Genomic DNA, 56741 nt, shown 5'->3' with positions numbered 1-56741 from the left:
ACCGGTGCCGCGATCCAGTTGCCTTCGTACTTCGAGAAGTCCTGCAGGGCAGCCGGGATGACCTTGTCCCAACCCTGTTCGTTGGCGAGATCGTTCAGGTTGCCCAAGACACCCATCTCGGCCCATTCCTTGATGTCGAACCCGAGCATCTGCACAGCAGTCGGCGGATCACCTGAGGTGACACGGGCGCGAAGCGCCGTCATCGCCTGCACGCCGGAGCCACCGGCAACCGGCATATCCTGCCAGGAGATGCCTTCCTTCTGCAGGTTTTCCTTCAGGACGTTGAGTGCCGCAGCTTCGCCACCGGAGGTCCACCAGTGGAGGACTTCAACGCTTTCCTCAGCCTTGACCGCCCCTGCCGTGAGCGCGATGACGGCAGCGCTGGCAGCCAGCTTCGTAACTGTTCTGATATTCATGAGACTCTCCCTCTAGATCCGGGCTCCTCTCCGGATATGAATTTATAACGATATAAATGCCGGAGCTGTCAACCCCGTCCTATTGGCGCCCCAGGCTTCCGAAAGGAAGCTAACGCATTGGATGAGCTGATAAAAAAATTGCCGGCGAAACCCTCAAGAATTGCCAGTGGAATTTATAACGATATAGTGGCAGCCCTAAACTCGGTACGGGTTGGGACGAGAGGAATCGTGGATGGCAGGCCGAGGGCGGCAAACTGATGTGGGCGCAACTGCTTCACAAAGAGGTTCGCACCTCACCGGAGACTCCAAGCCAACTCTGAGGACGCTTGCCGAACTGACAGGGCTTGCCGTCACGACCGTTTCGCGTGCCTTGGCCGATGCCCCGCAGATTGCTCTCGAAACACGGCTGCGGGTTCGTCAGGCCGCGGAAGAGATCGGTTACCTTCCGGACCGGGCCGCGCAAAGACTGCGCACGGGCCGCACCAACGTCATCAGTCTGGTTCTCGATCCGCACGAAGAAATTCTCGGCTACGCCACGTCGATGATCAACGGACTGACGGAGGCATTGCGGGGCACAGCCTACCATCTCGTCATTACTCCGCATTTTTCCGACACGCCGCAGATCGATCCGGTGAGCCACATCATACGCAATCGCATGGCAGACGGGATCGTGTTCACGCGAACCGAGCCGTCCGACGAGCGTGTGAAGCTGCTTCTGGAGAAGGACTTTCCGTTCATCTGCCATGGACGTACCGAACTGGCCACCGCGCATCCCTATGTGGATTTCGACAATTACGAATTTGCCTACCAGGCTTCACGGAAGCTGATCACCTCTGGGGCGCGAAAACTGTGCATCATCCTGCCCCCGGAGCGCTTCACCTTCGCTCACCACATGCGGCATGGATTCATGGCGGCAGTGCGTGAAGCCGGCATTCCTTATGACATTCCCGCTGAGGTTAGCCTGGACAGCAAATCGGACGAGATCCGTCAGGCCATCCACCGCCGTCTGGCATCGCCGGACCGCCCGGATGGCTTCGTCTGCGGCGGGGAAGTATCGGCCCTTGCCGCGATCGCGGCGACCTACGACCAAAACCTCGAACTGGGTCGCGACGTCAAACTCGTGGCGAAACAGACGTCGGGATTGTTCGATCAGATCCGGCCGCGCGTCGAGACAATCTATGAGGATCTCGCTGAAGCGGGGGCCACCATGGGCAGGCTTCTCCTGCGTCGGATCGCAGAGCGTCCGCCGGTGACAGAATTGCAGGCGCTCCATTCGATTTGAAGCGCCTGCAATCGAAGCTTAGTCTTCTTCCTGGAAGACCTTGTCGCGTTTTGCCCTAACGCTCGGCAGGAACACGACGACCAGCACGACAAAGGCGATGAACAGCAGGGTAGCGCTGATCGGCCGCGTGACGAAGGTCGTCGGGTCGCCGCGCGACAGGATCATCGCGCGCCGGAGGTTTTCTTCCAGCAATGGCCCGAGAACGAAGCCCAGCAACAAGGGTGCAGGCTCGCACCGCAATTTCACCAGGACATAACCAATCAAGCCGAAGAAGGCGACGGCGTAGAGGTCGTAGACGTTCGAGTTTACGCTGTAGACCCCGATCGAGCAGAAGGCCATGATGATCGGGAACAGCACGTAATACGGGATCGTCAGTAACTTTACCCATAGTCCGATCAGCGGCAGGTTGAGGACGACCAGCATAAGGTTGCCGATCCACATCGAAGCGATGATCCCCCAGAACAGGGCAGGCTGCTCGATCGCCACATTAGGCCCCGGCACGATACCCTGAATGATCATGGCGCCAATCATCAAAGCCATGACCGGGTTCGCCGGGATGCCGAGGGTCAGCAGCGGAATGAACGAAGTCTGCGCACCCGCATTGTTGGCCGATTCCGGCCCGGCCACACCGGCAACCGCCCCATGGCCAAACTCTTCCGGTCTGTCCGAAATGCGCTTTTCCACGGTGTAGGAGGCAAACGAAGCCAGGATCGCACCGCCGCCAGGCAGGATGCCGAGCGCCGAACCAATCGCGGTGCCGCGAAGGATCGGCCCGATCATCTGCTTGACGTCGTCCTTGCTCGGCAAAAGGCCGCTCACCTTCGCCATCAGCAGTGATCGCGTCTTTTCCCCCTCGAGATTGCGCAGGATTTCGGCGATACCGAAAACCCCAACGGCAACCGCTACGAAGTTCAAGCCATCCGAATACTCCCGGATGCCAAGGGTGAAGCGTGGCGTTCCCGTGTAGATATCGGTGCCGACAAGGCCGAGCAGAAGGCCGAGAGCCACCATGGCGAGTGCCTTGATGACGGAGCCGTGAGCCAACGCGATGGAGGATACAAGACCGACGATCATCAGCGAGAAGTATTCGGCAGCGCCAAACCGCAACGCGATTTCAGTGAGCGGTGGTGCGAAGATGGCGACAAGGAAGGTGGACACCGTGCCGGCGAAGAACGACCCTATCGCAGCGATTGAGAGGGCTGCACCCGCCCTGCCCTTCCGGGCCATCTGGTAGCCGTCGATCGCAGTGACGGCAGACGACGATTCACCGGGCATGTTGATGAGGATCGCAGTCGTGGAACCGCCATACTGCGCACCATAGTAGATGCCGGCCAGCATGATCAAGGACGATACCGGCTCGAGCTGGAAGGTTATCGGCAGCAACATTGCAATCGTTGCCGTCGCGCCGATACCGGGAAGAACCCCGATGAGGGTGCCGAGAAGCACGCCTATCAGGCAGAAAAAGAGGTTTTCGATCGAGGTGGCGGTCGAAAAGCCCAATGCGAGATTGCTCAGGAATTCCATCTGCCTCTCCTAAAACTCAAGCCAGGGGCCGAAACGGCGGAATGGCAGACCTAGCCCGTAGCTGAAGACGAGCACCGAAAAAATCGTCAGGCCCGTCGCCAGCACAAGAGCGGTGAGCGGACGCATTCGTCCCGACGCAAACGCAGCGATCAGCGCGGTCAGGAACAATGACGGCACGAAACCGAGCCCTCTTACGGTCAGGCCGAAGAAGATGGGGGCCGGCAAAATGAACATGATGCCGCGCCAGGCGATAGGACCGATCCCCTCCCCCGTCACACGGATGGACTGGAAGAAGATGATCGCGCCAAATAGTATCAGCGCGCAGGCAAGCACAAAGGGGAAATATCCCGGCCCCATGCGAAAGGCCGTGCCCAGATCCAGGCTGAATGCCTGGAGAGCAAAGAAGATGCCGAGACCTATGAACAACAAACCGCAGATCAGGTTTGTGCTGTCGAACTTGAGGGATTTCATGATCACTCCGCTAAGCAGGAAACGGCGCGTCAGTGCGCGCCGCAAAGCCGGTCCTCATCGCCACTTGCGACAAGGACCGGTACCAGCAAGATGTATGCCTTAGTCGGCGTACTGACCGGCAGCCTCGATAACGGGCTTCCAGCGAGCAATCTCGCTTTCAAGCTTCGCCTTCAGCGCATCCGACGTGGCATCGTTTTCAGGCGACGGCTCGGTGCCGAGTTCGGCAAAGCGTGCAGCGACATTCTCGTCCTTGAGGGCGACCTGCAGCGACTTGGTCAGACGAGCCATCGCATCCGCAGGCGTGCCCTTCGGCGCATAAACGCCGTGCCAGATACCGACCTGGAAGTCCGCAAGACCACCCTCGGCAGCAGTCGGGACGTCCTTGAGAACATCGAGACGCTCAGGAGAGGTCACCGCATATGCCTTGATCGTGCCACCCTGGATCTGCTTGGTCGTATTGGTGGTCTGGTCGCACATGATGTCGACTTGACCGCCGAGAAGATCCGTCATGGCGGGACCCGTACCCTTGTAGGGCACCGTCACGAGCGGTGTCTCGATCGCGCTCATGAACAGCATTCCACACAGGTGGGAGGCAGCGCCGATACCGGCGTTGGCAACGGTCACGGTGTCCTTGTTTGCCTTGGCGTATTCGATCAGACCCTTGAGATCCGTCGGTTCGAGATCCTTGCGCGTTACGATCGTCATCGGGACGTCGGTAACAAGGCCGACATACTCGAAAGCATTGAGCGTATCGTAGGGCAGCTTGCGGTACAGCGTGGCGCTCGTTGCCATGCCGATATGGTGCAACAGAATGGTGTAACCATCGGCGTCAGCGCTGGCCACGCGTGCAGCACCCAACGTACCACCGGCGCCGCCGACGTTCTCGACGATCACCTGTTGGCCGAGATCGTTGGACATGGATTCAGCGACGAGGCGGGCTACCGTATCGGTCGGACCACCTGCGGCGAACGGCACAATCATCGTGATCGTCCGCTCGGGATAGGTCTGCGCGATGGCCGCGACGGAAACGAGGGAAGCAGCCGCAAGCGCGGTAGCGCCAAGAATGGCGTTCAGTATTTTCATCGGTCTCCTCCAAGATGAAATATGTCGGTCCGCACAAGCTCCTCTAGCGCAAACCTCAACTGGACCTTGTTGCCGCATTCGCGCGAGACGCAATTCCTCCGAAAGCGAAAGACGCACGATTAACGACATCGCACCGTAGCATGGGTGGATTTGGAAACAACGCCCTTAACTATTGTGTGGGAATCCACCCAGTAGTTAAGGGTCCGGTGAAATTCAAATGTCCCGATCTTCATAAAGGACATGATCCGGGCCGAGCATCTTCTTGTCCAGGCCGTATTTCTGCATTTTCTCATACAATGTCTTGCGGGAAATACCGAGTGTCTCATAGACCGGTCTCAACGCTCCGCGATGCGCAGAAATTGCACCGGCAATGATGCCGCGTTCGAAGGCGGCAACTTTGTCCGCAAGCCTGCCGCTGTCCTCCCGGCCAACCGCTGCGCCGGTCTCGCCAGGTCCCCAATCCAGCCCCAGAACCAGCCGATCAGCGGCATTGCGCAGTTCGCGAACATTACCGGGCCAGTCTCTCTGCGCGATATTAGATATGACATCCGCGGAGACTTCATTGTCCTCCTTGCCGTAGCGCGCGGCTGCCTCTCGTACCAGTTGCAGGAAGAGAAGCGGGATGTCCGTTCTGCGCTGCTCCAGCGACGGCACGTGGATCGTCGCTACATTGAGGCGGTAAAGCAAATCGGCGCGGAACCGGCCGGCTGCCACCTCCGCCTGCAGGTCGACCTTGCTGGTCGCGATGAAGCGGACGTCGAGAGGAACGATCTCGTTCGAACCAAGGCGGGTTATGACCCTTTCCTGCAGGACACGCAGGAATTTTGCCTGCAGATCGAACGGCAGCGAGCCGACCTCATCCAGCAAGATCGTTCCACCTCGGCCATGCTCGAACTTGCCATAGCGCGCCCGGATCGCGCCTGGGAACGCGCCAGCTTCATGCCCGAACAATTCGCTTTCGATGAGGTTTTCCGGAAGGGCGGCGCAGTTGATGGCAATGAATGGACGGTTGGCGCGCGGGCTGATGTCATGCAGCGCGCGCGCCACGACCTCCTTGCCGACGCCTGTATCGCCGATGATGAGCGTGTCGGCCTCGGTCGCTCCGATAGCCCTTATCCGGTACCGGAGTTCCACCATCGTCTGCGTCCGCCCGGGCAATCGCGCCTCCAGATCGTCACGCTTGCCGGCGACGGCTCGTAGCCGGCGGTTCTCCAGCACCAGTCCACGCCGGTCCATCGCCCGGCGGATGACGCCCGCAAGATGTTGTGGCGTAAACGGCTTCTCGATGAAGTCGTAGGCACCTTCGCGCATCGCCTTGACGGCGAGCTGCACATCGCCATGCCCCGTTACAAGAATGACCGGGATTTCAGAATCGATTTCACGGATTCGATGCAACAGCGTCATTCCGTCTATCCCCGGCATGCGGATATCCGTGACGACGACGCCATTGAAACTGTAGCCGATCAACTCGAGGACATGGTCCGCGCTGGAGAAGGCCTGGACGGTAACCCCGAACAGCTCCAGAGCCTGCACCGTCGAAAGACGCAGTTCTTCTTCATCGTCTACCAGGAGGACTCTCTGTTCGCTCATTCCGCAGCCTTAAGGGCAACTTCAGAAGCGACGTCAAGCTCGATGCAAAAGACAGCGCCCCCTTCAGGGTGGTCCGAGACCGTCAGGCTGCCTCCGAAATCCTTCACGATGTTATAGGAAATCGATAGACCAAGCCCGAGCCCCTTGCCGACGCCCTTCGTGGTGAAAAAGGGATCGAATATCCTTTCCCGAATGGCGGCGGCAACGCCCGCACCGCGGTCGCGGACGAGGATCGCAACCCTGCCCCCTTCTCGCTTCGCAGACAGCGCGATCGTGCGTTCGTCCAGTCCCTCGATCGCGTCGGCCGCATTCGTGATGATGTTGACCAGGACCTGCTGCAACCGGATGGCACCTGCCCGCACCGGCGGCAGATCCGGCGCAAGATCCACATCGACAATGGCGTCGGCGGCGTTGAGCCGCGCAGCCACGATCTCCAGCGCATCACGCACGACCTCATCGAGCGCGACCGCCCCGAGCTTTTCATTCGGCTTGCGCGCAAAGTTCCGCAAATGCCGGCTGATCGACGCCATGCGGTCGATCAACGCGGAGATCCGCCGGACATTGTCGCTCACCTCGTCCAGACGACCACGCTCGATCAGGACGGCGGCGCTCTCCGCGTAGGTCTTGGCTGCAGCCAGCGGCTGGTTGAATTCATGCGAGAGCGCAGCCGACATCTGGCCGAGCCCCGCAAGCTTTCCCGCCTGAATGAGATCGGCCTGGGTCTGGCGGAGGCGCCGTTCCGTCAGACGCCGCTCGGCGATCTCTTTTTCGATCCGGCTGTTGACGCGGGCAAGGTCTGCTGTTCGCTCGTCAACACGTCGCTCAAGCTCGTTCTTGGCTTCCGCCTGCAACTGGATGCGTTCGTTGAGACGGACGCGACGTTGCAGGATGATGGCGCAGAAAAGCGCCGCAAGGCAGAGGAAGAGAAGGATAGCCGTGATCGTCGTCTTCGTCTGGGCGCGGACGGTTCCCGTGTCCATCAGCACGTTGACAGTCCAGCCAGCATCCGGCATCGGCGCGGAAACGACAAGGTATTCCCGCTCTGCCGTACCATCGACAATCGTCATGCTGCTATGGCCGGCATAGACACCGCGTCTGAACGGCAGTTCGCGAAGCCAGGCGTCGGCATAGCGGCGGGAAACCTCCGTACGCGCCAGACGCTCAGGCGTCAGTGGCTCGATCGCCGCATAGAGCCATTCGGGGGACCCGGTCATGAAGATGATGCCTTCAGGATCCGACACGAATATGCGGCTGTCCCCGCCGCTCCACGAGCGCTCGATCGCATCGATATCGACCTTGAAGACGATGACGCCACGAACCTCACCGTTCATCCGGATCGGAGAGCCAAAATAGTAGCCTCGTTTCAGGGACGTGGTGCCGAGCGCGTAGAACCGTGACTGCTTTCCGTCGGCAGCATCCTGGAAATAGGGGCGATAGCTGAAATTTTCTCCGACGAAGCTTAGCGGATCGTCGTAATTGCTCGCCGCGATCGTCTCGCCGTCGAGCGTCATCACGTAGATGTCCGACGATGTCAGCAGCGCATTGATCTCCTTCAGGTAGGCGTTCGCCTGCGCCCTGAGTTGCTCATCGCGAGGGTTTTGGACCAGCTCCTCGATATTCTCCTGATCGGCAATCAGCGCGGGAAGCGCTTCGTAGCGCTTCAGGTGCCCTTCCAGTGCGGACACGGCAAGCCGGAGCGTTGTCTGCGCCTGGGTTGCGGCCTCGTCCACGTAACTGCGCGCAGCAATCCGCCCCCCGCCGAAAATTACGGCGATGGCCAGGACAAGAAACAAAATCAAAACAATCAAATGACGGCGTCGCACGCGGCGCTGGCTCCTCCAACCACGACGCGATCATAGATAAAGCCGCGGCGGTTGCCTATCCTTTCGCTGCTGCAGCAATCTCCGCTGATATTTTTCATGAAGCAGGCGTGTAACGACAACGCTCACCTTTGTTGCTTGACTCCTGCGATAGGCATGCATTCATCCGAGTTGCATCTCGAAAATCATTTTCTCCGGGGATCTTCATGATTTACTTGCTTGCATTTCTCATCGGAATAATCGCCGGCCTTCGCGCCATGACAGCACCTGCCGCAGTGAGTTGGGGAGCCTATCTTGGCTTTCTCGGACTAACCGGGACATGGCTTTCGTTTCTCGGCTCGATCTGGTCGGTCATGATCCTGACCTTTCTCGCCGTTGGCGAGCTCATTACCGACCAGTTGCCTTCCACGCCCAGCCGCAAGGTTCCGATGCAGTTCGGCGCGCGAATTGCATCGGGGGCACTCGCTGGAGCAGCGATCGGCGCCGGCTTCGGTCAGTGGCAGGGCGCGCTCGCCGCTGGCGTGGTGGGCGCCATCGCCGGCACTCTGGGCGGCGCTGCCTTGCGCTCGACTATGGCCAAAGCCTTTGGTCGCGATACGCCGGCCGCATTCATCGAGGATGCGATCGCAGTGATCGGGGCATGGGTGATCATCAAAACGCTGACCGGGCTGATCGTGTCATGAAGCATTTCGACGCGATCATCATCGGCACCGGACAAGCCGGCCCGTCTCTCGCCGGGCGTCTGACGGCGGCCGGAATGTCCGTTGCCATCATCGAGCGAAAACACGTGGGCGGCACCTGCGTCAACACGGGCTGCATGCCGACCAAGGCCCTTGTGGCAAGTGCTTACGCCGCCCACCTTGCCCGCCGCGCATCGGACTACGGCCTTGCAGTCGATGCGTTGCGGGTCGACATGCCGAAAGTCATGCAGCGCTCGCATCAGGTGACGCTGAATGCGCGCAACAACAACGCGACCTGGCTGAAGACGATGGAGCGCTGCACCTTCATCGAAGGTCACGCGCGCTTCGAGGATCCCAAAACCGTTCGAGTGGGTGACGAGCTTCTCCACGCTCCAAAAATATTCCTGAATGTCGGCGGCAGGGCAACCATTCCCGACTTTCCGGGGATCGACGAGGTTCCGTTCCTGACCAACAGCAGCATCGTCATGCTCGAACAGGTGCCACGCCACCTCGTCATCATCGGGGGCAGCTATATCGGGCTCGAATTTGCGCAGATCTATCACCGGTTCGGGGCAGAGGTCACGGTGGTCGAGAAAGGCGATCGTCTGATCGCCCGTGAGGATCCCGACGTATCGCAGGCGGTGCGTGAAATTCTCGAAAAGGAAGGCATCCGCATCCGGACCGGAGCCGAATGCCTTCGCTTCAGCCATCATCCCGAAGGCGTCGGGGTTGGCCTCGATTGCACTGAAGGAAGTCCCGAAATCATCGGATCCAACGTTCTGCTGGCAACTGGTCGCCGTCCCAACACGGATGATCTCGGTCTTGAAAAAGCAGGCATCGAGATCGATGACCGCGGATACGTCCGGGTCTCGGATGACCTTTCGACGAACGTGGCGGGGATCTGGGCGCTCGGCGACTGCAACGGCAAGGGCGCCTTCACCCACACGGCCTACAACGATTTTGAGATTGTCGCCGCCAATCTTCTGGATGGAGAAAGCCGCAAGGTCTCGGACCGGCTTCCCGGCTACGCCCTCTATATCGATCCACCGCTCGGGCGTGTCGGAATGACCGAGGCCCAGGCGAAGAAATCCGGAAAGAAGATCGTGGTTGGAACGAGGCCCATGAGCCGCGTCGGGCGCGCCATCGAAAAGGGCGAGACGCTCGGTTTCATGAAGGTCATCGCCGATGCGGACAGCCGCCAGATCCTGGGCGCCGCCATCCTTGGCACAGGCGGAGATGAAGCCATTCACGGCGTGCTCGACATGATGAATGCGGGTGCCACGTTCGACGCATTGCGATGGGCCGTTCCCATTCACCCGACCGTCTCGGAACTCTGGCCGACCGTCATTCAGGACATGAAGCCCGTTTAAGCTGCCGTTTACCGCGTTTGCGTTCCCGCGGTGGTCGCTCCGGGTCTTTAACCGCAATTGCATGGCTCCCTCATATGGTCTGCCCCGTGGATGGGGTTGGACAGGTATGTGCGGATTTGCGGGCTTCCTTGGCGAGGCCAATCTTGCAGATGGGCCAGAGCGGCTTCTGAGAGACATGACGGACGCGATAGCCCATCGCGGGCCGGACGGGAGAGGCACGTTCGTCACGCCTGGCGTAGGCTTGGCCCATGTCCGTCTTTCGATCGTCGGCCTGGCCGACGGCCAGCAGCCGATGGCCAATGCTTCAGGCGATATTGTCATCGCCTTCAACGGCGAAATCTTCAACTATGTCGAGTTGCGGGAGGACCTGAAGGCACGTGGATGCCGGTTCCGCACAGGAAGCGATACCGAGGTCCTGCTGCAACTTTACGAAACCTTCGGCGACGACTGCCTGAACCGGTTGAACGGAGACTTTGCCTTCGCGATCTGGGACGGTCGGCGTCGGCGTATGCTGTTGGCACGCGACCGAATGGGAGTGCGCCCTCTCTTTTATACGGAGAAGAACGGCGTCATCTATTTCGCCTCGGAAGCGAAGGCCCTGCTTGAAGTTCCAGGCGTCGAGGCCGAGATGGATCCGATCGCTCTGGACCAGATATTCACTCTGTGGGCGCCGATTGCCCCCCGCACGGCATTCAGGAATATTTTCGAGCTGGAGCCCGGCTGCGCGCTGACGATCGAAAACGGGCGCATGCATTCCCGAGCTTATTGGCACTTCCAGTTTCCCGCGAAGGGCGAACGATCCGGCGGGGACGATGAACGCCAGAAAGTGGAAGAACTCCGAGCTCTACTGACCGATGCAACGAGATTGCGCATGCGTGCGGACGTTCCTGTCGGCGCCTATCTTTCCGGCGGTCTCGATTCATCCCTGATAACTGCACTCGGCGCTCCCATGGCGCCGAATGGGCTCAATACGTTCTCGGTCACATTCGACAGCGCCGAGCACGACGAAAGTAGCTTTCAGCAAATGGCGGCGCGAGGCCTCGGCACGCACCATCGTTCGGTCGCTTGCGGTGCAGAGGACATTTCCTCGAGCTTTCCCGAGGTCATCCGTTTCACCGAACGACCGATCCTGCGCACCGCCCCGGCTCCCCTCTTCCATCTGTCCGGCCTCGTTCGCGAGGCAGGCATGAAAGTCGTTCTGACCGGCGAGGGTGCGGACGAGATCTTTGCGGGATATGACATCTTTCGCGAGGCACGCGTGAGACGTTTCTGCGCGCGTCAGCCGGAATCGCCGTCCCGCCTGCACCTCTTCCGCAAGCTCTATCCCTATCTGCCCGGCCTGCGCCACCAGACGACGGAATACCTCGCGGCGTTCTTCGGCACCGGCAACGATTTCCTCAACGACCCGCTATTTTCTCACCGTCCGCGCTTCCGCAGCACGGCGGCGACCAAGATCTTCTACTCGGACGATCTGCGCTCCACCCTCTCCGGCTACGATGCGATGGAAGACCTTGCATCCCGCCTGCCTGCTGATTTCGGCCGCTGGCATCCTCTCCATCAGAGCCAATACCTGGAAGCACGCTTCCTGCTGCCCGGTTACATACTGTCCAGCCAGGGCGACCGGATGGCGATGTCCCATGGGATAGAGGGGCGGTTCCCCTTCCTCGATCATCGCGTCGTCGAATTCGCGAACAACCTGTCCCCGGACATGAAGCTCAGGGGACTGCGTGAAAAGCACATCCTGCGACGCGTGGCCGAGGGACTTGTGCCGACGGAGATCATCGAGCGGCCGAAACAGCCATACCGCTCCCCGGACAGCAGTTCCTTTGTCGGCCTTGGTGAAAGCGCCTATGTGCGGGAACGTCTCGGCGAGACAGCACTCGCATCGACCGGTCTATTCAATCCAAGAGCGGTGTCCAAGCTGCATCAAAAATGCCGGGCAAACCCGGTTTCCGGCTTCCGAGACAACGCCGCATTCGTGGGAATATTGTCCGCGCAACTCTGGATGAAGAGTTTCACCGAAGGGCGGCCAGTGGCACGCCCGACGGATCTGCCAGTGGCATCCGCGGCAAAGCGAGGGACCGGCCACCAGTCCTGCTTGCAGCGCGACAACGACCAATAACGTCTGCGTGAGATTCCGCACCATTGTGCGGTCTGATTCGTTTTAAGCTTTCACGGCCCTTGCAAGCGGTCGCGGAAGTAGTAGGCTTGGCCATCCATCATGGAAAAGGCACTTTCATCCGTTGGGAACGAGAGGCCTTTACTCCGGATCTAGCGGAGGGCACGACATGCATGAGAATTTCATCACCAGCACTTTTGAGCCGCAGGATTTGGCATTTCTTCAAAAGGTGTTCACGACGGTATGTGCCGAACGCGGCCTCAGCGGCGATAGCGATGCAGCCAGCGATCTTGCCGGCCAGATGTTCCAGCTCTACCAGCAGGGTATTCGCGAAGAAAAAGACCTTCAGGCACGTCTTCGCAACTAAGCGATCATCCGACAGGCGATATGCGGCTTCTGCCAGGCTTACCGGCTGGCCTGAAGCTCCCGCTCGTCTCGCAGCAGAAACAGGCGGGTCGTGTCGTCGAGATTGGACGCCAGCCAGTCGGCCATGGCGACTTCCTCTTCGAGTATCCACTCGAACGTCGCCTTGGCCTCCAGCTCGCCCAACTCGTCGGCCGCCGCAATGAGAACCCGGTAAGCGCCGATCTCGGCATTTTCGAAGGCATATCCAGACAGGGCTCCCTTGATGACCTCGTCACTGTTGAGAGCGCCGCCCAGTCCTTGTGCCGTCGCGGTCAGCTTTCCCGCCAATCCCTTGATGCGTGACGGACCAACCGGGAGCCGGTCCAGCAGTCCCTGCAGGGCTCGCACGTGCCCCTGCGTTTCCACCAGATGCTGGTCGATCCGCGCTTTCAGCTGAGGATAGTTTTCGATCCGCTTCGATTGCGCCACCAGCATGGTCAACCCCTGCTCCTCCATGGCGTGCGCGTCCCGAAGCCATTTGACGAAATGATCCTGCATATGGGCCATGCTTTTCTCCCTGAGAGGCGAATGGATGGTCAAGCCTTCTCCAACTCTCCGATTTCCGAAGTGGTTCCGCAATCGGCGGGGTCGGAACTCCGGAATGCGGTGCAGATCTTTGCTCGAACCGGATGCTGCGGTTCTGCTTATTCCGGCAGCGTGGCGAATTCAGGGAACGATTTTCGCCTGACCGCGGTTCTTGTTGCAACGGAGAACGATATGCCAGATCCAAGAGAACCCGTCGAGAAGCCACCGGTGCCACCTGACGTGCCGGCGGAGCCGCCCATTGATGAACCGGAACCCGACCGGCTGCCCGACGAGGTACCGACACCCAATCCGGATGAGACACGGAATCCGCCGGCCTATGTTTAGCTGAGCAAGCGTACAAACGGGGCAAAGGAACCAGCATTCATCAGATGCGGCCGCTGTGGAACAAGCGGCGCGGTCGGACGTTCACTTGCCGCTGCAAGCAAGGGGGCGCGTAGGTGGACGTGACGATAACCAGAACTTCTGACGAAACCAGGGTTAACCCCATCATCAAGCCGGGCCGCAATGCCTGGCGCAGCGCCATTTCCGAGAAGGTCGCCTTCCTGATCGATGGAGCGGATTATTTCCGCAGGCTCGATCAGGTTATCGGCGAAGCGCAACATTCGATATTCATCGTCGGTTGGGACTTCAATCCGCTGGTTCAGCTTCGTCCGGACGATCCCGAGTGCCCGACACTCGGTGAACGGCTCCGCTCTCTCGTGGACGACAGACCCGATCTGTATGTCCGGGTGCTCGTTTGGGGCATGGGACCTGTCTATTCGGGAAAGAGCCTGAAGTTCTTCGGAAAGATGGAATGGGCGGATCATCCGCGCATCATTCTGAAATTCGACTTCAACCACCCTCTGCGTGCCAGCCATCACCAGAAGATCGTCGCGATCGATGACAAAACTGCGTTCCTGGGCGGGATAGACGTCACCGCGCGCCGGTGGGACGACCGAAAGCACAGCGTGGACAATCCGCTGAGGAAATCCCCCGACGGAACACCATACGGCCCGGTCCATGATGTCCAAAGCATCGTCACCGGCCCCGCTGCAGCGCTGATCGGCGAGGTGGCCAGACGCCGCTGGAAAAAGCTGGAGGGTGAAGAGCTTCCGCCAGTCGATGAGCTGCCGGGCGATAATCCATGGCCCGACGACCTTCAGCCTGCACTCACGAACTGCAGAACGGCGGTTGCGCTGACCGAAGCCTGGAATTGGAAGGGCCGCCGCGGGCATCGGGAGGCCATCCGCCTGACGCATGACGCGTTGCGTGCCGCAGAACAGCACATCTACATCGAGACCCAATATCTGGCATCGTTCGGCGTCGCCAGGACGCTTGCGAGAAAACTCCGAGAACGCAATGGCCCGGAAATCGTGGTGATCGTGACCCGCGAGTCCCACGGCTTCCTTGAACAGGTCATGATGGGGCGCAACCGGACCCGTCTGATAAGGCGACTGAAGCGCGTCGATCGGTACAACCGCTTGCGCGTATTCTATGCCGTGGCACCGGACGGCAAGGGCGGGGAAAGGGAGATCGTCGTCCACTCCAAGGTGATCATTGTGGACGACCGTTTCGTCCGCGTTGGATCATCCAACCTCAACAATCGCTCCGAGGGACTGGACACTGAATGTGACCTTGCCGTCGAAACCATGACCGACGAGGGGCGACGAGCCATTTCAGCCTTTCGTGATGATCTTCTCGCCGAGCATATGGACGCTCCTCCCGAGAAGGTCGCCGAACTGATCGGGCACACCGGATCGATGCTGGCGGCAGTCGATGTGTTGAACACGTCGCTGCGCGGCCTTCGGCCGTTCGACGTCGATCCACGGGCCGGCGATACGGATTCCATTATCGGCACCGGCATTATCGACCCCAACCAGCCGTTCTGGCCGGTCCGGCCGATGCTGGTCTTCGCCAAACGGGCGCTGGGGCGTCTAGCTCGCCGCATGTCGTGAGACGGGGAACGATCGCTGACGGCGGAAGTAGGCCTCGCTGACAAGAAATGTTGGGATGCCGATCAGCAGGGGAATGAAAAAGTAGATCACCCGAAAGGCAACCAGCGCACCGATCGAAGCCGCACCCGGCAAGACACCAAGGATGGTAGCCTCAAGCACACCAAGTCCGCCGGGGACATGGCTGATCAGTGCTGCAAGATTGGCCGTCACGTAGGCCGTAGCGACATCCAGGTAAGTGACATTCGAAAACCCTTGCATCAGCTGGTGGATGCATCCGGCGACACAGGAAAAATTGAGCGTACCGATGACGATCTGCCCGACAGCCAGGCGAAGCGAAGGCGGATCGAACCGCCAGTTGTAGAGGGCTACGTAACGCCTCACACGCCAGCAGAGCGTCAAATAGACCGCGGCCGGCAGCAGGCACGCAAACCCAAGTATCAGTGACATCGGGCCACTCAACCCAAGAAGATCTCCGCGACCTCCCTGTGAGGCGATGAGCGAGATGCCGGCAAGCGTTGCAAGCCCTAGGCCCACGGTAAAGCCGCAAAAGATGATTACCTTTGCCACCTGCTCTGCCGTCAGCCCCCAGCGTGAATAGAACCGGTATCGAACGGCACCGCTGCTCAGAGCGGCCAGACCGACATTGTGCCCGATGGAAAGGCTTGTAAAGGAGGCAAGCGCCACCCGCCTGTAGGAAAGCGGACGCCCCGCATATCGGACCGCGAGCCAGTCGAAGCCCGTAAGGCAGACGTAGGAGGCGATCACGAACCCGAAGGCAGAAACCAATCTCCAGCCGGAGATAGCAAGAAGCGACTCTTCTATCTCATCCCACGTATAGCGCCCAAGACTGCGGTACACGAGCACTGCGGCGAAGGTGACGGCAGCCACGATCAACAGTTGGAAAATGCGCTGCCTTATGTTCATGCCATCCCTCTCAAAGTCTGTAGGATGGGAACGAAAGTGAAGGAAACGGGTTCCCCGCGTCATGGCAGACACGAACCAACCGCAGCCCGCCAAGTCGGGACAGATCCTCAAAATACTCAGTTACAATGTCCACAGTTGCATCGGCACCGACCGCAAGCTGGATTGCGCCCGGATCGCCGAGGTGATCGCGGACATTGCACCGGATATCATTGGACTGCAGGAACTGGATGTAGGGCGCCGACGAACCGGCGGCGCCGATCAGGCACATACGATCGCGTCAGTTCTCAACATGGACTTCCATTTTCATGCCGCATTGCACGTGGCGGAGGAACGCTATGGAGACGCAATCCTGACAACCCTGCCGATGAATTACGTCAAGGGTGACATGTTGCCATCGTCGGGCGAGCAACGGGGCGCTCTCTGGACTGAAATTTCAATAGACGAAAAGGCGGTCCAGGTCTTCAACACCCACCTGGGGCTTAGAAACAAGGATCGCGTGACGCAGATGACGACGCTGCTTGGTCCTTCGTGGATGGGCAGCCCCGCCTGCGCCGACAAGCCCCTTATCCTGATCGGCGACCTGAACTCCATTCGCCGATCCGCCTCCTACAGGCTGGTTGCACAGCACATGAAGGACGTCCAGCTCCAGAGCGGCGGCCCGCCCCGGGCGACGTTTCCCTCCCGCTATCCTCTCATGCGTCTCGACCATATCTTCGTGTCAAAGGAAATTGAGGTGCTCGACGTGGAGGTGTTTTCGACACCGCTTGCACGGCGGGCCTCGGACCACCTCCCGCTGCTCGCGACGGTGCGCATCTAGACCCTGCGGCAGACGTCCCGCCGGTGCTCGCACCGTTTTTGCGTTCTTCGAAAATGAAAAACCTGACCCTCAGTCGGAACATTTTTTTCCCCCAGCGGTTGTCGCTGGGTCGAAAGCCTCCTTTGTGCTGACGACAGCGTCATATATACCCTCCCCACCTGGCGCTTCCTGCGGGAAGCGCCTTCTTTTTGCATTGGGATGTCCCCCTCTGCTGCTGAGATGAGAGGGCAGCGCTGCAACAGCGCGGATAACCGTTGCAACGTGTTGCATCCTTGTTATCCATCCCTATAATTATTGCAGCGACCTACTGGGTCGCGACTTCCTTGAATTCAGGACACGATGATGCCGTCAGGCCCCATCATTTCACCATTGGGGTCGAAGTGAGCACACGTCGCTCCTATCACCGCGCGAGCGAGGCCGAACGACGCGAGGACCTGATCGGCGCGACGCTGGACTGCATCGCCGAGTTTGGTATCCAGGGTGCGACCGTCAGGCAGATCGCAGCGCGAGCCGGCGTGACGGGCGGCTTGATCCGCCACTATTTCGCCAGCAAGGACCTCATGTTGCAGGCGGCCTATCGCCAGTTGATGAACGGGATCACGCAGACAACGAAGAGTGCAGCCGAAGGGGCCGACGCCCGCACCCGGCTGCGTCGGTTCATCGTGGCAAACGTCACTCCGCCGGTGACGGACAGCCGCACGCTATCGCTCTGGGCCGCGTTCATCAGCCATATCCCGCTCGATCCGGCTTTTGCGGCAATCCACCGGGAAAGCTACCTGTCCTTCCTGGCGGAACTGGAGGCGCTGCTGCTGGCATTCTTCGCCGAGCGCGGACGCACCGTGGACACCGGGGAGTGTCGCTCTTACGCGATCGCCCTGAACGGATTGATCGACGGACTGTGGCTCGAAGGAACGCTCGCACCGGACATGTTCAAGGAACACGAAATTGCTGATACGGCAATCGTATCCGTGGAGGCACTGCTGAGGCTGGCCCGCGGCGAGTTGTCGTGAAGACGAGACAAGCAAAGGGAAGACATCATGCGTTATGCCTCCATCACCGACCGCCTGGCTGATCTCGGCTCGGGTCGTTGGGCCGTCCATGCTGAGGCACGCCGCATGAAGGCAGCAGGCGAAGACGTCATCGAACTCACCATCGGCGAACCGGATGTGGCTCCCGACCGGGCTCTGCTCGATGAGGCCGCGCGCGCCATGCATTCCGGCCGCATCCGCTATTCCAACGGACGCGGTGAGCCATCCGTACTGAAGGCCCTGGTGGATAAGTATTCGAAGCGCCGACCCGGCGTGACGGCAGAGAACTTCCTCTGCTTCCCCGGCACCCAGGCCGCACTCTACATCGTTATGGCAGGTCTGGTGGAGGCCGGTGACGGTGTGCTGGTCGGCAATCCGCTCTATGCGACCTACGAAGGCGTCATCTCCTCGAGCGGCGCTCACCCGGTATATGTGCCGTTGCGCCCGGAGAACCGCTTCCACATGCAGGCGGACGATCTGGAACGTGCCATTACCCCGGAATGCCGCGTGGTCATGCTGAATACGCCGCACAACCCGACCGGCGCCGTTCTCAACGCCGCCGAGATCGCTGCAATTGGTGAGGTTTGCCGCAGGCATGACCTCTGGATCGTTTGCGACGAAGTCTACGAGCAGCTGGTGTTTGACGACACCACCTTTGCCTCGCCGTTCTACATGCCTGAACTGGCGGACCGGACGATCGTCGTGTCGTCGATCTCGAAATCACACGCAGCGCCCGGCTTCCGAAGCGGCTGGGCAGCCGGTCCAACCGAGTTCTGCCAAAAGCTTCTGCCGGTATCGGAGACCATGCTCTTCGGGGTGCAGCCGTTCATTGCCGACATGACCGCCATGGCCCTGTCGCAGGATTTTCACATGGCGCCAACCATGCGGACTAACTACCGGCGCCGCGCGGAGCTTGCCGGGCAGACTTTTGCAGGCACCAACCTGGTGAAGCCGATGCTGCCCGAAGGCGGCATGTTCATCTTGCTGGACGTCTCGGCGACTGGCCTGACAGGTCTCGAATTCGCCTGGGAGCTGCTGCGGCAGGAACGGGTGGCGGTGATGCCGGGCGGCTCCTTCGGCCACGAGGCGAATGGCTTCCTTCGGATTTCACTGACCGTCCCGGATGATGTGCTCGTAACGGCGATGAACCGGATCGGCGCGCTTGCAAGCCGTCTCGTCGAGACAAAAAGGCGCGCGAGCGCTTAAGACATTTGCGAGGCGCCGCCCGGCGCCTCGACCCTCTTCAGTCCAGAGTCTGCCATGACGGTCATGCCGGCTGAAAATTCCGCAGCCGTTCCTCGAGCAGCCCCATGGTCGGGACGTCGGCATTGGCGAACGCGAAGCGCAGATAGCGCTCCTGCCCTTCACCGAAATACATTCCCGGGATGCAGATGACACCGGCCTGCTTTGCCAATCGCTCGGCCACTTCAGCGGAATTCAGCGACGGGAACGGGTGTCGGACAAAGGCGAAATAGGCGCCGATGGAATCGATGCGCCACTCCGGAACCTTGGCAAGCACCGTCTTCAGCGCTTGCGCGCGGCGGCCAATCTCCTGACGGTTCTGTTCCCGCCAATCGGCAAGCGCCGGCAGGGCCTGGGCAACGGCCGCCTGTGCGGCGCGCGGCGCACAGATCTGCAGGTTGTCCATGATCTTGGCAATCTGCTCGACCGCCTTTATCCCCGCGGTGATGGCGCCAAGCCGATGCCCGGGAATGCAGAAAGACTTCGAGAAGCTGTAAAGGCCGATCAGCCGGTCCTGCCACCCCTCTTGCGCAAACAGGTCGTGCGGCGCACGCCCCGCGTCGGGCAGGAAGTCGCGATAGGTCTCGTCAAGGATCAGCCAGATGTCCCTGTCGCGGCAAAGCTCGAACACCTGCAGCAAGAGATCGGCGGGATAGATTGCCCCGGTCGGATTGTTAGGCGAAACAAGCGCCAGTGCGCGCACGTCCGGCGTGATGGCTGCGGCGATAGCCTCGATATCCGGCACGAAACCGTTCTCGGCCCGACAGGCGACAGTGCGCATCTTGACGCCCATCATCGCAAGCGTCGTATCGTGGTTGAAGTAGAACGGATTGGTCATCAGCATGGTCTGACCAGGCCCCACGACCGCCATGGCGGCACTAACAAAGGCTTCGTTGCAGCCGGAGGTGATGTGGGTGTTCCCGGCTTCGATCTCCGCGCCGTAGACTGCGCTCAGATGCTCCGCATAAGCCTGCCGCAAGGCGGCGTCGCCCTTGATCGGACCGTAGCCGCAATAGGCCGTGGAGGACGCGGTCTCACCCAGAAGCGAGAGCATAGTGGGATGCGGCGGGTAACCCGGCACCGCCTGGGAGAGGTCGATCAGGGCACCACGCGAGCCGTCATAGGCGCGTCCCCAGGCGAACACGGAGGGGACTGGCGGAGGTGCAAGCGTTTCGACGAGAGGATTGAAGGCAGGCATGGGCATTCCGGGAATTGGGCAGTAGCTGCGTAGGAATTGATTTGCCCACTCATTTACCAGATTATCGCCGCTGGCAAGGGACCAGATTGCTATGGAAGGACTGGACATGGCCGACGAGCCCATGCAGCCGGAAGACACCAAGTTGACCCGAACCAAGCGAAAATGGGCGCAGGAAGGACGCTTCCTCACCGGCCGCATTTCCCGCCCTGACGCCGACAGACTGCCACCCGGCCAGCATCTGGTGACCAACTGGCCGGTTCTGGATTTGGGGACACAGCCACAGGTAACGACTGCGCGATGGCGGCTGGACGTCCGCGGGCTCGTCAACAATCTCCGTACCTTCGACTGGAATGGTCTACTTGCGCTACCGCAAACCGAGATGCGTTCGGATATCCACTGCGTCACCACCTGGTCCCGCTACGACAATGACTGGACAGGCGTTTCCACCCGCGATTTCCTCGATGCCGTCGACCCGAAGCCCGAAGCGAACGCGGTCATGCTGACCAGCTACGACGGCTACACCACCAACCTGCTGCTTTCGGACTTCGCAGCAGAGGATGCGATCATCGTCCACCAGTGGCAGGGCGAGGCGTTGACGGCGGAACATGGCGGCCCGGTGCGGCTCGTGGTGCCGCACCTCTATTTCTGGAAGAGCGCAAAGTGGCTGAACCGCATCGAATTCCTGTCCGCCGACCGCGCCGGCTTCTGGGAACAGAACGGCTACCACATGCGCGGAGACCCCTGGGTCGAGGAGCGGTATTCCGACGACTGAAGTTATCCTCGACCGTTGTCGCGCAGGAAGTTGATCAGTCCGGAGAAGTCGTCGCCGCCGTGGCCCAGTTCGTTGAAGCGGGTATAGAGATCGGCGGCGTGAGCCCCCATTTCAGTGGTTGCGCCCGACGCCTTTGCCGCTTCCTGCGATAGCATCAGGTCCTTCAGCATCAGTGCTGCGGCAAAACCGGGCTTGTAGCCGTTGTTGGCCGGAGAGGTAGGAACGGGGCCTGGCACCGGGCAATAGGTGTTGATCGACCAGCACTGGCCGGAGGACGTGGAAGCAACATCGAACAACGCCTGGTGCGACAGGCCGAGCTTCTCGGCCAGTACGAACGCCTCGCAGACGCCGGCCATGGTGATGCCGAGGATCATGTTGTTGCAGATCTTGGCGGCCTGCCCCGAGCCCGCGTCGCCGCAGTGGACGATCCGCTTGCCCATGGTCTGCAGGATAGGTTCGCCTCTCGCGAAGGCTTCATCCGCACCGCCAACCATGAATGTCAGCGTGCCGGCGGCCGCGCCGACCGTCCCGCCCGACACCGGCGCGTCGAGCGACAGGCAACCCGCCGCCTTTGCCAATGCGTGCGCCTGACGGGCGCTTTCCACGTCGATCGTCGAGCAATCGATCAGTAAGGTTGCGGGCTTCACGGCTCCGGTCAGCTCGGTCCAGACCGAGAGGACGTGCTTTCCGGCAGGAAGCATTGTGACCACAACATCGGCATCCCTCACCGCATCGACGGCACTCGACGTCACGGAGACGCCGGCCGCGATGGCAGCCTCGCGAGACTCTGTCGAAAGGTCGAACCCCTTCACGTCGTAACCGGCCTTGACGAGATTGGCGGCCATCGGACCGCCCATGTTTCCAAGACCGATGAATGCGATGCTGCCTGCCATGTTTTCCTCCCGTATGCGGACAGAAGCATGGCTTGGCTCCGTCCGGAATTTCAAAAATTCTAAAGGTCGCCTATCTCCGCCGCCCGAGCACCGACCGCGCCACGATGACGTTCATGATCTCGTTCGTCCCTTCGAGGATCTGGTGGACACGCAAGTCCCGGACGATCTTTTCGACGCCGTAATCGGCGAGATATCCATAGCCGCCATGCAGTTGCAGCGCGCTGTTGGCGACATCGAAGCAGCGGTCCGTCACCATGCGCTTTGCCATGGCGCAGAGCATGGTCGCATCATCGGTCTTCGCTTCGAGCGCAGCCGCGGCGCGCCACAGGAAGGTCCGGCACACTTCCAGATCGGCCGCCATCTCCGCCAGCTTGAACTGCAGGCCCTGAAAATCCGTCAGAGGATGACCGAAGGCCTTTCGGTCCTTCATATAGACCACGGCCTTGTCGAACGCCGACTGCGCGCCACCAAGGGAGCAGGCGGCAATATTGAGCCGGCCGCCGTCGAGGCCGGCCATGGCGATCCTGAAGCCATCCCCCTCATTGCCAAGGCGATTGGCAACCGGCACCCGCGCCCCATCCAGAATAACCGCACGCGTCGGCTGGGCATTCCATCCCATCTTTCGCTCATTGACGCCGAATGACAGGCCGGGCGTATCTGCCGGTATGACGAGTGTCGAAATTCCCTTGGGACCGTCCTCGCCGGTACGGACCATCACCACGTAAACGTCCGACGCCCCGGCCCCTGAAATGAACTGCTTCTGCCCGGTCACCACGTAATGATCACCGTCGCGCACCGCCTTCGTCTTCAGAGCCGCCGCATCCGAGCCTGACCCTGGCTCCGTCAGGCAGTAGCTCGCCAACCTGTCCATCGTCACAAGTTCGGGCAGCCAATGCCGGTGTTGTTCATCGCTCCCGAAGCGGTCGATCATCCAGGCGCACATGTTGTGAATGGAGACATAAGCCGACACGGCGGGGCAGGCTGTCGCCAGCGCCTCCATGATCAGAGCGGACTCGATGCGGCCCAGGCCCGAGCCGCCGGCGTCCTCGCGGACATAGATTCCGCCCATGCCGAGTGCCCCCACCTTGCGGAGGGTATCTACGGGAAAATGCTTTTTCTCGTCCCATTCCAGCGCGAAGGGGGCGATCTCGTCGTCCGCAAAACTCCGGGCCATTTCACGAATAGCCTGTTGCTCCTCGTTGAGGGCAAAATCCATTCTTTCTCCTCCCTTGGCCTTGCAACCAAGCTCCACCGCGATGTTTGACACAGACGGCAGGCCTCCGCCAGCCTGCGATCAACGCATCGACCATGCCGATATAGGGCTGCCTCCTCAGCGCTCCAGTGCCACCGACTTGATGACGGCGTAGACGGGTTGGCCGACAGTAAGGCCCAGGCGTTCACGGGACAGGCTGGTGATCCTTGCGAAGAGCTGGTTGCCGCCGCTCGAAAGCTCGACGCGGATTGCGCCACCGCCCTCATCCTCCACGGCGGCAATCTCGCCTGGCAGGATGTTGAGTGCGCTGAGACCCTCCGGCCTGACGGTGGCGATCATCACGTCCCGCTCAAGCACATGGAGCCGGACATGCGTTCCCTGTGAAAGATCGGCGTCGGGAATGACAATGGATACGCCGTTCAGCTTCACCGTGGCCAGGCCATGCTGCGGATCGATCATCTCGACAACACCGGAGAGGAGACTGCCGGCTTCCCTCCGGTCCGTAACCGTCAGGGCACGCCCCTTCAGAACGTCCGCAGGAGACCCGACTGCCTTGACCTGACCATCCTGCATCAGCACGACGCGGTCCGCGAGCCGGGTAACCTCGGCAACGGAGTGGCTGACATAAACGATCGGCACGCCGGCTTCGTCCCGCAAGCGCTCCAGATAGGGCAGGATCTCCGCCTTGCGCTCCTCGTCCAGCGCGGACAGCGGCTCATCCATCAACAACAGGCGCGGGCTGCTGAGGAGTGCACGGCCGATGGCTACGCGCTGGCGCTCGCCGCCGGAAAGCGCGCTCGTCTCCCGATCCAGGAGCGGACCGATGCCGAGCATCTGCACGATCCGGTCAAACTCTTCGTGCTTGGTCGACAGCCCGGAAAACCAACGACCGTAAGCAAGATTGCGCTTCACGCTGAGATGAGGAAACAGCCGTGGTTCCTGGAAGACGTAGCCGAACCGGCGGCGATGCGATGGAACGGAAAGCTTCCGCTCCGTGTCGAGCAGAATATCGCCATCGAGCACCACGCGCCCCTGATGCGGACGCGCAAGGCCCGCGATGATCCGTATCATCGACGTCTTTCCCGACCCGGATCGACCGAAGAGCGCCGTCACGCCTCCGTCGGTGGAAAAGGCCGCATCGAGATTGAACGCGCCGAGGACCTGTCTTGCTTCGACGGTGAGCGTCATGGCGCCGTGTTCCCCCGCGTAACAAGCCGCGCCATGGCTTCGGACGCCAGCAGTGCCGCGAACGAAATCACGATGGCAACGATCGTCAGCCGCATTGCACCGACGTCACCCCCCGGCACCTGCGTAAACGTGTAGATCGCGGCGGACAGTGTTTGCGTCTCGCCCGGAATATTCGAAACGAAGGTGATCGTCGCGCCGAACTCGCCCATGGCCTTTGCGAAAGAGAGGATCATGCCCGCGATGATGCCGGGAAGGGCCAGCGGCAGCGTCACGGTGGCGAATACCCAGATTGGACTGGCACCCAGCGTTTCCGCCGCCTCCTCGAGCTTGCGGTCTACCCCTTCGATCGAGAGACGGATGGCACGCACCATAAGCGGAAAGCCCATGATGGCACAGGCAAGCGCCGCCCCGGTCCAGCGGAACGAAAAGCTGATGCCGAACCAGTCGTACAGGAAGGAGCCCACCGCTCCCCGCCGCCCGAAGGTGATCAGAAGCAGGAAGCCGATCACCACCGGTGGCAGGATCAATGGCAGGTGCACGATGCCGTTCAGGACGGACTTGCCCCAGAACCGCCCTCTGGCGAGCATGTAGGCCACGAAAATGCCGAGCGGCAGGCTGGCGATCATCGCGACGACAGCCACCTTGAGGCTCAGCCTTATGGCGACCCATTCCTGTTCGCTCAGTACCCACCAGTCCAATGCCACCCCCCTAAGCTGTCACCGACTTAACGGTCGGTCCCCTTTTCACCGCAAAACCGGATAAACCGGCCATGTCAGAAAAGCCATGGCACATACCGACAAGAGCGGTGACACTCTCAGCCGCCGGAAACTCAACTCACACGCTTGCCGTCCGCATCTAGAATCTGTTCGCCGTCCTCCTTGGTGAAAGGCCCTCGATGGCTGTCCGGGAGGATGTCGAGCACCACTTCCGAGGGTCGGCAGAGACGCGTTCCCAGCGGCGTGATCACAAACGGCCGGTCGATCAGAATGGGGTCTGCAAGCATCGCGTCGAGCAGATGATCCTCGCTGAGTTCAGGATTATCCAGGCCAAGCTCGGCGTATGGCGTGCCCTTTTCGCGGATCGCCTGCCTCACCGTCAGCCCGGCATCCCAGATCATCCGCTTCAGTTGCTCGCGACTTGGCGGGGTCCTCACATATTCGATCACGGTCGGCTCGATCCCCGCATTGCGGATCATGGCCAGCGTATTTCGCGACGTGCCGCATTGGGGGTTGTGGAAGATGGTGACATCCATGGTCAGATCCTTTTACTGGCACAAGCGATCGCCGGTGGACTGTTCATACCAGCCCCTGTTCCGGCTGACGATACCGCGTGGCAAGAGGTTCAGGACTTGCCACTGCGCCCGCGCAGGATTGTCCTGGCCATGCTGTGCGGTTCAGGCAGCGTATCCGCCTCGAGCGACGCGAAGAGCCAGTCGATGAAGACGCGGACGATGGGCGCAGCTCGCATCTCATGCCGGCAGGCCACGTAAAAGGCATTGTTGGCAGGAACGCCAAGATCGAACGGCACCAGCAATTCACCATCGGCGATCAGTTTCGCGGCAGTGATCGTGTCGCCGAGCGCGATGCCCTGGCCGTAGAGCGCTGCCTCCGTGGAAAAACGCGCATCACCCATGAAATGCTGCCGGCGGCGTGGCAGGTCGGCGCCGTCTGCCGCAGCGAGCCAGGTATTCCACTCGCGGCCGTCACTGTCGCCGTGGAGCAGAACGTGGTCTTCGAGGTCACGCATGGAGCGCAGCGGCCTGCTGTTCAGGAGCGTCGGACTGGCCACCGGGAAAAGCTGCAGGTGGCTCCACAAACGCGTCCATGCGTCGGGCCAATTGCCGTCGCCGTACAGGATAGAGACGTCGACATCCCGAGAATGCAGTTGCGTCGGATCATTGGAGGCCGCAAGCGTCAGCGTCACATCCGGGAATTGCTCGGTGAACGAATGCAGACGTGGCACGATCCAGAAGGAAAGAAGCGCTGGCACGCAGGTGATCGAAAGTTTGCCGGTCGTCGCAGGCCGCTTCATCTGTGCGGTGGCAGCCGCAATACCGCCGAAGGCCTGTGTAACAGCAGGTAAAAGCAATGCTCCCGCCGAGGTCAGTTTCAACCGTCTTCCGCTGCGGTCGAAAAGCACCGCATCCAGAGACCCCTCAAGCGTCCTCAACTGATGACTGACAGCGCCATGCGTCACGCGAAGTTCGCGCGCCGCAGCGGAAACAGAACCCAACCGCGCGGCAGCTTCGAACGCCTTCAATGGGTTGAGAGGCGGCAAACGGCCCGACATCAGATGCTCCTATGTGAATTTTTCTCACATAAACTGCTAGAACATCGTCAATTGCTTTTCCAGCCACTCTCCGACGATAATGCTGAAAAGAGAGGCGGAAGCGCCCCGGGAACTAAAAATAGGCATCAAGCTCAAGACGGTGGTACCCATGGCATTGGACGAAGAAAAGCTGCGCGAACTTCGCGAAAAGTACGGATCCGGCCACGGCGGCAATCTCTATGACGCCGAATTCCGCAAGGTCGCCGACAAGATCTTTTCGAAGAGCGGCACGCGGCTGGCCCCATATGCGGGCGTACCGACTTTCGTTTCCGCCCCTCATGTGCCGGTCGACGCGGAAGACCCGGATTTAGGAAACCTTCAGGTTGCCATCACCGGCGTGCCGATGGACCTCGGCGTGACCAACCGCAACGGTTCGCGCTTCGGGCCGCGCGCGCTGCGCGCCATCGAGCGGATCGGGCCTTACAATCATGTCCTGAAGACCGCGCCCGTCTTCGACATCCGCGTCGCCGACATCGGCGATGTGCCGCTGCGCAGCCGCTACAGCCTCGAAATGTGCCACGAAGATATCGAGAAGCGCTTCAACCAGATCGTGGACGCCGGTGTCATCCCTCTGGCAGTGGGCGGCGACCATTCCATCAGCCAATCGATCCTGAAGGCCGTCGGCAAGAAGGCGCCGGTGGGGATGATCCACATCGACGCCCATTGCGACACGAGTGGCCCCTTCGACCACACCAAGTTTCATCATGCGGGGCCATTCCGCAATGCGGTTCTCGACGGCGTTCTGGATCCGACCCGGACGATCCAGATCGGTATCCGCGGCGCGGCGGAATATATCTGGGAATTTTCCTACGCTTCCGGCATGACAGTGATCCATGCGGAAGACGTGACCGGCATGGGCATCCCGGCCATCATCGAGAAGGCGAAGGCCATCGTCGGCGATGGCCCGACCTACCTGTCCTTCGACATCGACAGCCTCGATCCGTCCTTTGCGCCCGGCACGGGAACGCCCGAAATCGGCGGCCTGACGACGCGCGAAGTGCTTGACCTGATCCGCGGACTGAAGGGCATCAACCTTGTCGGCGGCGACGTCGTCGAGGTCGCGCCACAGTACGACGCCACGACCAACACGGCACAGGCCGCGGCTCAAGTGCTGTTCGAAATCCTCAGCCTGATGGTGTTCAGCCCTTCCTTGCCGGGGCAGGACTGACGTAAGGTAACGACAAGAGCGGGAACTCGCTGTGCAGGCGAAAGAACCTGTCAGCAAACAATGGAGAGAAAAATGCGTGATATCCTCAAAACCACAGCCAGCCGCCGCGCAGTGCTGGGTGCCGGCCTTGCCGGCGCTTCCATGCTGGCCATGCCGTCCATCCTGCGCGCGCAGGACAAGTCGCTGAAGGTCGGCGTCTATGGCGGCTACTTCAAGGAATCGTTCGACAAGAACATCTTCCCGGAATTCACCAAGACGACCGGCATTGCGGTGGAATCGATCGCCGAGCCTACCGGCGAAGCGTGGCTCGTGCAGCTTGAACAGGCCGCCCGTGCGGGCCAGGCGCCCGCAGACGTCTCGATGATGTCGCAGGTCGCGATGCTCAAGGGGCAGTCGACAGAGCTGTGGGCTCCGCTCGACATGGCGAAGATCAAGAACGCTTCCGGTCTGATCGAGAACTTCGTCAACAAATATCCGGACGGCCGCGTGGCCGGCATCGGAGCGGTTTCCTGGTACATCACGCTGGTCACCAACACGGATGTCTTCAAGGAAGCGCCGACCTCCTGGACGGCACTGTGGGATCCGGCGAATGCCGACAAGCTCGGCCTGCTTGCGCTCGTCTCCAACTCCTTCCTTCTGGAAGTGACCGCAAAGACCCATTTCGGCGGCACCGATGCCCTCGATACGGAAGAAGGCATCCTGAAGGTCTTCGACAAGCTTGCGGAAGTTAAGCCGAACGTTCGCCTGTGGTATCGCGACGAAGCCCAGTTCGAGCAGGCGCTGAAGTCGGGTGAAATCCCGATGGGTCAATACTATCACGATGTCACCGGCCTTGCCGCTGGTGAAGGACATCCGGTCCGCTCCACCTTCCCCAAGGAAGGCGGCATTCTCGACTCCGGCTGCTGGGCCTTGTCGCGCGCATCGGAAAAGACGGAAGAAGCTCACGTCTTCATCGATTACCTGAGCCAGCCGGCTGTCCAGGCCACGCTGTCGCGCAAGGTCGGAACGTCTCCGACCGTCAAGCGCGAGCTGCTCGACCTGACGGCCGAGGAATTCGCGGCCGTTTCGTCCGACATCGCGCCTATCGTCCCGCGCTATGACCTGTACCAGACCAAGTCCGACTTCCTGAACCAGAAGTGGACGGAAATGATCGCCGGCTGATAGAGCCCGCAAGCCACCCTTTCCGCTGATGGAGAGGGTGGCTGTTGCGCCACAATTGCGCTATCGAGCGCCCGCATAAACTGAGCGGAGAGCGAATGTCCGGACTAATCCTCAACAATGTGACGAAGCAGTTCGGCACGTTCACCGCTGTAAAAGACGTCAACCTCACGGTTCCGGACGGCACGTTTGTCTGCCTGCTTGGCCCCTCCGGCTGCGGCAAGACCACACTGATGCGCATGATCGCCGGCCTCGATCTGCCAACGAAGGGCTCGATCACGCTCGGCGGCGAAGACATCACCGAAGTCCCCACCCACAAGCGGAACCTCGGGATGGTCTTCCAGTCGCTGGCGCTGTTCCCGCACCTAACTGTCGGCGAGAACATTGCCTATGCGCTGCGTATCCGCGGCATGCCGAAGGCGGACCAGCAGAAGCGCGTCGATGAGCTTCTCGCGATGATCGACCTGGCCGGCTTCTCCGACAGATCCGTCAACAAGCTCTCCGGTGGCCAGCGCCAGCGCGTGGCTATCGCCCGCGCACTCGCAATTTCTCCGAAGCTGTTCCTCCTCGATGAACCGCTCTCAGCACTCGACGCCAAGTTGCGCGAGGCCATGCAGGTGGAACTGCGGCAGTTGCAGCAACAGCTTGGCATCACCACAATCGTCGTGACCCACGACCAGCGCGAAGCCATGACCATGGCCGATACCGTGGTCGTCATGAACGGCGGCAAAATCCGCCAGGCCGCGGCACCGGTCGACATCTATCGCCGTCCGGCAGATTCCTTCGTCGCCGACTTCATCGGCTCCACGAACCTCATCCCCTTCTCCGCTGATGGCAACGGCCGTGCGATCATCCTTGGCGAGCCCGTCGAGGGTCTTGCGCTTGGCGGGGTCAATTCGGGCACCATCTCGGTTCGACCGGAAGACATCCAGATCACTGCGCCGGAAAGCGGTTCAATCCCTGGCAAGGTCAGCTTCGTGCGCGACCTCGGCGGCACGGTCGAAACCTTTATCGAGGCAGGCGGACAGCAGATCGTTGCCGTCTCCGCCCCGCGAACGCGGCCGGACGTCACCGTCGGCCAGACTGTAGGTATTCGTCTCGATCCGCTGACAAGCGTGGTGCTCACCAGATGAGACGTGAGCCTCCACAGCGCCTCGCGGATTACGCTCCGCTCGCCTTTCCGGCGGGAATGCTGATCGTATTCTTCGTCATCCCCTTCGCGACCATGATCGCCGTGTCCTTCTTCGAGCGCGAGCAGGGAGGCTTCTACCAGCCGGCCTTCGTCTGGGACAATTACGCCCGCTTCATCAGCCTTTTCTTCGGCAAGGTGCTCGGTTTCTCGCTGTTCCTGGCCATCGCCGTTGCGATCGCCTGCGTCGTGATCGGCATACCCTTCACCTACCTGCTCTCCCGGACGAAACGGAAACTGCAGGTTCTCTGGCTGGTCGCGCTTCTTTCCATCCTGTCGCTTTCGGAAGTGATGATCGGCTTCGCCTGGTCGACGCTGTTTTCCCGCACCGCCGGCATCACCAATCTCTTCACCGCGCTCGGATTGATGGCCGAACCGCAGGCCCTGACGCCGAGCTTCGGCGCGGTAATGACCGCCATGACCTACCAGGCGCTGCCCTACACCGTCCTTGTCCTCTACCCCGCTCTGGTCAGGCTCGACCCGACGCTCACGGAAGCGGCCCGCACGCTCGGCGCGTCGCCTGTTCGCGCCTTCTTCACCGTGGTCGTACCGGCGCTGCGAAACACCATCCTCGCCACACTCATCATGGTATTCATCTTTGCGCTCGGCTCCTACCTGCTGCCGCAGCTGCTCGGGCGGCCGCAGCACTGGACGCTCTCGGTGCTGATCACCGATCAGGCGATCTATCAGTCCAACATGCCGTTTGCCGCAGCGATGGCTGTCTTCCTCGTACTCGTATCTCTGGCGCTGGTCGGTCTTGCCGTCTACGCCGGGCGCCAGAAGGAGGCTGTATGACCACCGCGCTCCGCCGCCTCTTTTTCCTTGCCGTCGGTATTTTCCTGGCGCTGCCGCTGATCGTCGTGGCTGGTGTCTCGATCAACGAAAAGCAGACGCTCGCCTTTCCGCCTCAGGGCTTCTCGCTGTCCTGGTATGGGGAAATCTTCACCAACACCGAGTGGCGGAATGCATTGTTCGCCTCCCTGACGCTTGCCGCGCTCTCGGCCGCGGTGGCTCTCGTGATCGCTCTGCCGCTTGCATGGTTCCTTTGGCGTCGCATTGCACCCTGGGCGAACATCTTTCAATTGCTGGGCGTTGCCCCCTTCACGCTGCCCCCGGTCATCACCGCTCTCGGTTTCCTCACCTTTTGGGCGACCACCGGATTTTACGGACAGCCATGGACGGCCGTGATCAGCCACGCCATCTTCTTCGTGACACTCCCGCTGGTGACGCTTTCGCTCGGTTTTTCCGCCATCGATCGCTCTCTGGTCGAAGCAGCCGCAACCATGGGCGCGACGGATCGGGTAATCTTCCGCACCGTGGTGCTACCGCTCATCCTGCCCTACATCGTGTCCGGCTATGCCTTCGCCTTCGTTCTGTCCCTCAACGAATACATCGTCGCCTACATGACCGTCGGCTTCACGATGGAAACGCTGCCGATCAAGATCTTCAACGCTCTTCGCTATGGCTACACACCCACCATGGCCTCCGTGACGGTCCTGTTCCTGGCGATCGCCGCGCTGGTCTTCGGTCTGGTCGCCCGTTACGGTGACCTGCCGAAGCTTCTCGGTGCAATGGCAGACGATCGATGAAGATTGCCGGCTTCCAGATGCGCTCCGCGGTTGGCGACGTGGAGGCCAATCTCGAGCAACTGGACAAGGCCGCCGAGCGCGCCTCAGCGGCAGGAGCGCGTCTTCTCGTCGCGCCCGAGCTTGCGTTGACAGGCTACGGTGCGGCGGACCGCTTTCCTGATCTTGCTTCCCCTGCGGATAGCCCTTTGACGGAGCGTTTATCGGAGATCGCAACTCACCGTGGACTGGCGATCATTGCCGGCTTCGCCGAGAAGAACGGCGATACCGTCTATAACAGCGCCCTGTTGACCGACGGCAGGGGCCAAACCTCGGTCTATCGCAAGTCACATCTCTACGGCCCTTACGAGCGGCAATGGTTCCGCCCGGAGGCCCCGAGCTCCGTGCTTGCGACGGTGGACGGCATCAAGCTCGGCATGCTGATCTGCTACGATGTGGAGTTCCCCGAGAACGTGCGTCGGCTGGCCAAGGCAGGCGCCGATCTGATCGTGGTGCCCACGGCCTTGCCGACAGGCTGGTCGGGACGCTTCATCGCCGAACACATGATCCGCGTTCGGGCGTTCGAAAACCAGGTATTCGTCGCCTACATCAACCACTGCGGCGCCGATGCACATTTTTCCTACGCCGGCCTGTCATGCATCGCGGCCCCGGATGGCCGCTTGCTGGCTGAAGCACCGGCCGATGGCGAAGCGCTCATCTTCGCGGACGTGGACAGTGCCGCCTTCGCTCAATCCCGAGCGGAAAACACCTACCTTGACGACTTGCAGTAGCGCATCGCTAGCTCTGCCTCAGGTATTTTGCCTCACCTGACTTCCATGCTTGTGTGACGCATTGCAAGGATATGGGAACCTCTGAACCACAGCTGCATTTCTAGCCGTTGAGCGAAAATCCGAGGACGGAGCATGCAATCTGCACGAATGACAGAGAAGACCTGGGAGCACCTTTGCACGATCCGGTCTAATGGTGCCGTTTTCCATCACTCCACCTCCCATCTTGATCGCCCATGCTTGTCGCTCTACGAGCCGATCGCGAGGCCTAACGGCTCTTTCGTCATGGCGCAGGTAGGGCAATCGCTGGACGGCCGCATCGCGACGCCCACGGGAGATGCGCAGGACGTATCAGGCTGTGACGGCATCGCACATCTCCACAGATGTCGGGCACTGGTTGATGCGGTCATTGTCGGCGTTGGGACGATTGTCGCCGACAACCCAAGTCTGTCCGTGCGCGCAGTCAATGGGCAGAGCCCTGTCCGCGTGGTGGTCGACTGCAACGGGCGCATTCCATCGGACGCAAAGATGCTTCATGACGGAGGCACTCCCGTTCTTGTCATTCAGGCGGACGACATATCCCGCTCGCCAATCTCCTGCGACGTCATCCGACTGCCAAGGCGAGGCGAGGGCCTTCATCCGCAGGATATTCTTGATGCCCTGTCGAACCGGAGCCTGACCAGCGTTCTCGTCGAGGGAGGAGCAAGGACGATCGCCCGGTTCCTCGATGCCGATCTCGTTGACCGGCTACATGTATCAGTGGCACCCATCATTATCGGGTCTGGTCCGATGGGCATCAGCCTTGCCCCCGTCGACCGGCTTGCCGACGCACGACGCCCGAATGTCACCGTCTACGACATCGGCACCGACATCGTCTTTGACTGCGATTTCAACACGGCGGCCGAGGTCCTCGAAGCCTCACAGGAAGGCCAGCACATCCTGATGCCCAACCCGGCATAGGCTTCCTGCGCCGCCGATGGCGTGCAGGCGGAATTGATGCCACGCTTGCAATTCACTTTTGGCGATCGTGCCTCGGTCCGCCACCGCTTCAACCACACCCTGAAGAAACAGATGCTGGAGAGCAGCATCCGGGACATCCATCAGCCATGGACTGGGCGCTGTCGTCACCTGGTATCCTTGCGCCTGAAGATCGTTGGAGAGCAACGTCCAGGCATCGGGCCCAGCCGACACTCCGAACCCCTTGTCCGTCTTCTGATGCTCGTTGAAAGCTGTCGTGACCACCTCGTCCAGGGGATGCGAAACGGTCCAGGCTATCACGCCATCGTAGTTGAGCGCCGCGTACAGCCCCGCGCCGGCTTCCTTCAGGCGGCGAACAAATCTGTCGATGAACGCCGGCGAACAGAGGTCGAACAAAGCGGATGCCGTGACAAGAGAGACACCATCGACCGGCAGAACGGACAGATCGTTGAGATCGCCGCGGATGAAGGTGATGCCCTGCGAGCCATGCCGCTGCTCGGCCTCCGCCAGAAGCGTCTCATCATGATCGAACAGCGACCACCGGATGGTCGCCCCCAACTTCTTCTCGAATGCCCGGTAGGTCGATCCTGTGCCGCAGCCGATGTCGAGAATGTGCGGGTCGGCCTGACGCTCGATCAAATCGGCCGCCGTTTGCAGCAGACGGGTGTCCCTCGCCCGCCTATCCGCTGGTTCGCGCAACGCCAGCCAATCCTTGTCGAAGCCGGTCATCCCTTCCTCTCCAGGAAGGTTGAAATAGTCGCGGCCGTGTCCCGCCACGACGGCAGCGCAGCGCCGGCGATAGCGGCTGCATCCGCCATGGCGCTGAGTGTCTCAGGCTCCGTCAGAAGCCGCCTCAGCGCCATGGCGAGCTGCTTGGGGTCGTCCGGAGACACGAGGATTCCTGCTGCCTCGGGGACGACCTCCGGCACGGCGCCGGCCGCGCAGCCAACAATGGGCAGCCCATGCGCCAGAGCTTCGGCAAACACCATGCCATAGCCCTCGTATCGACTGGCGAGCGCGAAGATGTCCGCGTGGGCAAACTCTGCACGCGGATCCTCGACTTCCCCAACAAGTACGATGCGCTCCGCCAGATCGGCTTTTCGAATCTGCTCTGCCAGACCGCCTGTCACTATGGGGTCGAAATGCTTGTTTCCGACGATCCGGCAGGTCCATGGAAGCTCCCGCAGCGCGGTCAGGGCAGCAATCAGCACGTCGTGCCCTTTGCGCCGCGTCAGCGAGCCAACGCTGAGAATGCAGGGCGGGTTACAGGTGCCGGTCGCAAGAGAAACCGGATCGGTCCCCGGCAGAGCGACGACGATGTCTTCCCTTGCGACACCATATCTGGCCACCAGTTCCCGCGCCGTAACATTGGATGTCACAATCACGCCCCGTGTGCAGGACAGAGCCTTCCTTTCGGAAACGGTGAGTGCGTCCCGCAAGTCGGTGGTGAGACCTGTCTCCAAGGCCAACGGGTGATGCACCAACGCATAGAGCCGAAGCCTGGAGGCATTCCGGTCAGCCCATTCGTCCAATACACCGAAGGCCAGTCCATCGATGACGACAAGGCTGCCTTCGGGTATCGCCGCGAGAGCTTTTTCCGCCTCGGCGAAATCCGGCTCCATCGGAAATCCCTTCCCCAATGCAACCAGTTGAACGTCCCAGTTCAGCGCGCCAAAAGCACCGGCAACGCGTCGATCGTAGCCGTAGCCTCCTGTCCGTGTCTGAAGGTCGCCGGGATAGGCAAAATAGAGTGTACGGCTCACAGGTCCGCCTCATACCAGCCCTTGGCCATGTGCGATTCATGCAGCGTGATCTTCAGCCGGCAGATGCGGCGGCTACCCGGCCCCAGTCGGTCGCCTCTGACGGCCTCCGCCAGCTGGTCGAAAATATACTTGGCGAGAAACTCTGTCGTCGTCACCTTGTCGACGAACTGATCGACCGCATCGAGGTTCTGGTAATTCAACGGCTTGAGGACTTCGCCCAGCACCTGCGTCGCTAGACCAATGTCCACGGCGAGCCCGTTTTCGTCCAAATCTGCCGTGAAGAAAGCAGCATCCACCACGAAGGTGGCACCGTGCAGTCCCTGAGCGGGTCCGAATACCGGCCTTGGAAGACTATGCGCGATCATGATGTGATCGCGTACTTCAACTGCAAACATGAAAAACCTTTCAGTATCGAATGCGATGGCAGAGCGTGTCAGGCGAGGAAATAATCGCCGGATACGCCGTGACTATGTCCTCGAACGGCGTTTCGCCTGAAATCAGGATGTCAAGGCGCTCGTCGCACAGCAGTTCGAGCGCCTTGTGGAGACGACGGGAAAAGCTCCACCGGGCTCGCCGATGAGCGGGGATGGAACCGACCTGGGAACTGACAATCGAAAGGCGACGGGCATGGAACGCCCCGCCCAGGGGGATGTCAGCCCTCCTCGCACCGTACCAGCTTGCTTCAACAATTCGTGCCTCCATTCCGGCGTGGTCGAGCGCGTTCTCGAGCGCTTCGGAGGCAGCGGACGCGTTGATGAGCACGTCGCATTCGCCCGGCACTTCGCCGGGATGCACAAAGCTTAGCCCCAGGGCCTTCGCCTGCGTTTGCCGGGCAGGTGCCGTATCGCAGACGACGACATCCGTACCGACGATGCGAGACGCGATATAGGCCGCAAGCAAACCCACGACCCCCGCACCGAAGACAGCAACGCGGTCGCCGGGCAAAACATGCGCATCCCAGATGATGTTGAGCGCAGTCTCCATGTTGGCGGCAAGAACTGCGCGTTCTGGCGGCAACGTCGCTGGAAGCGTGTGTACCTCGGAGGCCGACAGCCGGAGACGGGTCTGATGCGGGTGAAGGCAGAATACCGTCTGCCCGACAAGCGCCTCGGCACCCTCCTCGACCAAGCCGACAATCGCGTAACCATACTTCACGGGAAAGGGCAGCTGCCCGCCCTGATGAGGTCCCTCCATCCGGCAGTATTCGCTCTCGGGCACATGACCCGAAAAGACGAGGGATTCAGTGCCCCTGCTGATGCCGCTGAACACGCTACGGACAGTGACCTGATCCTGCCCGAGCGGCGGCAGGTTTTCTGGGCGGAGGGCGCAACGGCCAACGTCCTCGATCCACAGAGCCTGCGCACGGCCACCGTTCTGGCTACCGTGGGGCGGCCGGTTTGAAACTGTCACACTTCCCCTCCTCTGCACGGATGCAGTGGGCAATTAGGACGAATACCGACGACGACAAGAGAGGGGAATTTTTCGCGATCATCGCGGAATATCACATTTATTTGACGATCCGGACAAATCCGCCATCTGCCCGCGCGCCGCAACCGCCCCATGTAACAGTACGGAGGAGATCATCATGGATGTGTCCCATTGCCCTTGGGGCGGAGCGACCGAGGAGTTCAAGACCAAGGCTTTCCGTGCCGGTTTCCTGCTCGGTTGCCGTCATCTCACGCCTCCGTCCGTGGAGCCCGCTCATGGCTGACAATGTCGGCTGGGCTGGGTCACGCCAACCAAAACTCATCAGGCCGCCCCTCGTGTACCGGGAAGCCTGCGCATCCATGCTGGCGTTCGCCATCCTGATGGTGCTGGCTTTGGACATCCTGGTCTCGATGCTTGCACTGCCTGCCGCCACGACCGTGATTGCCCTTCTCATCCACGCGCTCATGTCCAGCCTGGCGCTGGCGAAGCTCGGCACATATCCTCACCGTCACTTTGGCCTCGCAAATATGACGACAGCATTCCGTGCCGCGTTGACGGCCGCCATAGGCGGGATTGTCTTGGCTGCCGCGACCCTACCCGCCGCACCCGTTGTGTTATGGACGATCGCCGCCGCTGCCGCCGTCGGTCTCGCACTCGACGGCCTCGATGGCATGCTCGCGCGCAGAAATGGTACCGTCTCGCGTTATGGTGCCCGCTTCGACATGGAAGTCGATGCCCTGCTGATCCTCCTGCTGGCCATGGCCGTATACCTTTTTGAGACAGCCGGCGCGTGGGTCCTGCTGATCGGCTTGATGCGCTACGCTTTCCTTGCCGCCCAGGCAGGCCTGAAGTCCATGAGGGGCGAACTGCCGGAATCGATCCGCCGTAAAGTCATCTGTGTCGTGCAGGGCGCCGCACTGTGTCTCGCACTTGTCCCACTCATCCATCCCGCGCTGCAGAACGTCCTGCTGGCGGTGGCCCTGATATCTCTTGTCTATTCCTTCACGGCAGACATCGCGCACCTTCTTCGAAATTACGCTCCTACCCGCAGCGTCGGGATTTCGTCATCATCAGCGTCTGATGGTTCCCATGAGCATCAGCGCAAGCAGTTGTGGTAGCGTTGGGAATGAGCGATGACAGACTTCCATATCGCACCTGGCGGGCTCCTCGGCGCCGAGCGGTCAAAAGCACCTTAGGCAACGCGGGCAGTTGCTGGCTGGGGATCACCGTCACGCTGGTTCTTGGATCAGCCATTCTCGCTCTACCTGGCAATGCTGCCGACATCGGCTCCCTCTCCGGCCTCACATTCCCGTTGGAAATTCTAGGAGTGTCACTCGCTGCCTGCCTGCTGCCATCACGCGTGTTTCCAATCTTCCGTATCGCAGTAACGGTCCTTCTGGCGCTGATCCTGTTCTTGAAGCTGGCCGATATCGGCACCGGCCTCGCATTCCAGCGACCGTTCAACCCTTACCTCGATCTCAAGATCCTCATGGATGGATGGAACCTGCTGAGCGGTTCGATCGGCCGGGTCGAGGCAGCAGCAGTGGTTGCTTCAACTCTCGCTATCTGGCTGCTCATCGCCGTCAGCCTGTACCGTTCCCTTGCCAGTTTTAGAAAGCTACCTTCCGCGGTCTCAAACGTTCTGGCTGTCACAATGTCGATCGGCTTGCTCGCAGGTGCAAGCATCTCGAGCATGGGCGGGTTGCGGCTTCCGGTCTCCGCCGACATGGCACCCTATCTTGCAAACCGCGCATCGATGATTCGCCAGTCGGTAGCCGACCTCACCGCCTTCGAGCAGGAAATACGGTCCGATCCATTGCGTGACCTCCCCGTCGATGGTCGTTTCTCGAGCCTGAACGGAAAAGATGTCGTTGTGATCTTCATCGAGTCCTACGGCCGCAGCGCCGTGGAGCACGCCAACTACGCCGATCGAGTTCGGGCGCGGTTGCAGGAGATGGAACGCAGCATCTCCTCGGTTGGTCTGGAGGCACGCAGCGGCTGGTTGACCTCCCCGACCGTAGCCGGTCTCAGCTGGCTTGCGCACGGCGCTCTGCTGTCGGGGCTTTGGACGGACAACCAGGGGCGTTACGACCGGATGGTCGCCAGCCAGCGCCCAACTCTCAACGCCCTGTTTAGGGACGCCGGCTGGCATACGAGCGCGGTCATGCCGGCCATCACCATGGATTGGCCGGCGAGCAACTATTTCGGCTATGACACTGTCCGGGACGCCGCTGGCTTGGGCTACCGAGGCAAACCCTTCAATTGGGTGACCATGCCGGACCAGTATACGCTCGCGGCCTTCGAGCGATTGGATCGTCCACCGGGGCACCCTCCAATCATGGCCGAGATTGCATTGATCTCAAGTCATGCCCCGTGGACCCCCGTTCCCACTCTGGTCGATTGGGAGAGTGTCGGCGATGGACGGATTTTCGATTCACAGACAGAATCCGGCGACCCGCCCTCCGTCGTCTGGTCGGATCCCGCACGCGTGCGAGGCCAGTATCTGGCTTCCATCGACCACGTCCTGGAAATGCTGGCCTCCTACATCCCGCGACACAGCAGCAACACGCTTTTCATCGTGCTCGGCGACCATCAACCCGCCGCCATCGTCACAGGTGAAGGCGCCTCTCGAGACGTGCCTATGCACATCATTGGGCCGCCAGCACTTCTGGACCAGATCTCGGACTGGGGGTGGAGCAGTGGAATGATCCCTTCCACAGAACTGCCCCCGCTGCGCATGGACCTGTTCCGCGAGAAGTTCGTTCGATCATTCAGCGACTTCGAGTGAGTTGCGCTGGAGCCAATCGACTTCCGTACCGTTCAAGGAGCGAAGTCGATGGTGTATCCGATATCCTTTCTGGAGTTGGGCTCCATGTCAGTCGCTTCTCCTTGCCATCTAAAACCTTGTGTCGACTGGTCCTAGAACGCCTCGCGGCGTCCTCTATCGGCGGACAACAGCAGAGCTTCGATCAGGCTATGCACCTTGAGCGCCTCGCGCCCGCTGACTTTCGGCTCCCTGTCCTGCCCGACTGCGTCAAGGAAGTCCTGAAGCACTGCACGGTGATGCATGTGGGAAAACGCCATGGGATCCGAGCCCGCGCCCCCACCGACCTCCCCGTCATCGAGTTGAATGTCAGCCCCATCATGGAACTTCGCGATGAGAGTGGCACCCTCGATCCTTGCCATACCCTTCGTCCCGATCAGTTCGATCGCGTCGGGTATGCCGGGATAAGCACAGGTCGTCGCGCTGACGCTGCCGATGGCCCCATTTTCGAACCGAACCGCTCCGGCCACCAGATCTTCGGTCTCCATCTGATGGACGGGCGTCGTGACGGCGTACGCCATCGCCTCCACCGGCGTGCCGGCAAGCGAAATGAGCAGATCGAGCGTGTGAATGCCCTGCGTCAGCAACACGCCCCCGCCGTCCCTTGCCTTCGTACCGCGGCCAGGCTGATCATAGTAACTCTGCGGGCGCCAGTTGGAGAGCCGGGCGGACGCCGAAACGATCTGGCCAAGCCGTCCATCCGATACGATCTGAGACAGGGCGACACTGATCGGCCGAAAACGGTGCTGCAGGACCACGCCCAGCTTGACCCCGCCATTTTCTGCTGCCTCGACCAAGGCACGCGCCTTGCCGAGCGAAGTCTCCAGCGGCTTTTCAAGAAGAACGTGTTTGCCGGATGCAGCAGCGCGCTGCACCAGTTCGAGGTGACTGTTCGGCGGCGTCAGTATGAGAACGGCACCGATAGACGGATCATGGAAGATCTCATCGATGTCGCCGGTGATCGGCATGCTCCACCGGCGCGCAAACGCTTCACGCCTCTCCAACGTAGGGCTGAAGGCTGCAGCAACTTCGACGCTATCCCGAAGATCCATTAGACTTTGGGCGTGGGGCGCTGCCGCCATTCCAAGCCCGACCACCGCTATCCGCATGTTTTTCCTCCTCTTCCCGCAACATGCCTACTCGACGTTGAAGCGGCTCGCAATATTCATCATACAAGATGGGAATTTTTGTATGTTGACATACAGGCGATCGGTGATTTAGCCATTACGACGCCGAAGGGAGGAGCGGCGTCCAGCATGAATTCACTTGTGCATCCTGATGTCCTGTTTCCAGCGGAAAACAGCGTTCGGTCGATAGCCCGCGCCCTATACCAGACTGTTTCGGACCTGCCGATCATCAGCCCCCATGGCCATACCGACCCAAGATGGTATGCGTTGGATGAGCCGTTTCCCGATCCTGCCCAGTTACTGATCGTCCCGGACCATTACATCTTCCGCATGCTTTTCAGTCAAGGCATCCGCCTGGAGGGCCTCGGCGTTCGCCGGCTCGATGGGTCGCCGGTTGAAGCCGATGGTCGCCGCATCTGGAAGATCTTCGCGGAAAACTATCACCTGTTCCGCGCCACCCCGACACGGCTGTGGATGGACTACGTTCTGTCGTCCCTGTTCGGGATCACGGAGCCGCTCGACGCAAAAACCGCAGACAGCACCTATGATCGCATCGCGGAAAAGCTGCGCCTGCCGGAATATCGCCCGCGCGCGCTCTTCAAGCGGTTCAATATCGAGGTCATCGCCACCACTGAAGGCGCCCTGGACGATCTGCGCTGGCACAAGATGATCTGCGAAAGCGGTTGGGACGGGCGCGTGGTGACAGCCTATCGCCCCGATGCGGTAGTCGATCCCGATTTCGAAGGCTTTTCGGCAAATATCGACCAGCTTGGCGACATCACGGGAGAAAACACCGGTTCATGGACAGGATATCTCGCCGCTCACCGAAAGCGCCGGGAATATTTCAAGTCGTACGGGGCCACTTCCTCCGATCATGGACATCCCACCGCGGATACGGCGAACCTTTCAGCCTCCGAAGCTGCTGCATTGTTCGACCGCGTAAGAAGCGGCAAGTCTGACGCAGACGACCACCGGACCTTCCGCGGTCAGATGCTGACAGAAATGGCTAAGATGAGCCTGGACGACGGACTCGTCCTTCAGATCCATCCCGGCTCCCGGCGCAACCATTCCCCGACCACGCTCGCCCGTCATGGCCGCGACATGGGCTTCGATATCCCCGGCCGGACCGACTACGTCAGCGCGCTGAAGCCGCTGCTCGATGCGGTTGGGCTGGAACGCGACCTGACGGTCGTTCTCTTCACGCTGGATGAAACGTCCTATGCGCGTGAACTGGCGCCTCTAGCGGGTGTCTATCCAGCTCTTAAACTCGGCCCGGCATGGTGGTTCCACGACAGCCCCGAGGGCATGCGGCGCTTTCGCGAAATGACCACGGAGACAGCCGGCTTCTACAACACGGTCGGCTTCAACGACGACACGCGCGCTTTTCCGTCGATACCGGCGCGCCATGATATCGCACGGCGGGTGGATTGCGCCTTTCTGGCGCGACTGGTTGCCGAACACAGGCTCAGGGAAGAGGAGGCCTTCGACCTGGCCAGGGAGCTTGCCTATACGCTCGCAAAGAAAGCGTATCGGCTTTGAGTGGCGCAAATGCGCCGATGCAAACGGGAGGAGAACCATGTTGCATTTTGGGAAGTTCGCTGCAGCCTTCACGGTCGCAGCATCGCTGATGGCAGGAACAGCCGCGGCACAGACGATGCTGCGGTCCTCGGACACACATCCGGACGGGTACCCAACGGTCGAGGGGGTGAAGTATTTCGGTGAGCTGGTCAAGGAGCGGACTGAAGGCCGCTACTCGGTCGAAGTCTATCATTCGGCACAGCTTGGCCAGGAATCCGACACACTCGAGCAGGTCCGCACCGGGGTCATCGATCTCAACCGGACCTCGATGGGTCCGTGGAACGGATTGATTCCGGAAACCACCATTCCGTCGCTGCCCTACATCTTCCGGTCCGTCGAGCATGCCCGCAAGGTCATGAATGGTCCGATCGGGGATGAAATTCTCGCCGCATTCGAGCCGCACGGGGTCGTCGCCCTCGCGTTCTACGATGGTGGTGCCCGATCGTTCTACAATTCGAAAAAGCCTATCGAGTCCGTCGAGGACCTGAAGGGCATGAAGTTCCGCGTCATGCAGTCCGACATCTTCGTTGACATGGTCGCCGCACTTGGCGCCAGCGCAACCCCGATGCCTTACGGCGAGGTCTACACCGGCATCGAAACCGGCGTTATCGATGGCGCGGAAAACAACTTCCCGAGCTACGACACCGCCAAGCACGCCGAAGTTGCCAAATACTTCTCACTCGACGAACACCTGATCGTTCCGGAAGTACTGGTGATGTCCAAACTGACCTGGGATCGCCTGTCGCCGGAAGACCAGGAAATCGTGAGGAAAGCAGCGAAGGATAGCGTCGAGAAGCAGTGGGAACTGTGGGATGCACAGGTGGCGAAGTCGCGTGGGATCGTCGAGGCTGCCGGCTCGACCATCACGCAGCCGGACAAGCAGGCGTTCATCGACGCCATGAAGCCGGTCTACGACAAGCATGTCACGGATCCGAAGCTGCAGGACCTCGTGAAGCGCATCCAGGAGACGCAGTAAACGTGAGCTGGGGGCGGGCTTGCCCGTCCCCTTTCCAACTCCCGGACCGGATACCAAGGAAACAGAAATGGCAGAGGCGAAGAACCTCCGCGATACACCTTCGATGGCTGGAAAGCCAAAGGCCGAAGGTTTCGCACGCGTGCTCACGACAATATGCAACTGGGCGCTCTACATCGCGGGCACGGGCCTTGTCCTCATGACCTGCATTGTCATGTGGCAAGTCTTCGTCCGCTTTGTCCTCAACTGGACGAACACATGGACCGAGATTACCGCCGTCATGCTGATGAGCTGGTTCATTTTCCTGGGCGCGGCAGTCGGCGTTCGCGAAAACTATCATCTTGGATTTGACGTCCTTCTCTATGCCCTGCCGCCTGGCGGCAAGAAGTATCTCAGGACCATCTCGGACCTCGTCGTTCTGGCGTTCGCCATCGGCATGATTGTGTACGGCATACAGCTGGTAAAGCTGCAGTGGCCGGCGCGCATGCCTGCACTTGGTATCCCGGAAGGCATCCGCTACCTGCCGTTGGCCGGCGGCGGCGTTCTCATCACTCTGTTTGCGCTCGAACGGCTGGTGCTACGCCTGAAGGGCTACGACGTGGACAGCGAGGTTGCCGATGAAGTGACCGAGGCTCTGCAGGCGGCGAAGGAAGCATAATTATGGCTATGTGGATTCTTTTTGGCACATTTACTCTGTTGATGCTGATCGGCACGCCGATCGCATTCTGCCTCGGCGTGGCAAGCTTCTTGACGGTTCTCTACATGGGACTGCCGCCCATGGTGGTCTTCCAGCAGATGAATTCGGGGATGAGCGTATTCACGCTTCTGGCGGTCCCGTTCTTTATCTTCGCCGGAGACCTCATGGTTCGCGGGGGCATAGCGCAACGGATCGTCGCATTCGCAGGTTCGCTGATCGGGCATGTGCGCGGCGGTCTCGGCCAAGTCAACATCGCTGCCTCCACCTTGTTCGGCGGCATTTCAGGCTCGGCGGTAGCAGAAGCGGCAGCGGTCGGCGGACTGATGATCCCGCAGATGAAGGCGCGCGGCTACGGTGCGGACTACGCCGTGAACGTGACCTCCATGGCGGCGCTGATCGCGCTTCTCCTGCCGCCTTCGCACAACATGATCATCTATTCGATCGCAGCCGGCGGCAAGATTTCCATCGCCGACCTCTTCACGGCGGGCATCATTCCGGGCCTTCTGTTCGCAGCCTCCCTGATGGTCACGGCCTATTTCGTTGCCCGCTCGCGCGGTTATCCCACTGAGGTCTTTCCGGGTTTCAGGCGCGTTGGATACTTCTTCCTCAACTCGTTCCCCGGCCTGATGCTGATTGTCATCATCTTCGGGGGCGTTCGCTCCGGCATTTTCACTGCCACGGAAAGCTCGTGTATCGCAGTCTTCTACGCTTTTCTCGTGACCTTGTTCGTCTACCGGTCGCTGAGCTGGGAAAACTTCGTCCACTCGACCCTCGGCGCCGTGCGCACCACCGCGATGGTGCTGCTGATCATCGGAACGGCAGCCTCTTTCTCGTGGCTGATGGCTTACATGCGGATCCCCGCGCAGCTGATCACCCTGCTGAACCAGATCTCGCAGGATCCGATAATGATCCTCCTGCTTCTGAACGTCCTGATGCTCCTGCTTGGCACGTTCATGGACATGGGGCCGATGATCATCATCTGCACGCCGATCTTCCTGCCTGTGGTCGCCGCCTATGGCGTTGATCCCGTCCACTTCGGCGTCATCCTCATCCTCAATCTTGGCATCGGACTGAACACCCCGCCGGTCGGAGCCGTGCAGTTCGTCGCGTGCGCAGTCGGCAAGATTACCGTCTGGGAGGCGATGCGCTCGATCTGGCCCTTCTACCTGGCCAGTATTGTCGTGCTCGGGCTTGTCACGTATGTGCCGGCGCTATCGCTCTGGTTGCCAGGCGTGTTCAAGTAGGGGAAGTCATGCCCGCAGATACCAATGCCTCGATGAAGGTCGAACGGAAGCCGAAGCTTTCCGAGCACGTGGCGGCAACGTTGAAAAGCCAGATCCTCTCGGGCGACCTTCGCCCGGGGGACAAGCTGCCGACCGAAAACCAGATGACCGGGGCGTTTGGTGTCAGCAGGACCGTTGTTCGAGAGGCGGTGGCCAGCCTGGGCGCAGATCGGCTGGTTGAATCCCGCCAGGGTGCGGGAGTGTTCGTCTGCGATCGTCCCGCCATGGCGTTTTCGTCGATCACCCAGGAGATAGGGCTCAAGATATCTCACGCGCTCAATGTGATCGAAGTTCGCATGGGCCTGGAGATTGAAAGTGCAGGGCTTGCCGCGGAGCGTCGCAACACCGCCCAGCAGGCAGCCATCCAGGAAGCATTCTTCGAGTTCGACCGGCTGCTTTCTGAGGGGGAAGCGACCGGCCGCAGCGACTTCATGTTTCATCGCACCATTGCCGAAGCAACCAACAATCCCTTCTATGTCGAGGTGCTGGATGCACTCGGCATGCGCGCCATCCCTTGCGACATCACCTCCCCCTGGGGCACCGACAGCCTGCTCACTCGCGAGTACCAGGTGATGCTTCAGGCGGAACATCTGGCCATTCTGAAGGCAATTTCCGCGGGCGACGCAGACGCCGCGCGCGCCGCCATGCGGGCGCATCTGACGGAAAGCCAGCAACGTTACCGCGAACGCCTGAACGATCAGCGGGCGGAGTATCGCTTCGGCTCGACCGCAGTCCGTTAACTGCCCTTCCATCACAATAACAAATGAGGACGCCATGACTTCCAACCATACCGACTACTCCATCCGCCAGGCCTTCGATCCGGCAACGGGAGCGCGTATGGGCAGCGGCGAATTGCGGGAAAACTTCCACATTGGCGACCTGTTCATTCCCGGTCGCATCAATCTCACCTACACGCACTACGACCGTATGATCGTGGGCGGTGCGACGCCTGCCGGACAACCTCTCGCGCTGGAGGCGATCAAGCCCACGGGAACTTCAAATTTCCTGGACCGGCGTGAACTGATTGCTGTCAACATTGGCGGAAGCGGCACGATCGAGGTGGATGGCGAGCGTCACGCGCTCGAAAGCCGGGACATGCTGTATGTCGGCATGGGAAGCAGTGTCACCTTCTCCTCCAACGACGCCGGATCGCCTGCAAAATTCTACCTGCTGAGCGCGCCAGCCCACCAGAAGTATCCGACGAGGCTAATCCGTATCGGAGATGCAAAGCGGCTGGACCTCGGCAGCCAGGAGACCTCCAACGAACGGTCGATTTTCCAGTTCATTCATGCCGAAGGCGTCAAGACCTGCCAGTTGGTGGTCGGCATGACGCAGCTTGCGCCGGGATCGGTCTGGAACACGATGCCATGCCACGTTCATGATCGGCGCATGGAGGCCTATCTCTACTTCGACCTGTCGGAGACAGCGCGGGTGTTTCATTTCATGGGCGAACCGACCGAGACCCGTCACATCGTCATGGCAAATGAAGAGGCCGTCGTTTCACCACCCTGGTCGATCCACTCCGGCTGCGGCACCGCGAACTACGCGTTTATCTGGGCGATGGCGGGCGACAACGTGGACTATACCGACGTCGACGCCGTTCCGATGGGAACACTGCGCTAACACCTGCTGCGGCGGAGTCCCCGCCGCACTTCACCAAGCGAGACACTGGATGACCGACACAAAGATTTTCTGCAGACAGGCCGAAGGCGACTGGACCGATCTCGGTGGCGGCAACCGCCGCCGCGTGCTGCTGTACACCGACGAACTGATGATGGTGGAGTTTGCATTCGAAAAGGGAGGAATCGGCGCCCTCCACTCACATCCGCATGTGCAGGCGAGCTATGTTGCCGAAGGCCGCTTCGAGGTTACCGTCGGCGACCTGACGGAGGTTCTTGTAGCTGGTGACAGCTTCATCGCCCCGTCAAACGTCGTCCACGGCGTGAAAGCGCTGGAGGAAGGCCGTCTGGTCGACAGCTTCACACCACACCGTGCAGATTTCCTGAGCTGATCCCGGCCAAGCGCGCTCACGAGCGTCGGTTCGGATCGACGAGATCGGCCGGGTCCACAGCGAAATGATCGAGGATAATGCCGACATTCCGCTTGTGCGATTTGAAATAGACGTCGAAGGCGTCGCCAAGCAATGGCACGCTTCCGACGGCTGTATCCACACCGACATTGGCCAGCATCTTGGCGAGCTTGTTTGGCGGAAGGCCCATTTTTCGGCCCTCATTGATGATCGCCAGACCGACGATCGCTCCACTGAGGTCCCCGACCACCGGTAGAAGCCCCATCAGGGAGTCAGCGCCGAAACGAATGTTCGTGCCGGGAACACGCAAGGCGGTATCAAGCAGACGCGCGACATTGTTCAAGCGGCGCAACCGCCGCAGCAGGTCCAGTCTTTCTGCGTTATGCCCAACATTCATTGCCACAAAGCCTCCGTCTCTATTTCGGCCAGATCATCACCAGCCATGGAAAATGGGTGGATCACCTTCGGGTTCCGTCACCTGCGGAACAACGGATCAGCCGGCGAGTTGGATTGATATCCAATGCGTGGAGGAAACCATGGGCATCGAACAGGCACCCACCGAGAAGGGCAAGGAAGCTGCCCGAGGGTTGAAGAAGAGCAGCAAGCAGGAAGAGCGCCGGGTAGAAGCACAGAAGGGTTCGGACCTGGCGAAAGGAGCCGACCGCTTCGAGGAACGCTCAAGAAGCTCCGACGGCCAGAGCGCAGGTGATAAGCAGCGGGACTAAACGGGCGACATGAATGTTCGTTTTGGCCGAGACTGGCTTTCGTTTTGAAATTCAGCCATGATGTGGTCTTTCGTTCCAGAATAAAACGAAAGACCACATATGTTTCTGACCGCCCGCCAATCGGACATCATCGAGCTCGCCAAGCTGCATGGACGCGTTCTGGTAGACGATTTGGCAGGCCGCTTCAGCGTCTCACCCCAAACGATCCGCAAGGATCTCAACGACCTTTGCGATCGGCAGTTGCTCAACCGCATCCATGGCGGCGCGACCTTCCCCAGCGGCACGGAGAACATGCAGTACGAGGCGCGTCGGCAGATCGCTGCACAGGAAAAGCAGGCGATCGGTCTTGCCGCAGCCGAACTTATCCCCAACAACGCCTCGCTATTCATCAATATCGGCACGACCACAGAAGCAGTCGGCGAAGCATTGACGGATCATCAGGAACTGATGGTCATCACCAACAACATCAATGTTGCCAATCGGTTGCGACTTCTTTCGGCAATTGAGGTCATTATCGCCGGCGGTGTCGTACGCGCCTCTGATGGCGGCATCGTCGGAGAAGCGGCCGTCGATTTCATCCGCCAGTTCAAGGTGGATTTTGCCGTGATTGGCGCCTCCGCCATCGACGCGGATGGCGCTCTTCTCGATTTCGATTTCCGCGAAGTGAAGGTGGCCCAGGCGATCATCGCCAATGCGCGGCATGTCATCCTGGTCGCGGATTCCACCAAGTTCGAGCGGACCGCACCGGTTCGGATCGCGCAGATGACCCAGGTGCACACCTTCATCACCGATAGCTGCCCTTTCCCCTCTCTCCGTCGGGTATGCACCGATAACAACGTGGCGCTGATCGAGACCAATCCGTCGGCATAAACGACGCATTCAGGTTTCGTTTGACATTCACCTAGACTTCAGATGAACTGCATGAGGTTTCGCAATCCCTCTGCGTGATCCACACCCGAAATAGCGAGGTGCATGTGACAGAGCCGGAATTCGACATTTTCGTGATTGGCGGCGGCATCAATGGATGCGGTATTGCCCGCGATGCGGTCGGCCGCGGCTACAGGGTTGCGCTCGCCGAGATGAACGACTTCGGCTCCGGCACTTCGTCCGGCTCGACCAAGCTTATCCATGGCGGCCTGCGCTATCTCGAGCACTACGAGTTCCGATTGGTTCGAGAAGCGCTCATGGAGCGTGAAGTGCTGTGGGCCATGGCACCGCATATCATATGGCCCATGCGCTTCGTCCTGCCTTTCCAGAAGGGCGGCGTGCGACCGGCTTGGCTGATCCGCCTGGGGTTGTTCTTGTATGACCACCTGGGCGGTCGAAAGCTGCTGCCCGCGACAAAGACCCTCGACATGCGCCGCGACCCCGCAGGCAAGCCACTCAAGCCGCTCTTTTCGAAAGCCTTCGAGTATTCGGACGGGTGGGTGGACGATGCAAGGCTCGTGGTTCTCAATGCCCGGGACGCTTCCGATCGCGGCGCGCTGATCCTTGCCCGGACGAAAGTCATGTCCTGCAGGCGAGAAAGAGGCCGCTGGACGGTGGAGGTTGAGGACCAGCGCACCGGTGCAAGGCGGACATTCACGGCAAAGATGCTCGTCAATGCGTCCGGCCCATGGGTGGATCAGGTGCTCGCCAGCACCATGGGGCAAAACGCCAATCGCCAGGTAAGGCTGGTGCAGGGCAGCCATATCGTCGTGAAGAAGAAATTCGAGGGCACCCGCGCCTACTTCTTCCAGAACCCGGATAACCGGATCATTTTCGCCATTCCCTACGAACAGGATTACACGCTGATCGGCACCACCGACAGGGACTTCGAGGGCGATCCGAAGAACGCAAGCATCAGTCCGGAAGAGATCGACTACCTGTGTTCGGCCGCAAGCGAATACTTCGCCGAACCGGTATCGTCGCAGGATATCGTCTGGACCTATTCGGCCGTCCGTCCGCTCTATGACGACGGCGCATCGAAAGCCCAGGAAGCGACCCGGGACTATGTCCTGAAGGTAGATGCGACAGACGCCACCCCTCTCCTGAACGTCTTCGGCGGAAAGCTGACGACCTATCGCCGTCTCGCCGAGCACGCCCTGGAAAAGATCGCCGAGGAAATCGGCGGCAAGGGCTCCACATGGACAGCGACCAGCCGGCTACCGGGTGGTGATTTCGACGTCAACGGATACCAGGAACAGGTTGCCAAGCTGATGGCGGCACATCCGTTTTTGGGTGCGGCACACGCACAAAGGCTCGTCCGCGCCTATGGCACGGCGGCATTCGAAATGCTGCGCGGAGCGCAGTCACAAAACGACCTCGGACGATATTTCGGAGGCGATCTCTACGGGCGTGAAGTAGACTGGCTGATGGTCCACGAGTGGGCGCACCAGGCAGAAGACGTAATCTGGCGTAGGACCAAGCAAGGGCTGCGCCTTTCGGCAGATGAAGTGCATGTCTTGGAGGAATACATGGCTGCATTACCCGCGAGATCCGTCGGGTAGCAGCATGTGGTCCCCGTGGGTGAGGAGGCCCGGGACCCGGAATGCTGGAATTACGCAATGCCGAGAAGGTGGTGACGGGGGAGTATCATATCCATCCGACCAGCCTCACACTTGAACGCGGAACCTTGAACGTCCTGCTGGGGCCAACGCTCTCCGGCAAGACGTCGCTCATGCGGCTGATGGCGGGGCTGGACAAGCCGACCGCCGGCTCGATCCATTTCGACGGCAAGGATGTAACCGGGGTCCGCGTACAGGATCGCCAGGTCGCAATGGTGTACCAGCAGTTCATCAACTATCCGGCCATGAGCGTCTATGAAAACATCGCTTCGCCCTTGCGCATCGCCCGCCAGAACAAGGCGACGATCGATCGCGCGGTGCGAAAGGCAGCTGATCTCCTGAAGCTGACGCCTTATCTGGATCGCACGCCGCTCAACCTGTCGGGAGGTCAGCAGCAACGCACCGCGCTCGCCCGCGCGCTCGTCAAGAATGCGAGCCTGGTCCTGCTCGACGAGCCGCTGGCCAACCTCGATTACAAACTCCGCGAGGAGTTGCGGCTGGAGCTTCCGAAAATCTTTGCAGAATCCGGCGCAATCTTCGTCTACGCCACGACCGAACCGACCGAGGCACTGCTTTTGGGGGGCAATACGGCAACGTTGAGCGAAGGCCGGATCACCCAGTTCGGACAAACGATCGACGTCTATCGTAAGCCTCGCGACCTCTTGACGGCGGAAACATTCGCCGATCCGCCCCTCAACACGATAGAGGTCGTCAAGACCGGCGGTGATTTCCAGGTGGCGGGACAGAGCGCCATACCCGTTCCGTCGCATCTGGCATCGATCTCCGATGGACCTGTCACCATCGCCTTTCAGCCACACCACTTGTCCTTCCGGTCTTCGGTGGCAACGGCGGCCTCCATGCCGGTCCGCACGCTGATTTCGGAAATTGGCGGATCGGAAAGCTTCGTGCATGTGGATTTCCTGGGAACGCGCTGGGTGATGCTGGAGCACGGCGTGCACGAGATCGAGCCCGATCGGGATATCTCCATCTTTCTGGATACGAGACACTTGATGGCTTTCGGCACGGACGGGCGTTCGCTCGTCATTCCCATGGCGGGAGCATAGGCGATGGCGCGCATCACTCTGGATCATATCCGCCACGCCTACGGGCCGAAGCCTTCTTCCGAGAAGGACTATGCGCTGAAGGAAGTACACCACGAATGGGAGCATGGCGGCGCTTATGCCCTGCTCGGTCCTTCCGGCTGCGGAAAGACGACGCTGCTCAACATCATCTCCGGCCTTCTCACCCCCTCGGAAGGCAAGATCCTCTTCGACGGTGCGGATGTGACGGGCCGGTCGACAGAAGAACGCAACATCGCGCAGGTTTTCCAGTTCCCGGTCATCTACGACACCATGACAGTTTACCAGAACCTGGCATTCCCCCTTCGCAACCGCAAGGTTCCGGAAGCTGATGTGGACAGCCGCGTTCGTGAGATCCTGGAAATGATCGATCTGTCGGATTGGGCAAACCGCAAAGCCCGCGGTCTGACGGCCGACCAGAAGCAGAAGATCTCGCTTGGTCGCGGCCTCGTTCGAAAGGATGTCAACGCGATCCTCTTCGATGAACCTTTGACCGTCATCGATCCGCATATGAAGTGGGTTCTGCGCTCGCAGCTCAAGCGGTTGCACCGGCAGTTCGGCTTCACCATGGTCTACGTGACGCACGATCAGACTGAAGCGCTGACATTCGCCGACAAGGTCGTTGTGATGTATGAGGGCGAAATCGTCCAGATCGGTACGCCGGTAGAGCTGTTCGAACGTCCGCGCCACACATTCGTCGGCTATTTTATCGGCTCTCCTGGGATGAATTTCCTCCCGGCCAAGCTTGCAGGTGCAACCGTCACCGTGGGCCGGCACAAGATCCCGCTCGAGCGCGCGCCAACCGTTGCAGCCAACGCGAAGGTCGAGTTCGGCATCCGCCCGGAATTCGTCCGGCTTGGCCGAGAAGGCTTTCCGATACAGGTGCTGAAGGTAGAGGATGTGGGGCGCCAGAAGATCGTTCGCACCAATTTCGAAGGTCACCTGCTCACCGCCATCGTCTCGGAGGACGCCGAAATTCCTGCCGAGCCCCACGTCACTTTCAAACAATCCGCAATCAACATTTACGCCGATTCCTGGCGCGCCGAGACGGAGGGCTGAGGGTGGAAAAGACTTGGAACAACAAGGCCTGGTTCCTCGTGCTGCCGGTCGTCGTTCTGGTCGCCTTCTCGGCGGTCATACCGCTGATGACGGTCGTCAACTATTCGGTGCAGGACACCTTCGGAAACAATGAATTCTTCTGGGCCGGGACCGACTGGTTCAGCGAGATGCTGCAGTCCGACCGTTTCTGGGATGCACTCTTCCGCAACCTCATCTTCTCATTCACCGTCCTGGCGATACAGATCCCGCTCGGCATCTTCATCGCGCTCAACATGCCCAAGCACGGCATCGGCGTTCCCGTATGCCTGGTGCTGATGGCGCTACCCCTGCTCATTCCATGGAATGTGGTCGGCACCATCTGGCAGGTCTTCGGCCGCGTCGATATCGGCTTTCTCGGTCACTACCTGCGCGTCCTGGGTGTCGACTACAACTACACGCAGGATCCGATCGATGCCTGGGCGACAGTCATCATCATGGACGTCTGGCACTGGACGAGTCTTGTCGTGCTGCTCTGCTATGCCGGTCTCGTCTCCATTCCGGATGCCTACTATCAGGCAGCCAAGATAGACGGCGCATCGCGCTGGTCCGTCTTCCGCTACATCCAGTTGCCGAAGATGAAACGCGTGCTTCTGATCGCCGTTCTGCTGCGTTTCATGGACAGTTTCATGATCTATACGGAGCCGTTCGTCGTTACCGGCGGCGGTCCCGGCAACTCTACGACATTCCTGTCCATCGACCTCGTGAAAATGGCGATCGGCCAGTTCGACCTGGGCCCGGCAGCCGCAATGTCGATCATCTACTTCCTGATCATCCTTCTGCTGTCATGGATCTTCTATACGGTCATGACCAGCCACGACGCGCAGAGTTGAGGGGCGACCATGAGCACACATATCAAGCCGCGCTGGTCCTGGATCGTTCCGACGATTTACATCGTCTTCCTGCTCCTGCCGATCTACTGGCTCGTGAACATGAGCTTCAAGAACAATTCCGAAATCCTCGGCGCCTTCTCGCTCTGGCCGCAAAACCCGACGGTTCGGAACTATATGGTGATCTTCACCGATCCGTCCTGGTACAACGGCTATATCAACTCGATCATCTACGTGGTGATGAACACGGCGATCTCGGTCACGGTGGCGCTGCCGGCGGCCTACGCTTTCTCGCGCTACCGGTTCCTCGGCGACAAGCACCTGTTCTTCTGGCTGCTAACCAATCGCATGGCGCCGCCCGCGGTCTTCGCCCTGCCCTTCTTCCAGCTCTACTCCGCCTTCGGCCTGATCGACACTCACATCGCGGTCGCCATCGCGCACTGCCTGTTCAATGTGCCACTGGCGGTCTGGATCCTCGAAGGCTTCATGTCCGGCGTACCGAAGGAGATCGATGAGACCGCCTATATCGACGGCTACTCCTTCCCGCGGTTCTTCGTGAAGATCTTCATGCCGCTCATCGCATCCGGAATCGGTGTCGCCGCGTTCTTCTGCTTCATGTTCTCATGGGTCGAACTGCTCATCGCCCGCACATTGACAACCACTGCAGCGAAGCCGATTGCCGCGACGATGACGCGCACGGTCTCCGCATCCGGTCTCGATTGGGGGGTGCTGGCAGCCGCCGGAGTGCTGACCATCATTCCGGGCGCACTCGTGATATATTTCGTTCGAAACTACATCGCCAAGGGCTTTGCCCTGGGGAGGGTATGATGGCCGTCAAAACCGAGCGGACGAGCCGCTGGCCCATTGCACTTGCTGCCGTCCTTATCGTCTACGGCCTTGCAACCGTGGCCCTGGCCATGTCGCTGCCGGTCGAAGACGGCGAGCGCGACTGGTTCGCACCCTTGTTGCCCGGCGGATGGATGGCCTGGTCTTTCCCGAGCGCCGTGTTCTTTCTCACCATCTTTACCCTGCTGGCCCTGATGGCCGTTTGGGAATATGCGCGGCCCGGCGGGCATCCCCGCGTTGGAATTCTACGCTTCGAGACGACCCGTGGAGATCGGCTCTTCATCTCGCTGCTCGGGTCAGCGTTCATCAATCTCGCATGGTTGGGCCTTGTCGGCCCCAACCTGTGGTGGGCTCTTGCCCTCAGTGTCCTCTACGCAATCATTGTGTTCAGGACGGTCTGACGGCAGGTGAATACGGCGTCCTGACAAACGGACGCCTTCTATGAAATGCAATCGCAACCTTGGGAGGATGATATGCGACGGCATCTAATGACAACAACGGCAGCCGTGCTGCTGGCCATGACAGGTACCGCTTTTGCCGGGATGGAGGAGGCAAAGAAGTTCCTGGATGCGGAGGTCGGCGACATGTCGAGCCTCGACCGGGCCAGCCAGGAAAAGGAGATGCAATGGTTCATCGATGCCGCGAAGCCTTTCGCGGGCATGGATATCAAGGTCGTTTCCGAAACCATCACGACCCATGAGTATGAATCGAAGGTGCTTGCGCCGGCGTTTACCGCCATCACCGGCATCAAGATCTCCCATGACCTAATCGGCGAAGGCGACGTGGTCGAGAAGCTGCAGACACAGATGCAGTCGGGAGAGAACGTCTACGACGCCTATGTCAACGACAGCGACCTGATCGGCACGCATTGGCGCTACCAGCAGGCACGCTCTCTGACCGACTGGATGGCTAACGAAGGCAAGGACGTCACCAATCCGGACCTCGATCTGGAAGATTTCATCGGCCTGAAATTCACCACCTCTCCGGACGGCAACCTCTACCAGCTGCCCGACCAGCAATTCGCCAATCTTTACTGGTTCCGCTACGATTGGTTCAACGACGACAAGAACAAGGCAGACTTCAAGGAGAAGTATGGCTACGACCTCGGCGTACCGGTCAACTGGTCCGCTTACGAGGACATCGCCGAATTCTTCACCGGCCGCGACGTGGACGGCAAGAAGGTCTACGGCCACATGGACTACGGCAAGAAGGACCCGTCGCTAGGCTGGCGGTTCACCGACGCCTGGCTTTCCATGGCAGGTAACGGCGACAAGGGTCTGCCAAATGGTGTTCCGGTTGACGAATGGGGCATCAAGGTCGACGAGAACTCGCGGCCGGTCGGCTCATGCGTTGCACGCGGCGGCGACACCAACGGCCCTGCAGCCGTCTACTCTATCCAGAAGTATCTGGACTGGATGAAGGCGTATGCACCGGCTGCCGCACAGGGGATGACGTTCTCCGAATCCGGCCCCGTTCCGGCCCAGGGTGAAATCGCCCAGCAGATGTTCATGTACACGGCCTTCACCGCGGACATGGTCAAGGAAGGGCTGCCGGTCATGAACGAGGACGGCACGCCGAAATGGCGCTTCGCTCCGAGCCCGCATGGCGTCTACTGGAAGGACGGCATGAAGCTCGGCTATCAGGACGTGGGCTCCTGGACGCTGCTGAAATCGACGCCGGACGATCGTGCCAAGGCGGCATGGCTTTACGCCCAGTTCGTCACATCCAAGACGGTGGACGTCAAGAAGAGCCATGTCGGACTGACACTCATCCGCGAAAGCTCGATCCAGCATGAGAGCTTTACGGAGCGGGCTCCGAAACTCGGCGGCCTGATCGAGTTCTATCGCTCGCCGGCTCGCGTGCAGTGGTCGCCGACAGGCACCAACGTTCCGGACTATCCGAAGCTTGCCCAGCTTTGGTGGCAGGCAATCGGTGATGCGTCTTCCGGGGCGAAGACCCCGCAGGAAGCCATGGACTCGCTATGCGCCGAGCAGGAAAAGGTCATGCAACGTCTTGAGCGCGCCGGCGTCCAGGGCGACATCGGTCCGAAACTCGCAGAGGAGCACGACCTCGAATACTGGAACAAGGACGCGGTCGCCAAGGGCAACCTTGCCCCGCAGCTGAAGATCGAGAACGAGAAGGAAAAGCCGATCACCGTCAACTACGACGAGCTGGTCAAGAGCTGGCAGTCCAAGTGATAGCTGAGGGGGCCGGAAGATATCTTCCGGC

At 60.5% G+C, this 56741-nt stretch carries 58 protein-coding genes (1 of these 58 running past the window's edge); 37 read left to right on the top strand and 21 right to left on the bottom strand.

The genetic code is table 11. From position 1 onward, the window contains the following. A protein-coding gene (locus LH464_RS14215; protein ID WP_226787057.1) for an ABC transporter substrate-binding protein crosses the window boundary here: on the bottom strand, positions 1 to 416 show its start. The gene continues 841 nt to the left of window position 1, outside the view; 416 of the gene's 1257 nt are visible here — the first part of the coding sequence; the start codon lies at positions 414 to 416; its stop codon lies off the left edge, out of view. Between the two features lie 232 nt (positions 417 to 648). Here LH464_RS14215 and LH464_RS14210 point away from each other — a divergent pair, with 232 nt between their 5' ends. Then, positions 649 to 1698 carry a LacI family transcriptional regulator gene (locus LH464_RS14210; protein ID WP_226787056.1) on the top strand — a complete coding sequence of 350 codons (1050 nt, stop codon included), beginning with the start codon at positions 649 to 651 and terminating at the stop codon, positions 1696 to 1698. An 18-nt stretch (positions 1699 to 1716) separates the two neighbouring features. Here LH464_RS14210 and LH464_RS14205 read toward each other — a convergent pair whose 3' ends face one another. From LH464_RS14205 to LH464_RS14185, 5 genes are all read right to left on the bottom strand, one after another. Then, positions 1717 to 3222, bottom strand: coding sequence for a tripartite tricarboxylate transporter permease (locus LH464_RS14205; RefSeq protein WP_226787055.1), 1506 nt, complete (start codon positions 3220 to 3222; stop codon positions 1717 to 1719). Positions 3223 to 3231: 9 nt separating this feature from the next. Beyond that, complete coding sequence (locus tag LH464_RS14200) at positions 3232 to 3693, bottom strand: tripartite tricarboxylate transporter TctB family protein (RefSeq protein WP_226787054.1); 462 nt, start codon at positions 3691 to 3693, stop codon at positions 3232 to 3234. A 99-nt stretch (positions 3694 to 3792) separates the two neighbouring features. Next, a complete protein-coding gene (locus LH464_RS14195) occupies positions 3793 to 4776 on the bottom strand; it encodes a tripartite tricarboxylate transporter substrate-binding protein (protein WP_226787053.1) in 984 nt (327 codons plus the stop codon). Between the two features lie 213 nt (positions 4777 to 4989). Next, positions 4990 to 6366 (bottom strand): sigma-54-dependent transcriptional regulator, encoded by a 1377-nt coding sequence (locus LH464_RS14190; RefSeq protein ID WP_226787052.1) that lies wholly within the window; start codon positions 6364 to 6366, stop codon positions 4990 to 4992. Then, entirely contained in the window at positions 6363 to 8189 is a 1827-nt protein-coding gene (locus LH464_RS14185; protein ID WP_390624983.1) for a sensor histidine kinase, read from the bottom strand. Before LH464_RS14185 ends, LH464_RS14190 begins: the two co-directional genes overlap by 4 nt. Before the next feature lie 203 nt (positions 8190 to 8392). Between LH464_RS14185 and LH464_RS14180 the strand changes: the two genes are divergently transcribed. The 4 genes from LH464_RS14180 to LH464_RS14165 all read left to right on the top strand — a co-directional run bounded on the left by LH464_RS14180 (position 8393) and on the right by LH464_RS14165 (position 12722). After that, the gene (locus LH464_RS14180) at positions 8393 to 8869 is read left to right on the top strand and encodes a DUF4126 family protein (RefSeq protein ID WP_226787051.1); all 477 of its coding nucleotides are present in this window, start codon (positions 8393 to 8395) and stop codon (positions 8867 to 8869) included. Further along, on the top strand, positions 8827 to 10236 hold the full coding sequence (locus tag LH464_RS14175) for an FAD-containing oxidoreductase (protein ID WP_226787050.1): 1410 nt from the start codon (positions 8827 to 8829) through the stop codon (positions 10234 to 10236). Before LH464_RS14180 ends, LH464_RS14175 begins: the two co-directional genes overlap by 43 nt. Positions 10237 to 10342: 106 nt before the next feature. Further along, complete coding sequence (gene asnB, locus LH464_RS14170) at positions 10343 to 12358, top strand: asparagine synthase (glutamine-hydrolyzing) (RefSeq protein WP_226787049.1); 2016 nt, start codon at positions 10343 to 10345, stop codon at positions 12356 to 12358. A gap of 166 nt (positions 12359 to 12524) precedes the next feature. Then, a complete protein-coding gene (locus LH464_RS14165) occupies positions 12525 to 12722 on the top strand; it encodes a hypothetical protein (protein ID WP_226787048.1) in 198 nt (65 codons plus the stop codon). Between the two features lie 38 nt (positions 12723 to 12760). Here the strand turns inward: LH464_RS14165 and LH464_RS14160 are convergent, their stop codons facing one another. Beyond that, positions 12761 to 13267 carry a ferritin-like domain-containing protein gene (locus LH464_RS14160; protein ID WP_226787047.1) on the bottom strand — a complete coding sequence of 169 codons (507 nt, stop codon included), beginning with the start codon at positions 13265 to 13267 and terminating at the stop codon, positions 12761 to 12763. Positions 13268 to 13288: 21 nt separating this feature from the next. Between LH464_RS14160 and LH464_RS14155 the strand changes: the two genes are divergently transcribed. Both LH464_RS14155 and LH464_RS14150 read left to right on the top strand, forming a co-directional pair. Then, positions 13289 to 13630 (top strand): hypothetical protein, encoded by a 342-nt coding sequence (locus tag LH464_RS14155; RefSeq protein WP_226787046.1) that lies wholly within the window; start codon positions 13289 to 13291, stop codon positions 13628 to 13630. A 113-nt stretch (positions 13631 to 13743) separates the two neighbouring features. Continuing rightward, on the top strand, positions 13744 to 15240 hold the full coding sequence (locus LH464_RS14150; protein WP_226787045.1) for a phospholipase D-like domain-containing protein: 1497 nt from the start codon (positions 13744 to 13746) through the stop codon (positions 15238 to 15240). Here the strand turns inward: LH464_RS14150 and LH464_RS14145 are convergent. After that, positions 15220 to 16164, bottom strand: a complete 945-nt coding sequence (locus LH464_RS14145; RefSeq protein ID WP_226787044.1) for a lysylphosphatidylglycerol synthase domain-containing protein — start codon at positions 16162 to 16164, stop codon at positions 15220 to 15222. The genes LH464_RS14150 and LH464_RS14145 overlap by 21 nt on opposite strands. Before the next feature lie 61 nt (positions 16165 to 16225). Here LH464_RS14145 and LH464_RS14140 point away from each other — a divergent pair, with 61 nt between their 5' ends. The 3 genes from LH464_RS14140 (at position 16226) to LH464_RS14130 (ending at position 19215) form a co-directional block, all read left to right on the top strand. Next, positions 16226 to 16981 carry an endonuclease/exonuclease/phosphatase family protein gene (locus tag LH464_RS14140; RefSeq protein WP_226787043.1) on the top strand — a complete coding sequence of 252 codons (756 nt, stop codon included), beginning with the start codon at positions 16226 to 16228 and terminating at the stop codon, positions 16979 to 16981. Between the two features lie 380 nt (positions 16982 to 17361). Next, positions 17362 to 17991, top strand: a complete 630-nt coding sequence (locus LH464_RS14135) for a TetR family transcriptional regulator C-terminal domain-containing protein (protein ID WP_226787042.1) — start codon at positions 17362 to 17364, stop codon at positions 17989 to 17991. Between the two features lie 27 nt (positions 17992 to 18018). Next, positions 18019 to 19215, top strand: coding sequence for a pyridoxal phosphate-dependent aminotransferase (locus tag LH464_RS14130; RefSeq protein WP_226787041.1), 1197 nt, complete (start codon positions 18019 to 18021; stop codon positions 19213 to 19215). Positions 19216 to 19276: 61 nt separating this feature from the next. On the opposite strand, the gene LH464_RS14125 is transcribed toward LH464_RS14130, so the two are convergent. Continuing rightward, entirely contained in the window at positions 19277 to 20449 is a 1173-nt protein-coding gene (locus LH464_RS14125) for an aminotransferase (protein ID WP_226787040.1), read from the bottom strand. A 106-nt stretch (positions 20450 to 20555) separates the two neighbouring features. Here LH464_RS14125 and LH464_RS14120 point away from each other — a divergent pair, with 106 nt between their 5' ends. Next, positions 20556 to 21221: a sulfite oxidase-like oxidoreductase gene (locus LH464_RS14120; RefSeq protein ID WP_226787039.1), complete on the top strand. Its 666-nt coding sequence runs from the start codon at positions 20556 to 20558 to the stop codon at positions 21219 to 21221. Between the two features lie 2 nt (positions 21222 to 21223). Here LH464_RS14120 and mmsB read toward each other — a convergent pair whose 3' ends face one another. From mmsB to LH464_RS14090, 6 genes are all read right to left on the bottom strand, one after another. After that, the gene (gene mmsB, locus LH464_RS14115; protein ID WP_226787038.1) at positions 21224 to 22114 is read right to left on the bottom strand and encodes a 3-hydroxyisobutyrate dehydrogenase; all 891 of its coding nucleotides are present in this window, start codon (positions 22112 to 22114) and stop codon (positions 21224 to 21226) included. Between the two features lie 70 nt (positions 22115 to 22184). Then, on the bottom strand, positions 22185 to 23330 hold the full coding sequence (locus LH464_RS14110) for an isobutyryl-CoA dehydrogenase (protein ID WP_226787037.1): 1146 nt from the start codon (positions 23328 to 23330) through the stop codon (positions 22185 to 22187). A gap of 114 nt (positions 23331 to 23444) precedes the next feature. Continuing rightward, positions 23445 to 24515: a molybdenum ABC transporter ATP-binding protein gene (modC, locus tag LH464_RS14105; RefSeq protein ID WP_226787036.1), complete on the bottom strand. Its 1071-nt coding sequence runs from the start codon at positions 24513 to 24515 to the stop codon at positions 23445 to 23447. Next, positions 24512 to 25219 carry a molybdate ABC transporter permease subunit gene (gene modB, locus LH464_RS14100; protein ID WP_390624982.1) on the bottom strand — a complete coding sequence of 236 codons (708 nt, stop codon included), beginning with the start codon at positions 25217 to 25219 and terminating at the stop codon, positions 24512 to 24514. Before modB ends, modC begins: the two co-directional genes overlap by 4 nt. A gap of 125 nt (positions 25220 to 25344) precedes the next feature. Then, positions 25345 to 25773 (bottom strand): arsenate reductase (glutaredoxin), encoded by a 429-nt coding sequence (gene arsC, locus LH464_RS14095; RefSeq protein WP_226787133.1) that lies wholly within the window; start codon positions 25771 to 25773, stop codon positions 25345 to 25347. Between the two features lie 83 nt (positions 25774 to 25856). Continuing rightward, positions 25857 to 26804: a LysR substrate-binding domain-containing protein gene (locus LH464_RS14090; protein ID WP_226787034.1), complete on the bottom strand. Its 948-nt coding sequence runs from the start codon at positions 26802 to 26804 to the stop codon at positions 25857 to 25859. Between the two features lie 148 nt (positions 26805 to 26952). Here LH464_RS14090 and speB point away from each other — a divergent pair, with 148 nt between their 5' ends. The 7 genes from speB to LH464_RS14055 all read left to right on the top strand — a co-directional run bounded on the left by speB (position 26953) and on the right by LH464_RS14055 (position 33671). Then, complete coding sequence (gene speB / locus LH464_RS14085) at positions 26953 to 28011, top strand: agmatinase (RefSeq protein WP_226787033.1); 1059 nt, start codon at positions 26953 to 26955, stop codon at positions 28009 to 28011. 72 nt (positions 28012 to 28083) lie between these two features. Continuing rightward, positions 28084 to 29172: an ABC transporter substrate-binding protein gene (locus tag LH464_RS14080; RefSeq protein WP_226787032.1), complete on the top strand. Its 1089-nt coding sequence runs from the start codon at positions 28084 to 28086 to the stop codon at positions 29170 to 29172. 95 nt (positions 29173 to 29267) lie between these two features. Further along, on the top strand, positions 29268 to 30302 hold the full coding sequence (locus LH464_RS14075; RefSeq protein ID WP_226787031.1) for an ABC transporter ATP-binding protein: 1035 nt from the start codon (positions 29268 to 29270) through the stop codon (positions 30300 to 30302). Beyond that, on the top strand, positions 30299 to 31153 hold the full coding sequence (locus LH464_RS14070; RefSeq protein WP_226787030.1) for an ABC transporter permease: 855 nt from the start codon (positions 30299 to 30301) through the stop codon (positions 31151 to 31153). The genes LH464_RS14075 and LH464_RS14070 overlap by 4 nt, the downstream gene beginning before the upstream one ends. Beyond that, positions 31150 to 31947 (top strand): ABC transporter permease, encoded by a 798-nt coding sequence (locus LH464_RS14065; protein ID WP_226787029.1) that lies wholly within the window; start codon positions 31150 to 31152, stop codon positions 31945 to 31947. The genes LH464_RS14070 and LH464_RS14065 overlap by 4 nt, the downstream gene beginning before the upstream one ends. Beyond that, positions 31944 to 32714 carry a carbon-nitrogen hydrolase family protein gene (locus LH464_RS14060; protein ID WP_226787028.1) on the top strand — a complete coding sequence of 257 codons (771 nt, stop codon included), beginning with the start codon at positions 31944 to 31946 and terminating at the stop codon, positions 32712 to 32714. Before LH464_RS14065 ends, LH464_RS14060 begins: the two co-directional genes overlap by 4 nt. Before the next feature lie 132 nt (positions 32715 to 32846). Further along, a complete protein-coding gene (locus tag LH464_RS14055) occupies positions 32847 to 33671 on the top strand; it encodes a RibD family protein (protein ID WP_226787027.1) in 825 nt (274 codons plus the stop codon). Here the strand turns inward: LH464_RS14055 and LH464_RS14050 are convergent. The 4 genes from LH464_RS14050 to LH464_RS14035 are packed head-to-tail and all read right to left on the bottom strand — an operon-like array spanning position 33630 to position 36862. Next, the gene (locus LH464_RS14050; RefSeq protein ID WP_226787026.1) at positions 33630 to 34418 is read right to left on the bottom strand and encodes a class I SAM-dependent methyltransferase; all 789 of its coding nucleotides are present in this window, start codon (positions 34416 to 34418) and stop codon (positions 33630 to 33632) included. The two genes, LH464_RS14055 and LH464_RS14050, sit on opposite strands and share 42 nt — an antisense overlap. Next, on the bottom strand, positions 34415 to 35452 hold the full coding sequence (locus LH464_RS14045; RefSeq protein WP_226787025.1) for a glycosyltransferase family 4 protein: 1038 nt from the start codon (positions 35450 to 35452) through the stop codon (positions 34415 to 34417). The genes LH464_RS14050 and LH464_RS14045 overlap by 4 nt, the downstream gene beginning before the upstream one ends. Further along, complete coding sequence (locus tag LH464_RS14040; RefSeq protein WP_226787024.1) at positions 35449 to 35847, bottom strand: 6-pyruvoyl trahydropterin synthase family protein; 399 nt, start codon at positions 35845 to 35847, stop codon at positions 35449 to 35451. Before LH464_RS14040 ends, LH464_RS14045 begins: the two co-directional genes overlap by 4 nt. A gap of 10 nt (positions 35848 to 35857) precedes the next feature. Further along, a complete protein-coding gene (locus tag LH464_RS14035) occupies positions 35858 to 36862 on the bottom strand; it encodes a zinc-dependent alcohol dehydrogenase (protein WP_226787023.1) in 1005 nt (334 codons plus the stop codon). A 175-nt stretch (positions 36863 to 37037) separates the two neighbouring features. Between LH464_RS14035 and LH464_RS24560 the strand changes: the two genes are divergently transcribed. Genes LH464_RS24560 through LH464_RS14025 form a run of 3 tightly spaced genes read left to right on the top strand, consistent with a single transcriptional unit; the run spans position 37038 to position 39668 of the window. Beyond that, positions 37038 to 37163, top strand: a complete 126-nt coding sequence (locus tag LH464_RS24560; RefSeq protein ID WP_255648381.1) for a hypothetical protein — start codon at positions 37038 to 37040, stop codon at positions 37161 to 37163. Further along, positions 37156 to 37998 (top strand): CDP-alcohol phosphatidyltransferase family protein, encoded by an 843-nt coding sequence (locus tag LH464_RS14030; RefSeq protein WP_226787022.1) that lies wholly within the window; start codon positions 37156 to 37158, stop codon positions 37996 to 37998. Before LH464_RS24560 ends, LH464_RS14030 begins: the two co-directional genes overlap by 8 nt. Positions 37999 to 38006: 8 nt before the next feature. After that, positions 38007 to 39668, top strand: coding sequence for a sulfatase-like hydrolase/transferase (locus LH464_RS14025; protein ID WP_226787021.1), 1662 nt, complete (start codon positions 38007 to 38009; stop codon positions 39666 to 39668). 131 nt (positions 39669 to 39799) lie between these two features. On the opposite strand, the gene LH464_RS14020 is transcribed toward LH464_RS14025, so the two are convergent. Next, complete coding sequence (locus tag LH464_RS14020) at positions 39800 to 40813, bottom strand: Gfo/Idh/MocA family protein (RefSeq protein ID WP_226787020.1); 1014 nt, start codon at positions 40811 to 40813, stop codon at positions 39800 to 39802. Between the two features lie 147 nt (positions 40814 to 40960). Between LH464_RS14020 and uxaC the strand changes: the two genes are divergently transcribed. The 7 genes from uxaC (at position 40961) to LH464_RS13985 (ending at position 47373) form a co-directional block, all read left to right on the top strand. After that, a complete protein-coding gene (uxaC, locus tag LH464_RS14015) occupies positions 40961 to 42370 on the top strand; it encodes a glucuronate isomerase (protein ID WP_226787019.1) in 1410 nt (469 codons plus the stop codon). Positions 42371 to 42407: 37 nt separating this feature from the next. Continuing rightward, positions 42408 to 43385, top strand: a complete 978-nt coding sequence (locus LH464_RS14010; RefSeq protein WP_226787018.1) for a TRAP transporter substrate-binding protein — start codon at positions 42408 to 42410, stop codon at positions 43383 to 43385. Between the two features lie 103 nt (positions 43386 to 43488). Beyond that, a complete protein-coding gene (locus LH464_RS14005) occupies positions 43489 to 44040 on the top strand; it encodes a TRAP transporter small permease (protein WP_226787132.1) in 552 nt (183 codons plus the stop codon). A gap of 2 nt (positions 44041 to 44042) precedes the next feature. Continuing rightward, a complete protein-coding gene (locus LH464_RS14000) occupies positions 44043 to 45323 on the top strand; it encodes a TRAP transporter large permease (protein ID WP_226787017.1) in 1281 nt (426 codons plus the stop codon). Between the two features lie 8 nt (positions 45324 to 45331). After that, entirely contained in the window at positions 45332 to 46102 is a 771-nt protein-coding gene (locus tag LH464_RS13995) for a FadR/GntR family transcriptional regulator (protein WP_226787016.1), read from the top strand. Positions 46103 to 46136: 34 nt separating this feature from the next. After that, positions 46137 to 46985, top strand: coding sequence for a 5-dehydro-4-deoxy-D-glucuronate isomerase (gene kduI, locus LH464_RS13990; RefSeq protein ID WP_226787015.1), 849 nt, complete (start codon positions 46137 to 46139; stop codon positions 46983 to 46985). A gap of 49 nt (positions 46986 to 47034) precedes the next feature. Continuing rightward, positions 47035 to 47373: a cupin domain-containing protein gene (locus tag LH464_RS13985; protein ID WP_226787014.1), complete on the top strand. Its 339-nt coding sequence runs from the start codon at positions 47035 to 47037 to the stop codon at positions 47371 to 47373. Positions 47374 to 47389: 16 nt separating this feature from the next. Here LH464_RS13985 and LH464_RS13980 read toward each other — a convergent pair whose 3' ends face one another. After that, a complete protein-coding gene (locus LH464_RS13980; protein WP_226787013.1) occupies positions 47390 to 47788 on the bottom strand; it encodes a DUF4112 domain-containing protein in 399 nt (132 codons plus the stop codon). A gap of 139 nt (positions 47789 to 47927) precedes the next feature. On the opposite strand from LH464_RS13980, the gene LH464_RS13975 reads away from it, so the two are divergent. From LH464_RS13975 to LH464_RS13935, 9 genes are all read left to right on the top strand, one after another. Then, complete coding sequence (locus tag LH464_RS13975) at positions 47928 to 48116, top strand: hypothetical protein (protein WP_226787012.1); 189 nt, start codon at positions 47928 to 47930, stop codon at positions 48114 to 48116. Between the two features lie 99 nt (positions 48117 to 48215). Next, positions 48216 to 48986, top strand: coding sequence for a DeoR/GlpR family DNA-binding transcription regulator (locus LH464_RS13970; protein ID WP_226787011.1), 771 nt, complete (start codon positions 48216 to 48218; stop codon positions 48984 to 48986). 104 nt (positions 48987 to 49090) lie between these two features. After that, positions 49091 to 50605 carry a glycerol-3-phosphate dehydrogenase gene (glpD, locus tag LH464_RS13965; RefSeq protein WP_226787010.1) on the top strand — a complete coding sequence of 505 codons (1515 nt, stop codon included), beginning with the start codon at positions 49091 to 49093 and terminating at the stop codon, positions 50603 to 50605. 41 nt (positions 50606 to 50646) lie between these two features. Further along, the gene (locus LH464_RS13960) at positions 50647 to 51726 is read left to right on the top strand and encodes an ABC transporter ATP-binding protein (protein WP_226787009.1); all 1080 of its coding nucleotides are present in this window, start codon (positions 50647 to 50649) and stop codon (positions 51724 to 51726) included. A gap of 3 nt (positions 51727 to 51729) precedes the next feature. Then, positions 51730 to 52800 (top strand): ABC transporter ATP-binding protein, encoded by a 1071-nt coding sequence (locus LH464_RS13955; protein WP_226787008.1) that lies wholly within the window; start codon positions 51730 to 51732, stop codon positions 52798 to 52800. Between the two features lie 2 nt (positions 52801 to 52802). Continuing rightward, the gene (locus LH464_RS13950) at positions 52803 to 53669 is read left to right on the top strand and encodes a carbohydrate ABC transporter permease (protein WP_226787007.1); all 867 of its coding nucleotides are present in this window, start codon (positions 52803 to 52805) and stop codon (positions 53667 to 53669) included. 9 nt (positions 53670 to 53678) lie between these two features. After that, a complete protein-coding gene (locus LH464_RS13945) occupies positions 53679 to 54494 on the top strand; it encodes a carbohydrate ABC transporter permease (protein WP_226787006.1) in 816 nt (271 codons plus the stop codon). After that, positions 54494 to 54913 (top strand): DUF2160 domain-containing protein, encoded by a 420-nt coding sequence (locus LH464_RS13940; protein ID WP_226787005.1) that lies wholly within the window; start codon positions 54494 to 54496, stop codon positions 54911 to 54913. The genes LH464_RS13945 and LH464_RS13940 overlap by 1 nt, the downstream gene beginning before the upstream one ends. A gap of 72 nt (positions 54914 to 54985) precedes the next feature. Further along, the gene (locus LH464_RS13935) at positions 54986 to 56710 is read left to right on the top strand and encodes an ABC transporter substrate-binding protein (protein WP_226787004.1); all 1725 of its coding nucleotides are present in this window, start codon (positions 54986 to 54988) and stop codon (positions 56708 to 56710) included. Positions 56711 to 56741 lie beyond the last annotated feature (31 nt).

Source organism: Pseudorhizobium xiangyangii, assembly GCF_020531965.1.
Classification (GTDB): domain Bacteria; phylum Pseudomonadota; class Alphaproteobacteria; order Rhizobiales; family Rhizobiaceae; genus Neorhizobium; species Neorhizobium xiangyangii.
Note: the sequence above shows the minus strand (reverse complement) of the source record. Positions and strands in the feature narration are given on the sequence as shown.

Bases quoted from the DNA above. Each gene is read 5' to 3' on its own strand.
- LH464_RS14210 (WP_226787056.1), top strand. From the start codon at position 649: ATGGCAGGCCGAGGGCGGCAAACTGATGTGGGCGCAACTGCTTCACAA.
- LH464_RS14205 (WP_226787055.1), bottom strand. From the start codon at position 3,222: ATGGAATTCCTGAGCAATCTCGCATTGGGCTTTTCGACCGCCACCTCG.
- LH464_RS14200 (WP_226787054.1), bottom strand. From the start codon at position 3,693: ATGAAATCCCTCAAGTTCGACAGCACAAACCTGATCTGCGGTTTGTTG.
- LH464_RS14195 (WP_226787053.1), bottom strand. From the start codon at position 4,776: ATGAAAATACTGAACGCCATTCTTGGCGCTACCGCGCTTGCGGCTGCT.
- LH464_RS14190 (WP_226787052.1), bottom strand. From the start codon at position 6,366: ATGAGCGAACAGAGAGTCCTCCTGGTAGACGATGAAGAAGAACTGCGT.
- LH464_RS14180 (WP_226787051.1), top strand. From the start codon at position 8,393: ATGATTTACTTGCTTGCATTTCTCATCGGAATAATCGCCGGCCTTCGC.
- LH464_RS14175 (WP_226787050.1), top strand. From the start codon at position 8,827: ATGGGTGATCATCAAAACGCTGACCGGGCTGATCGTGTCATGAAGCAT.
- asnB (WP_226787049.1), top strand. From the start codon at position 10,343: ATGTGCGGATTTGCGGGCTTCCTTGGCGAGGCCAATCTTGCAGATGGG.
- LH464_RS14165 (WP_226787048.1), top strand. From the start codon at position 12,525: ATGCATGAGAATTTCATCACCAGCACTTTTGAGCCGCAGGATTTGGCA.
- LH464_RS14160 (WP_226787047.1), bottom strand. From the start codon at position 13,267: ATGGCCCATATGCAGGATCATTTCGTCAAATGGCTTCGGGACGCGCAC.
- LH464_RS14155 (WP_226787046.1), top strand. From the start codon at position 13,289: ATGGATGGTCAAGCCTTCTCCAACTCTCCGATTTCCGAAGTGGTTCCG.
- LH464_RS14145 (WP_226787044.1), bottom strand. From the start codon at position 16,164: ATGAACATAAGGCAGCGCATTTTCCAACTGTTGATCGTGGCTGCCGTC.
- LH464_RS14140 (WP_226787043.1), top strand. From the start codon at position 16,226: ATGGCAGACACGAACCAACCGCAGCCCGCCAAGTCGGGACAGATCCTC.
- LH464_RS14130 (WP_226787041.1), top strand. From the start codon at position 18,019: ATGCGTTATGCCTCCATCACCGACCGCCTGGCTGATCTCGGCTCGGGT.
- LH464_RS14125 (WP_226787040.1), bottom strand. From the start codon at position 20,449: ATGCCTGCCTTCAATCCTCTCGTCGAAACGCTTGCACCTCCGCCAGTC.
- LH464_RS14120 (WP_226787039.1), top strand. From the start codon at position 20,556: ATGGCCGACGAGCCCATGCAGCCGGAAGACACCAAGTTGACCCGAACC.
- mmsB (WP_226787038.1), bottom strand. From the start codon at position 22,114: ATGGCAGGCAGCATCGCATTCATCGGTCTTGGAAACATGGGCGGTCCG.
- LH464_RS14110 (WP_226787037.1), bottom strand. From the start codon at position 23,330: ATGGATTTTGCCCTCAACGAGGAGCAACAGGCTATTCGTGAAATGGCC.
- modC (WP_226787036.1), bottom strand. From the start codon at position 24,515: ATGACGCTCACCGTCGAAGCAAGACAGGTCCTCGGCGCGTTCAATCTC.
- LH464_RS14090 (WP_226787034.1), bottom strand. From the start codon at position 26,804: ATGTCGGGCCGTTTGCCGCCTCTCAACCCATTGAAGGCGTTCGAAGCT.
- speB (WP_226787033.1), top strand. From the start codon at position 26,953: ATGGCATTGGACGAAGAAAAGCTGCGCGAACTTCGCGAAAAGTACGGA.
- LH464_RS14080 (WP_226787032.1), top strand. From the start codon at position 28,084: ATGCGTGATATCCTCAAAACCACAGCCAGCCGCCGCGCAGTGCTGGGT.
- LH464_RS14075 (WP_226787031.1), top strand. From the start codon at position 29,268: ATGTCCGGACTAATCCTCAACAATGTGACGAAGCAGTTCGGCACGTTC.
- LH464_RS14070 (WP_226787030.1), top strand. From the start codon at position 30,299: ATGAGACGTGAGCCTCCACAGCGCCTCGCGGATTACGCTCCGCTCGCC.
- LH464_RS14065 (WP_226787029.1), top strand. From the start codon at position 31,150: ATGACCACCGCGCTCCGCCGCCTCTTTTTCCTTGCCGTCGGTATTTTC.
- LH464_RS14060 (WP_226787028.1), top strand. From the start codon at position 31,944: ATGAAGATTGCCGGCTTCCAGATGCGCTCCGCGGTTGGCGACGTGGAG.
- LH464_RS14055 (WP_226787027.1), top strand. From the start codon at position 32,847: ATGCAATCTGCACGAATGACAGAGAAGACCTGGGAGCACCTTTGCACG.
- LH464_RS14050 (WP_226787026.1), bottom strand. From the start codon at position 34,418: ATGACCGGCTTCGACAAGGATTGGCTGGCGTTGCGCGAACCAGCGGAT.
- LH464_RS14040 (WP_226787024.1), bottom strand. From the start codon at position 35,847: ATGTTTGCAGTTGAAGTACGCGATCACATCATGATCGCGCATAGTCTT.
- LH464_RS24560 (WP_255648381.1), top strand. From the start codon at position 37,038: ATGGATGTGTCCCATTGCCCTTGGGGCGGAGCGACCGAGGAGTTCAAG.
- LH464_RS14030 (WP_226787022.1), top strand. From the start codon at position 37,156: ATGGCTGACAATGTCGGCTGGGCTGGGTCACGCCAACCAAAACTCATC.
- LH464_RS14025 (WP_226787021.1), top strand. From the start codon at position 38,007: ATGAGCGATGACAGACTTCCATATCGCACCTGGCGGGCTCCTCGGCGC.
- LH464_RS14020 (WP_226787020.1), bottom strand. From the start codon at position 40,813: ATGCGGATAGCGGTGGTCGGGCTTGGAATGGCGGCAGCGCCCCACGCC.
- uxaC (WP_226787019.1), top strand. From the start codon at position 40,961: ATGAATTCACTTGTGCATCCTGATGTCCTGTTTCCAGCGGAAAACAGC.
- LH464_RS14010 (WP_226787018.1), top strand. From the start codon at position 42,408: ATGTTGCATTTTGGGAAGTTCGCTGCAGCCTTCACGGTCGCAGCATCG.
- LH464_RS14005 (WP_226787132.1), top strand. From the start codon at position 43,489: ATGGCTGGAAAGCCAAAGGCCGAAGGTTTCGCACGCGTGCTCACGACA.
- LH464_RS14000 (WP_226787017.1), top strand. From the start codon at position 44,043: ATGGCTATGTGGATTCTTTTTGGCACATTTACTCTGTTGATGCTGATC.
- LH464_RS13995 (WP_226787016.1), top strand. From the start codon at position 45,332: ATGCCCGCAGATACCAATGCCTCGATGAAGGTCGAACGGAAGCCGAAG.
- kduI (WP_226787015.1), top strand. From the start codon at position 46,137: ATGACTTCCAACCATACCGACTACTCCATCCGCCAGGCCTTCGATCCG.
- LH464_RS13985 (WP_226787014.1), top strand. From the start codon at position 47,035: ATGACCGACACAAAGATTTTCTGCAGACAGGCCGAAGGCGACTGGACC.
- LH464_RS13980 (WP_226787013.1), bottom strand. From the start codon at position 47,788: ATGAATGTTGGGCATAACGCAGAAAGACTGGACCTGCTGCGGCGGTTG.
- LH464_RS13975 (WP_226787012.1), top strand. From the start codon at position 47,928: ATGGGCATCGAACAGGCACCCACCGAGAAGGGCAAGGAAGCTGCCCGA.
- LH464_RS13970 (WP_226787011.1), top strand. From the start codon at position 48,216: ATGTTTCTGACCGCCCGCCAATCGGACATCATCGAGCTCGCCAAGCTG.
- LH464_RS13960 (WP_226787009.1), top strand. From the start codon at position 50,647: ATGCTGGAATTACGCAATGCCGAGAAGGTGGTGACGGGGGAGTATCAT.
- LH464_RS13955 (WP_226787008.1), top strand. From the start codon at position 51,730: ATGGCGCGCATCACTCTGGATCATATCCGCCACGCCTACGGGCCGAAG.
- LH464_RS13945 (WP_226787006.1), top strand. From the start codon at position 53,679: ATGAGCACACATATCAAGCCGCGCTGGTCCTGGATCGTTCCGACGATT.
- LH464_RS13940 (WP_226787005.1), top strand. From the start codon at position 54,494: ATGGCCGTCAAAACCGAGCGGACGAGCCGCTGGCCCATTGCACTTGCT.
- LH464_RS13935 (WP_226787004.1), top strand. From the start codon at position 54,986: ATGCGACGGCATCTAATGACAACAACGGCAGCCGTGCTGCTGGCCATG.